This is a genomic window from Microbacterium sp. LWH12-1.2 (genome assembly GCF_040675825.1).
GTDB lineage: Bacteria > Actinomycetota > Actinomycetes > Actinomycetales > Microbacteriaceae > Microbacterium.
This window is the reverse complement of the sequence record NZ_JBEGIJ010000001.1, coordinates 738809-794010: the sequence shown is the minus strand read 5'-3', so window position 1 is coordinate 794010 and position 55202 is coordinate 738809. Positions and strand designations below refer to the sequence as shown.

Genomic DNA, 55202 nt, shown 5'->3' with positions numbered 1-55202 from the left:
ATCACACTGGACACGTACAGCCCGGAGCCGCCCACCAGGATCGCGTCGCCGCCTCGAGCGTGGATGTCGGCGATCGCCGCCCGCGCGAGCGGCTGATACCAGGCGACGGCAGCCTCCTCGGTGACCTCGCGCACGTCGAAGAGATGATGCGGGATGCCTCGGCGCTCCTGCGGTGCCAGCTTCGCCGTGCCGATGTCCATGCCGCGATACAGCTGCATGGCATCGGCGTTCACGACCTCGGCCGGATTGCCGTTCGCTCTGAGTGACTCGGCGAGATCGAGAGCAAGGTCGCTCTTGCCTGTTCCCGTCGCGCCGACGATCGCCCAGAGACGCGGCCCGTCGGCGGGCGAACCGGTCCCTTCGACGGAGCTGGTCACCGAGGTGGAATCAGACACCGATGCGGAGCGTGGGCAGTCCGAGCACGACCGCGCGGGGTGCTCCGTCGCCGGACGGGGCGGGAACCGCGCAGGATTCGGACTGCGAGCGATCCCACGCGTCGCCGCCGCGCGTGCGGCGGATCTGCAGGGGCTGTCCGGTCGGGTCGTCAGCAAGCAGGTGGAACGGAGCGGCGTGGGTGATCGTCACGGTGACGACATCACCGGGACGAGGGAGGTCGGAGCCCGGAGTCACCTCGAAGTGCACGAGGCGGTTGTCCTCGGCCCGACCGGTGAGACGGTGCGTCTCCGCGTCCTTCTTGCCCTCGCCCGTCGACACCAGCACTCGGACCTCGCGACCGACCTGCTTCTGGTTCTCCTCGAGTGAGATGCGCTCCTGCAGGGCGATGAGCCGGTTGTACCGTTCCTGGACGATCTCCTTCGGCACCTGATCTTCCATCGTCGCCGCGGGGGTGCCCTCACGAATGGAGTACTGGAAGGTGAATGCCCCGGAGAACCGCGACTGTTCGACGACGCGCATGGTGTCTTCGAAGTCCTCGTCCGTCTCGCCGGGGAAGCCCACGATGATGTCGGTGGTGATCGACGCCAGCGGGATGCGCTCGCGCACGCGGTCGAGGATGCCGAGGAACCGCTCGCTGCGGTACGAGCGGCGCATCGCCTTCAGGATGCGGTCGCTGCCCGATTGCAACGGCATGTGCAGTTGCGGCATCACGGCCTCGGTCTCGGCCATTGCGTCGATCACGTCGTCGGTGAAGGCCGCGGGATGCGGGCTCGTGAACCGGATGCGCTCCAGGCCGTCGATCTCGCCGGCGGCACGCAGGAGCTTTCCGAATGCGTGGCGGTCACCGAACTCGACGCCGTACGAGTTGACGTTCTGTCCGAGGAGGGTGACCTCGATCGCTCCGTCGTCGACGAGGAGGCGGATCTCGTTCAGGATGTCGCCAGGGCGGCGGTCCTTCTCCTTGCCACGCAGGCTCGGCACGATGCAGAACGTGCAGGTGTTGTTGCAGCCGACCGAGATCGACACCCAACCACTGTGCGCTGAGTCCCGCTTGGTCGGCAGCGTCGACGGGAAGACGTCGAGCGACTCCAGGATCTCGAGCTCGGCTTCACCGTTGTGGCGCGCGCGTTCGAGCAGGCCGGGAAGAGAACCCATGTTGTGGGTGCCGAAGACGACGTCGACCCATGGCGCCTTGTCGAGCACGGCCTGCTTGTCCATCTGAGCCAGACAGCCGCCCACAGCGATCTGCATGCCATCTTTGCGACGCTTGACCGACGCGAGGTGCCCGAGAGTGCCGTAGAGCTTGCCCGCAGCGTTGTCGCGCACCGCGCAGGTGTTGATGATGACGACATCGGCCTCGGCGCCGTCGACAGCGCGCACGTACCCAGCGCTCTCCAGGGATCCGGAGAGCCGCTCCGAGTCGTGCACGTTCATCTGGCACCCGAAGGTGCGCACTTCGTAGGATCGCTGTCGGCCGTCGACGTCAATGGCCGCCGACGAAGCGCTGATGATCGTCGGTTCGCTGCGCGGGATAGTCATGGTCATCCCATTGTACGAGCGCTCCGACGTAGAAGCCCTGCGAACGATGCCGCTCCGTGCGCGCCGACTGAATGAAAGGTGTTCAGTCCGAATCCACGAACCGCACACCGGAGGAGGGCTGCCCGAACGACGCCTCGGTCAGCGCGGTGCGTGCGGCCTTCATCGCGACCGAGCCGTTGTACCCCCGCCGGGACAGCTGCCCGACGAGCCGGCGAAGGGCGGTGTCATGATCGAGGCGCGACAATGACCGTGCCTTCGTACGGGCGAAGTCCAACGCGCGTTCGTCGTCATCGTCTGGAACCTCGTCGAGCGCCGCTGCGATGACGTCGCGCGGGATTCCCCGTTGCGCGAGTGCTCGAGACAGCGCCACCCGCCCCAATCCTTTCCGTTCGACACCGGAGATGACGAGGTGTCCGGCGAGGATCGCATCATCCAGGTACCCGCGCCGGCAGAAGTCGTCGATCACGTCGTCGATCTGCGAAGACTCGAGCGAATATCCCTTCAGCACAATTCGGGACTCGGAGACCGAGAGCGATCTGGTGCGCAGTTTTCGAACCAGCGCCTCCTCGGCGACCTTGCGGGTCTCCTCAGGATCAGGGGTCTGACTCTCCGCACCCTCGGCGTCGGATGTTCCCTCTTCCGAATCCGCGTGTGGGTGCAATGCCCGCAGACGCGGAGCCGTGTGCCGCTCTGCGGTGCCGCGAGCGGGATGCCGATCGCTCGGTGTGCCCTCGTCTCGCCCTCCGGAAGACGCCTCCGACGCTTTCTTCGCGCCGAAGAGCGGAATGACGGGGGCGAGACGATCCACGTTTCCGCCCGCTTCGCCCCCGTTCTCACCGATCATGATCAGGCCGGTCGACGCTCTGCGAGCTCGTCTGCCGCAGCAGCAGCCGCCGGCGCCGCCGCGCCGATACCGAGCTTCTGCTTGATCTGAGTCTCGATCGCCAGAGCGATGTCAGGGTTCTTGAGGAGGAACGTACGCGCATTCTCCTTGCCCTGACCGAGCTGGTCGCCGTCGTATGTGTACCAGGAGCCCGACTTCTTCACGATGCCGTGCTCGACGCCGAAGTCGATCAGGCTTCCCTCACGGGAGATGCCGATGCCGTACAGGATGTCGAACTCGGCCTGCTTGAACGGCGGAGCCATCTTGTTCTTCACGACCTTGACCCTGGTGCGGTTTCCGACAGCGTCGGTGCCGTCCTTCAGAGTCTCGATACGACGGATGTCGAGCCGCACCGATGCGTAGAACTTCAGCGCCTTGCCACCGGCGGTCGTCTCCGGCGATCCGAAGAAGACGCCGATCTTCTCACGCAGCTGGTTGATGAAGATCATGGTGGTGTTGGTCTGGTTCAGGCCACCGGTGAGCTTGCGCAGCGCCTGCGACATGAGGCGAGCCTGCAGACCCACGTGCGAGTCGCCCATCTCGCCCTCGATCTCGGCACGGGGCACAAGCGCCGCCACGGAGTCGATGACGATGAGGTCGATGGCTCCGGAACGCACGAGCATGTCGGCGATCTCGAGCGCCTGCTCTCCGGTGTCGGGCTGCGAGACGAGAAGGGCATCGATGTCGACGCCGAGCTTCGCCGCGTAGTCGGGGTCGAGCGCGTGCTCGGCGTCGATGAAGGCGGCGATGCCGCCTGCGCGCTGCGCGTTGGCGATCGCGTGCAGCGTGAGCGTCGTCTTACCCGACGACTCAGGGCCGTAGATCTCGACGATGCGGCCACGCGGCAGGCCGCCCACTCCGAGGGCGACGTCGAGGGCGATGGAGCCGGTGGGGATGACGGCGACGGGTGCGCGGTCATCGCTGCCCAGCCGCATGACCGAGCCCTTTCCGAACTGCCGGTCGATCTGAGCGAGGGCTGTTTCCAGGGACTTCTCGCGGTCGGCGGGTGATGGCATGATGTGCTTCCTTCTGCTCGCGTGGTGCCGCCTGTAGGCTGTCGCGGCCGACCCGGCTGGGACGAACTCTCCGACAAGGCGTATGGCTCTGAGCCATGTCTTCACCGTAGGAGGGGCCTCCGACATCGTGTCGGCGAACCCGCGAACTGTGGAGAGACAAGTCTCGAAACCATCTGTGCAGAAGACTACGCCCGCTTCGAACAGATATTCGACGACACGCCGCAATCGGAACGTCGTCGCCCGCACGCATGGATCAGTACGAGATCGAGTCAGCGCTTGCGCGGCTCCAGACGGCCGGCGCCGTAGCGGCGCTCCGGCGGCACATCCATCTCCTCGCAAAGAGCGAGCCAGATGTCACGCGGTGGCAGCCCCAGATCGAGCGCTTCCAGGGCCGTCCGGCCACCGAGAGCGGTGAGCACCAGATCGTTCAGCAACGACGAAGCGCGCCCCGAGAACTCGCCTTCGACGGCGCGAAGAAACTCACTGCGACGCATCGAGGTTCCGGCGTCGACTCAGTGGAGGGAGAGCTGCGGCTCGATCGATGCAACGAGGTCGTCCGGGACGACGTCCGGGAAGACCTGGATTCCCTCAAGGACCGAGATGCGATCGCCTACTTCGCGCATGATCGTCGAGATCGGCACATCGAGTGCATCGGCGACGGACGCGAGGATCTCGCTGGACGCCTCTTTCTGCCCGCGCTCGACCTCACTGAGGTAACCGAGTGCTACCGAGGCTTTGCCCGCTACCTGACGAAGGGTACGGCCCTTCTGCAGGCGGAAGTCCCTGAGCACATCGCCGATTTCCTGTCGAACAAGAATCATCAGAACCCCCTCTCCATCGCCATCCCCGGAATCCTCCGAGGGATCGCCAGTCTAACCCGACCTGACTCCATTAAATCTACTGTTTCTCGCTGTGGTTTCGTTGTGAAGGACCTTGACAAGGGACGTGGTGTGAGCCGCACACCATCGACAACAGCGATGCGATGACTGCTATTCCCGGAGCGCGGCCAACGCGGACGAGAGCGCGGCGTCGACCGACTGCTGGCGAACGGCCGCCCGGTCCCCCTCGAAGACGAACATTCGAGAGATCTTGATCCCGGGAGCGACGACGCCGATGTGCACCGTACCCACCGGTTGACCGTCCGGCGAATCCGGTCCGGCGATACCGGTGGTCGCGATGCCGACGTCCGCCGGAAACCCTGCGACCGAGAGCGCACGACGCACGCCGTCAGCCATCTGCAGCGCCACTTCGGGATGCACCGGTCCATGCTCCTCGAGCAGCTCGGCGTCGACCCCGAGCAGCGTGTGCTTGACCGGAGTGGCGTAGGCCACGATGCCACCGCGGAAGACATCGGAAGCGCCGGGCACGGACACGATCTCCGCCGCGATCGCGCCACCCGTCAGGGACTCGGCGACGCCGAGACTCAGCGCGCGCGCCCGCAGCAGTTCGAGAAGCGCAGCGGCGTTCGCCGTCGTCATGAGGCCGGCTGGTCCTGGCGACCGCCGCGAACCTGCGCGACGATGTAGTCGATACCGCTGGCCACCGTCAGGACCAGCACGGCGGCCATCAGCACGGCGGTGATGAGAACCCAGGCGTCGAGGCCGATCAGCACGTGCAGCGGGAGCAGCGCCCACGACAGCGCGACGCCCTGCACCGCGGTCTTGAGCTTGCCCATCCACGCTGCGGCGACGATGTGCTGTTTCGCCACCATGAAGCGATGGATCGTGATGCCCCACTCCCGGACGAGGATGATCGCGACGAACCACCAGCCGAACGCACCGAGCTCGCCGAGCACCGCGAGGCCGATGAATCCGGCACCGGTGAGCAGCTTGTCGGCGATCGGGTCCCACAGCTTGCCGAAGTCGCTGACGATGTCGTACTTGCGCGCCAGGTACCCGTCGACCCAGTCGGTCGAGATCGCAACGATGAAGAGGACCGCCGCTGTCCACCGAAGGGCGAGGCCGGGGAGGCCGTACGTGCCGCCGAGGAGGAGGAGGACGAAGAAGACGACCGCAAGGGGGATGCGGGCGATCGTGATCGCGTTCGGCAGCTGCCGGGGAATCGCCATCAGTCGCGACCCGTCAGGCCCCAGGCGTCTTCGTCGCCGTCGCCCTCGGATTCGACGACCGGCAGGCCTGCGAATTGCGCTTCGACAGGATCGACTTCGCGGAAGCCTGAGGCGGGAGCCGGAACCGCAGGTGCAGGAGCAGGAGCAGACGGCGCGTCGTCGCCGCGGAGCTTGGCCATGACATCCGCCAGCTGCTCGGCTGTCACCAACACATCACGGGCCTTCGACCCTTCGGACGGGCCGACGATCTCTCGGGATTCAAGCAGATCCATCAGGCGTCCGGCCTTGGCGAAGCCGACCCGGAGCTTGCGCTGCAGCATCGAGGTCGAGCCGAACTGCGTCGAGACGATGAGTTCTGCGGCGGCGAGCAGCAGTTCGAGATCGTCGCCGATGTCCTCGTCGACGTCCTTCTTCTTGTGCTCGACGGTCTCCTGCACGTCGGAGCGGTACTCCGGCCGCGCCTGGCGGGTGACGTGTTTGACGACCGCTTCGATCTCTTTCTCATCGACCCAGGCGCCCTGAAGGCGGAACGGCTTGGACGACCCCATCGGCGAGAAGAGCGCGTCGCCCTGCCCGATGAGCTTGTCTGCGCCGGGGCTGTCGAGGATGACACGGCTGTCGGTGACGCTGGTCACGGCGAACGCGAGTCGAGAGGGCACGTTGGCCTTGATCAGACCGGTGACGACGTCGACGCTCGGTCGCTGCGTGGCGAGGACGAGGTGGATGCCGCTGGCACGGGCGAGCTGGGTGATACGGACGATCGAGTCCTCGACATCACGAGGAGCGACCATCATCAGGTCGGCGAGCTCGTCGACGACGACCAGCAGATACGGGTACGGCTTGAGTACACGCTCACTGCCGACCGGCACCTCCACCTCGCCGGCGCGCACCGCGCGGTTGAAGTCGTCGATATGGCGGAAGCCGAACGACGCGAGGTCGTCGTACCGCATGTCCATCTCCTTCACGACCCATTGCAGCGCTTCGGCGGCCTTCTTGGGGTTCGTGATGATGGGCGTGATCAGGTGCGGCACACCGGCGTAGCTGGTGAGCTCGACGCGCTTGGGGTCGATCAGCACCATGCGCACATCCGTCGGCCGGGCGCGCATCAACAGGCTCGTGATCATCGAGTTCACGAAGCTGGACTTTCCCGAGCCGGTGGAACCGGCGACCAGGAGGTGCGGCATCTTGGCGAGGTTCGCGATGACGATGTTTCCGCCGACATCCTTGCCGACGCCGATCGTCATCGGATGCGTGCTCTTCTGCGCCGCCGGGGATCGCAGGACGTCGCCGAGCGCGACCATCTCCTTGTCGGCGTTCGGGATCTCGATGCCGATCGCGCTCTTGCCGGGGATCGGCGAGAGGATGCGCACATCGTTCGAGGCCACCGCATACGCGAAGTTGTTGCTCAGCTGGAGGATCTTCTCGACCTTGACGCCGTGGCCGACCTCGACCTCGTACTGCGTCACCGTCGGACCGCGCGAGAAGCCGGTGACCTTGGCGTCGACCTTGAACTGGGTGAGCACGTTCGTGATCTGCTCGATGACCTTGTCGGTCGCCTCGGAACGCACCACAGAGGGCGGCCCTTCGCTGAGCACACCTGGCGAGGGCAGGATGTAGGGGGCGACCGGTGCCTGTGGACCCCGCTCCCCCGGTCCCGCGGTGCCGAAGCCGTCGAGACCAGGAAGCTCAGGCTGTTCGCCGGTGTCAGAGGCGTCGTCGAGCAGAGCCGTCGTCTGCTGCTCGGCGAGGGCATCGGTGACGGAGCGCACGTCCGAGAGCACTTCGGTGGCGGCGTCGTAAGGATCGGCGACGATCACGGCCTGGTCGTACGCCGGAGTGACGTCCGTGGTGGAGAGCAGTGCCGTGATGTCGTCGGAGCCGAGGGTTCCCTCGTCGGGATCCTCTTCACGACCGGTCTTGTTCCGGCGCCACCACGGCAGCACATCCGGATCGTCGACCTTGTCTTCTTCATCGATCGCCGCCGCGTTCTTCGCGGGTTTCTCGGGGCGCTCGGCGTCGAACATCCAGGCGTACAGGTCGCCGAGACGGGTTCCGATGCGATTCGGCGGCGTCTTGGTGAGGATCAGCACGCTCAGTACGGCGAGCAGCGACAGCACGATGTAGGCGACGACCGGGCTCAGGAAGGCGAGCGGCTCACCCAGCATCCAGCCGAAGAGCCCGCCGGACTCGCTTATGGCGAGCATCCCCTCCTTGGGCTGGGGACGGGCGCCTGCGACGTGGCAGAAGCCCGCAAGCGAAAGGATGAAGAGCCCGAATCCGATCCCGATGCGCCCGTTGTCGTGCACGGAGGACGGATGCCGGAACAGCCAGCCGGCGAGCAGGAGCAGCAGCACCGGCATCACAAACGCGGCACGGCCGATGAGTGCACCGACCGAGAAGGCGCTGATGTTCGCCGCGACCTCGTTGCCGATGAAGAACCACTCGTTCACCGCGCCGGCGGCCGCCAGCAGCACGAGCAGGAAGGGGAAGCCGTCACGACGGTCGTCCTTCTCGAGGTTCTCCGGTCCGAACGCGCGGAACAGCCCGCCCACACCGTGGGCGAGCCCGATCCACGCACGTACAGCCACCGGAGGCTTGTCGATCGCGTCGATGTACTTCTTGGGCGCGGCTTGAGCCTTCGGAGCCGCCTGCCGCTTCGGGCGAGGCGATGCGCTCGCAGACGCGCGCTCGGATTTCGTGGTGCTCCTGGCCATGCACTCACGCTACGTCCCGGCACCGACGTTTCCGCGTAATGACGCGGCTTTCCGCGGATTCTCCGCTCAGCCGAGGCGCTTCACCATGATGTCGCGGACCGGACCGCTCTCGGTCACGGCAAAACCCTCGGAACGATACAGGGCTGCGGCATGGTTGCCTTGCTGCACGCTCAGGCTGATCAGGCGATAGCCGGCCGCACGAGCGTGAACGCCGACCTCACGGATCAGAGCACGCCCGACTCCCCTGGCTCGCCAGATCGGCCGCACCCCGATGATGAGCTCGGGAATCCCGGTGCCGACGTATCCGAAGCCGGGATCGCTGCGCGGCAGGGTCCGATACCACGCCGCGCCGATCGGCTCTTCGAACTCGTCCAGCGCGAGGAAGCCGGCATCTCCAGGGCGCATCCATCCCGAGAGATACCGGCGGTACTCTGCGCTGGCGATCACCTCATGCCTCGGACGGACGTCGTCGAGCTGCCAGTTGGCAGCCTCGACGACCATCTCGGCGAGGAACCCGCCATCGGACACCGCTGCTGGACGAACGCGGAACGCGGACATGCGGCGAGTGTAGCGACCTCGTGTTACGCCTCGATGACGAGCGGCACGATCATCGGGCGACGACGCAGCTTCTGGTTCACCCAGCGACCGATCGTGCGCCGGATGATCTGCGACAGCGCATGCGTGTCGTGCACGCCGTTGCCGGATGCCTCCTTGAGCGCCGCGATGATCTTCGGTGTGATGTCATCGAACACCGAGTCGTCCTCGGCGACGCCGCGTGCATGGATCTCCGGTCCGGAGATGATGCGGCCGGTGCTGGCGTCGACCACGACGATCACGGAGATGAAACCCTCTTCACCCAGGATCCGGCGGTCCTTGAGGTCGGCATCCGTGATCTCGCCGACGGTGGAGCCGTCGACGTACACGAAGCCGATGTCCAGCTGGCCGGCCACCCGGGCTTCGCCGTCCTTGAGGTCGATCACCGTGCCGTTGGCGGCGATGAACGTGCGCTCTTCCGGGATCCCGGTCTCCTGCGCGAGCTTCGCGTTGGCGTAGAGGTGCCGGGACTCGCCGTGCACAGGGAGAACGTTCTTCGGCTTGAGGATGTTGTAGCAATAGATCAGCTCGCCCGCGGCGGCGTGGCCGGAGACGTGGACCTTGGCATTGGCCTTGTGCACCACGTTGGCGCCGAGTCGCGTGAGACCGTCGATGACGCGGTAGACCGCGTTCTCGTTGCCGGGGATCAGGCTGGACGCCAGGATGACCGTGTCACCCTCGCCCACCTCGATCGCGTGATCGCGATTCGCCATGCGGCTGAGCACCGCCATCGGCTCGCCCTGCGATCCCGTCGACATGAAGACGATCTTGTCGTCCGGGAGGTCGCGCGCCTTCTTGTAGTCGATCAGGACGCCGTCCGGCACTGTGAGGTACCCGAGGTCTGCGGCGATCGTCATGTTCCGGACCATGCTCCGCCCGAGCAGCGCGACCCGGCGACCGTGCGCGGCTGCAGCATCGAGCACCTGCTGCACGCGGTGGATGTGGCTGGAGAAGCTCGCCACGATCACACGGCGAGGAGCCTTGCCGATCACCTGATCGAGCACCGGTCCGATCGAGCGCTCCGTGGGGGTGAAGCCTGGCACGTCGGCATTCGTGGAGTCGACCAGGAACAGATCGACTCCCTCCTCGCCGAGGCGGGCGAATGCACGAAGGTCGGTGATCCGTCCGTCCAGCGGGAGCTGGTCCATCTTGAAGTCGCCGGTGGCGAGCACGAGACCGGCCGGCGTTCGGATGGCGATCGCCAGAGCATCCGGAATCGAGTGGTTGACCGCGACGAACTCGAGGTCGAACGGACCGACCTGCTCGCGCTCCCCCTCCTTGACAGTGAGGGTGTAGGCCTTGATCCGATGTTCCTTGAGCTTCGCCTCGACGAGGGCGAGCGTGAGCCCGGATCCGATCAGCGGAATGTCGCTCTTCAGACGCAGCAGGTACGGGACGGCGCCGATGTGATCTTCGTGGCCGTGCGTGAGGACCACCCCGACGATGTCGTCGAGGCGATCGCGGATCGGCTCGAAGTCGGGCAGGATCAGATCGACACCGGGCTGGTGCTCCTCGGGGAACAGCACGCCGCAGTCCACGATCAGGATCTTGCCGTCGTATTCGAAGACGGTCATGTTGCGGCCGATCTCGCCGAGCCCACCGATCGGGATGACGCGCAACGTCCCTTCTGCGAGCGGTGCGGGTTCTGCGACGGGGATGGACATGCTGTCTCCTCTTTCGGACGCTGTGCGCGTCCGTTCGTTCATGAGGGCGCGTCTCAGCGCCCGATGTCTCAGCGCGTGGTGCCGTGCACCTTCGGAAGTGCGCCGCCCGCAGCCGCGTTGCGGTCGGGGCGGAAGTTGGAGAAGTCGGCACCGGGCACATCGTTCACGAGGTCGAGTTCGTCCTCGATGAGCGCGGCTTCCCACTCCTCCGGCCCCACCAGGGGCAGGCGGACGCGCGGGCTGGAAATACGGCCGAGGCCGTGCAGGATGTACTTCGCAGCCACGGTGCCCGGAACGTGGGTCATGACCGCACGGACGAGCGGCTCGAGGCGCTTGTGCTCGGCCGTGGCGGCGGCCAGGTCTCCACGGTTCACCGCGTCGACGATGGCACGGTACGGGGCCGCGGCGACGTTCGCTGTGACGCCGATGAGACCGGCTGCGCCGATCGAGAGGTGCGGAAGCACGTTGGCGTCGTCACCCGAGAAGTACATCAGGTCGGTCTGATTGAGCACGCGGCTGACCTCGGAGAAGTCGCCCTTGGCGTCTTTCACGGCGAGGATGTTGGGGTGCTTGGCCAGGCGCATGATCGTCTCGTACTTGATCGGCACACCGGTGCGACCCGGGATGTCGTAGAGGATCACCGGCAGGTCGGTCGCGTCCGCGACCATGCGGAAGTGCGTCAGGATGCCGGCCTGGGTGGGCTTGTTGTAGTACGGCGTGACGATCATGATGCCGTCCGCGCCGGCCTTCTCGCTGGCCTTGTAGAGCTCGATCGCGTGGGCTGTCTCGTTCGACCCGCCCCCGGTGATGATCTTCGCGCGTCCGGCGGCGACTGACTTGCCGACCTCGACGAGCTTGAGCTTCTCGGGGTCGGTCAGGGTCGAGGTTTCACCGGTCGTTCCCGTCACAACGATGCCGTCCGCACCCGCGGTGATGACGTCATCGATGTGCTTCTCGACGGCGGGCCAGTCGACTTCGCCGTCGGCCGTCATCGGAGTGACGAGCGCGACGAGAACCTGTCCGAATGGATTACCCGAGTGCGTCATGGTCCCAGCGTATCGTTTCGGATGCCGCTCACCCAGACGGAACGACCCTGATCACGTCACCGCGCGCGACGCTGACCTTCCCGCTCAGCACAAGCCCGGCATTCACGCCCTCGGATGCTTCGCTCGACCGCTTGCCGAAGAGCTCTACGGCCGTGATGCGGGAAACCGCGTGCTCGGCGCCTCGGCGAAGGATGACGACGGTGTCGTCGACGCGGACGGTGCCAGCGGAGACTGTTCCGGTCGCGACGATTCCTCGGCCCGTGATCGTGAACACATCCTCGACCGCCAGTTCCCCTCCCGACGTGTACTGCGACGGGGAGAACACGGGACTCGCTGGTCTCGCCTCGACGGCGACGCCCTCCACCATGGCCGTCAGGCGAGCGGCCTCCGCCTCGTTGTAGCGGCGGAGAATATCGCCGGCATCCTGTGGATCACGCTTCTTCCCGAACAACCAGCCCATGCGGTCGATCCTAGGGAATGCCCCGCCCGGACCGCTCGCCCTGCTCGAGCTCAGAAGCGACCGCGGCGGCCGGCGCCGGCGAGCAACGACGCCGGGAGCACTCGGGTGAGGGCGACGATCGCCTTGTAGCGCCACGACGGCACCGACACCGATCGTCCGAGCGCAGCGTCGCGGAGCCCCTGTCGCACCACTGCTCGAGCATCCAGCCACATCCACGAGGGAACCCCCTCCTGGCCCGGCGGCAGCCCCATCTGCTCGTGGAACGAGGTGTGCGTGAAGCCAGGGCACAGCGCGGTGACGGTGACTCCGTCACGCGCGTATTCGACATTCGCCCAGCGGCTGAAGCCGACGAGCCATGCCTTGCATGCGGAATAGGTCGAACGCGGGATGAATGCGGCCACGGACGCCACGTTCACGATCCGACCTCCGCGACCACGCATTCCTTGCAGCGCGGCGTGCGTGAGGCGCATCGGCGCCTCGACGTGGAGACGCAGGTGACGCACCTCATCGGCGAGATCATTGTCGGCGAACCGCAACGACAGCCCGAAGCCGGCGTTGTTGATGAGCAGATCCACTGGCGCGTCGGCATCCGTCAGCAGCGATGCCACCCGCTCGAGCTCCGCCTCGTCAGTGAGATCGGCCGGCACCACTTCCACCGCGACACCGTGCGCACTGCGCAACTCGGCAGCCAGCGATTCCAGGTTCTCGGCCGAGCGTGCCACGAGGATCAGATCCGCCTGACGACGCGCGAGCTGACGGGCGAACTCCGCCCCGAGCCCTGCGCTCGCCCCGGTGATCAGTGCGGTGGGCATCAGCGCTCGTACCCCAGGAAGCGGTAGCGGACGCCGGTGCGGGAGGTCTGCCACTCCCCCTCGTCAACGAGTCGCCATCCGGCCTTCGATGGCGCGTACGCATCGCCGGCGACCTGGAGATCGAGTTCGGTGACCTCGAGCCGATCGGCATCGCCGATCACCTGTCGGAAGATCTCGGCTCCACCGATGATCCACACGCGATCCTGTCCGCGTACGGCCTCCGTGACGGTCGCCGCGCGGCGCGCTCCGTCCGCTGCCCAATCCTGCTGGCGCGTGATCACGATGTTTTCCCGGCCAGCCAGCGGCCGGAAGCGCTCGGGCAGCGAATCCCAGGTCTTCCGCCCCATCACGACCGGGGCACCGAGGGTGACCTCTTTGAAATGGGCGAGATCCTCCGGCACATGCCACGGCATGCCGCCCTCGGCGCCGATGACCCCGCCGTCCGCCTCGGCCCAGACGAGGCCGACCCACGTCATACGGCGACCGCCGCTCGGATCGGCGCGTGGTGCTGATAGTCCTCCACCACGAAGTCATCGAAGCGGTAGTCGGAGATCGACTCCGGGGTGCGGGCGAACCGCAGCTTCGGGTAGGGGTATGCGTCGCGGGTGAGCTGCTCGCGCACCTGATCGACGTGGTTGTCGTAGATGTGGCAGTCGCCGCCGGTCCAGACGAAGTCGCCGGGTTCGAGACCGACCTGCTGGGCGATCATCATCGTGAGCAGCGCATAGGAGGCGATGTTGAACGGAACGCCGAGGAAGAGATCGGCGCTGCGCTGATACAGCTGGCAGGAGAGCTTGCCGTCGGCGACGTAGAACTGGAACAGCGCATGGCACGGGGCGAGCGCCATGTCCGGGATATCGGCCGGATTCCAGGCGGAGACGATCAGGCGTCGCGAGTCGGGAGTGCGACGGATCTGCTCGATGACGTCGGAGAGCTGATCGATGCTCTCCCCGTCGGGCGTCGGCCACGAGCGCCATTGGACGCCGTAGACCGGGCCCAGGTCGCCGGAGGCATCCGCCCACTCATCCCAGATCGTGACGCCGTTCTCCTGCAGCCAGCGCACATTCGAATCGCCGCGGAGGAACCAGAGCAGTTCGTACGCGATCGACTTGAAATGCACGCGCTTCGTCGTGATCAGCGGGAACCCCTGCGCGAGGTCGAAGCGGATCTGCCGGCCGAAGACGCTCGTGGTCCCGGTGCCGGTGCGATCCGACTTGTGCGTGCCGGACTCCAGCACGTCGCGGAGCAGGTCTTCATACGGCGTCGGGACGGCTGCGCTCATGACTGCCACGATACCCGCACCCGTGTGGAGGAGGGGCACGGGGCGCGCGATCGTCATGGTCGGAAACAACGGCCCGCACCTGCCGATCCGCGTCGTACTCTCGATCCATGTCGCCTGAAATCGCACTCGCGGTCGCGGGAGCACTCCTCGTGCTCACCGTTCTCCTCGGTGTGGTGCTGCGCCGCCGCGAAGGACGACGGGTGGATGCAGGGGAACTGCGGTTGCACCCGGCCGATGTCTCCGAATCCGCGCGCGGCTCGAGGGCGACGCTCGTGCAGTTCAGCACCGAGATGTGCACGCGGTGCCCCCACGTGCGGCGGATGCTGCACAGCTATGCCGAGCACCACGACGGCCTCCGGCACATCGAGGTGGACCTCACGCACCGCCCCGACCTGTCGGCGCGGTACAAGGTGCTGCAGACGCCGACCACCTTCCTCGTGGACGATGCCGGGCGCGTCCGCGCCCGTTTCCACGGCGTGCCGCACCGGCACGCACTCACCGAGGCCCTCGCCGCCGTCTGAGGCGCGCAGACAGGAGCAGAGATGACCACTCCCGCAGGCATCGACCCCCGCGGTCCGCGCTTCGCCGCGAGCGTTACGGCAGCATTACTGCTTCTCGCGACATTCCTCGGGCTGATCGGGATCTCGACGGCGAGAGGACCGGCCGCGTTCGGCTGGTTCGCCTATCAGCCGCTGGCCGACGCCACGTTCGTACCCGGTGGCGACTGGGCGATCCAGGCGGCCGGCATCGGCCAGCGCGCCCTCGATCCAGGCTTCCTGCTCACCCTCGTGATCGCACTCCTCTTCCTGTGGAGCGTCGTCTCGCCGACGACGGCGCCGTGGGGCGTGCTGTTCCGTCGCGCCATCCGCCCCCGTCTCTCGCCGCCGAGCGAGCTGGAGGACCCGCGTCCCCCGCGATTCGCGCAGGGCGTCGGTCTCTTCGTGGTCGGTATCGGGCTGGTGCTGCATCTGGCCGGGGTGCCCTGGGCACTGCCGATCGCCACAGCCGCAGCCTTCATCGCCGCATTCCTCAACGCCGCGTTCGCCTTCTGCCTCGGCTGCCAGATCTATCTGCTGCTGCAGCGCGCCGGAGTCGTCGGCCGCGCACCATCTGCCGCCTGAATCCGGTTCCCTCCCCTGTGCTCGCTCGATAGGCTGGCGAGACAGCGCTACCGCCCATGGGAGCGCGAGAACCGGAGGAATCATGCCCGTCACCAGTGAAGCCGCCGCCACCTGGACCGGATCTCTCTTCGAGGGGTCGGGCACCGTCGCGTTCTCGTCGTCGAAGCTCGGCACTTTCCCGATCGACTGGAAGGCCCGCAGCGAGGGCAGCGACACCACGACCACGCCGGAAGAGCTGATCGCCGCCGCACACGCGTCCTGCTTCAGCATGGCGTTCTCCAACATGCTGGCTGAGAACGGCACCCCGCCGGAGCGTCTCAACACCACGGCCTCCGTGACGTTCAAGCCGGGTACCGGGATCACCGGCAGTCACCTCAACGTGAACGCCGTGGTCGCCGGGATCACCCCGGAGAAGTTCCAGGAGCTTGCGAACGGCGCGAAGGCCGGTTGCCCGGTCTCTCAGGCACTCGCGGCGATCGAGATCACCCTCGAGGCGACTCTGGCCTGATCTACCGGGCGATCCGCTCCAGGCGGATCGCCGAGCGGATGCTGGCCCGGGCGTCCTTGCGATGCCCGGCAGCGTCCTGCACCACGCCCAGGCGGTAGCGGGCGCGCCATTCCTCCGGCGCAGCGTCCGCCTCGGCCGTGTAACGGGCCAGCAGCGGCTCCGCATCCGCCCGAGCCACGCGACCACTGGGAGTGAGTTCCGTCTCCGCCTCCGGCATCCCGCCCTCGGCGTCGAGCGTACGTCCGAGCCGGTCCGCGGCGAATCCGAACTGCATCTCACGGATCAGAGCCCAGGCGCCCAGTGGCGCCAGGACGACGAGCGCGACGCCCATCCCGATAGACACCGGCGTTCCGACCGCGATGAACATCACCGCGAGCCAGACCGCGACCGCGAGGTAGAGCAGCAGGGCGGCGCCCATCAGGCCGACGCCGATGCGTGACATCACGAGCGGATGCCGATGTCGATCATGTTCTCCAGACCCACCACGACGCCGGTGGCGTTCAGGGCGAACGGCACGGCGAGGCGGATGCCGGGCGCATAGGCCAGCGCCGGCTCGATCGTGTCATGCGTGAACGTCAGCGACTCTCCCGGGCCGGAGAGGATCACGTCCTGCTTGGCGACGACGCCCGGGCGCCTCAGCGAGTGGATGGGCACGGTGCCGACCTGCTGACCACGGGCACGCTGGTCGGCGTGCGGGGCGCTCACCGGCCCCTGCTCCGCGCGGGCTGCAGCGATGAGCTCAGCGGTTCGGACCGCGGTACCGCTGGGAGAGTCGATCTTCGTCTCCCGATGCGCCTCGACGATCTCGGCCGAGTCGAAGAACGGCGCGGCTGCGGCAGCGAGTGCCGACCCCAGCACCGAGCCGAGGGAGAAGTTCGGGATGAAGACAGCACCGGTGCCGGCGGCCTCCACGAGGGGACGGATCAGGGCGATCCGCTCCGACGACCAGCCGGAGGTCGCGACCAGCACGTTGATGCCGCGTTCGACCGACGCGCGGACGATGTCGATGCTCACCTGCGGGGTGGACGCATCGACGACAAGATCCGCACCGTCGAGCTCGGAAAGGTCACTCGCGGAAGTCAGGACACGGCTGACCTCGAAACCCTCGAGTTCGTCGATCACGCCGTTGATGATCGTGCCGAGCTTCCCTGTTCCGCCGACGAGTGCTACCTGCGTGGTCATGCGTCCAGTCTATTTCGCTGCATGCTTCGCCGTCCGCGCGGCGCGGCGGCATCGCACGAGTCTCTGAATCAGACCGGCATCGCGTCAGGGACACCGGTGCGAAGTTCGACCGGGAGATGACCGGTGTCGTTGTGGGTCAGCAGCGTCCACGGGCGCCCCTGCTTCTGCGCGATCACGGTGAGGCCACAATGCGCCTGGTTCAGCGTCATCCAGCGCCACTCCGGCGTTCCCAACACCTCGCGCACGAACCACGAAATCACGAAGTTGTGGGTGATGAGCACCTCGTGGACTTCACCGGTCTTGCGCACCAGGAACTCGTTCACCGCGTCGGCCATCTGCGCGCGACCCGCATCGATCTCGGCCTCGGTGATCGACCCGAAGAACGGCTCGAAAGCCGCAGGGGTCTCCTCCGTCATGCCAGTGGGAACGCAGTCGAACAGCAGCGCCGTCGGCTCCGGGTCGACAGAGGGCAGCCGCGCGGCGATGGCTCTCGCCGTCTCGTTCGCCCGCAGCAACGGGGAATGCCATACGGCGTCGAGCGGGAGCCCGGAGAGCCGGTCGGCGATCAATTCCGCCTGACGCTGCCCCCGTGGCGAAAGAGGTCCATCGGTGAGGCCGTGCTCGGCATCCTGATGTTCACCATGTCTGACCAGATATATATAGTGCGTCACAACTCGCTCGCTTCGTCGCCCGCATTCGCTGGGCGTCGTTCCACCATATGCCACGCATATGACAAGCGTGTGACGCGACGTCAGTTCCCGACGCGGTTGAGATCGGCGACCTGCGCGCGTGACAGGGTGACGCCCGCGCCTTGCATCAGCTCGTCGACATGGTCGGTCGCGAAGGTGTTCACGATGGGTGCGACGATCGTCCGCTGCGCGAGCAGCCAGGCGATCGAGACGGCCGCCACGGGCACGCCGAGGTCGCCCGCGACCTGGTCGAGCGCGCGAAGGATGCGGATACCGCGGCGGTTCAGCTGTTCACGCAGCTGCTCTCCTCTGACCCCCTGCGATGTCATGCCCTTGCGGCGGTGACGCCCGGAGAGGAAGCCGTGCTCGAGCGCGTGCGACGGGGTGACCGCGAGATTCTGCGCACCGGCGACGAGACGGAGGTCTCCTTCGAAGGGCTGGCGGCGCACCAGGTTGTATGGCGCGTCGATCACCTCGATGCGCGGGTAGCCCGCGGCGGCCAGGATGCGCGCCTCGACCAATCGCTCCGGCGCGAAACCGAAGGCGCCGATGGCGCCGATCTTTCCGGCATCCACGAGCCACTCCACCGTCGCGAGGGTGTCCTCGAGGTTCGTGGTCGCGTCGAGCGTCGCGTCGAGGTAGAGCACGTCGATGCGCTCGACACCAAGCCGCGTGAGCGATCCCTCGACGGCCCGGACCAGGTTCACCGAGCCGAGGCCGGGATTGTCGGCGTGCGCGCCGATGCGCACGCTGAGGAGCGTGCGATCGCGGTGGCCGCGCGATCGCAGCCACTGGCCGATGATGTGCTCGCTGCGTCCTCCGGAGAAGCCGTCGGCCGTGTGGATGGCGTTGCCGCCGAACTCGATGTAGCGATCGAGGATGCCGTGGCTGGTCTCCAGATCGACGTTCCAGCCGAACTCCGCGGCGCCCAGCATCATCGGGAAAGTCTCGAAACCGGTCTCGCCCAGAGGCACGCGAATGGTCTCGCCGATGCCCGGACCGACCACCGGAATCGGGGCCGAGGGATGTTCGGAGAGCTGCTCCGGTGCGCGCTCGGTGGAGGCTCCTGGGCCTGCACTGAACAACCGCATACTCTTCACCCCCGCGTCAGCCGGGTCTCACCCCGGCTTGCGTACTACCGAATGCACCCCCCGGTGCGTACTTCGAGGGTAAGCGAGATCGGCGAACGTCCCGTCCAATCCGGGGAACGGCGCGAAAACTTCCGATAACGGTTTGATCACATCAGATACGACGAAGACCCGGGTTTCGGCCGTTGCCGACCGAAACCCGGGTCTGTGGAACGTCAGTGCTTACTCGGCAGACGCCTCAGCCGGAGCATCCTCAGCAGGTGCAGCATCCGCCGCAGGAGCCTCGTCGATGACGGGCTCGAGGGACAGCTTGCCGCGGTCGTCGATCTTCGTGATCTTCACGAGGATCTTCTGACCGACCGAGAGGACGTCGTCGACGTTCTCCACACGCTTGCCACCGGCGAGCTTGCGCACCTCGGTGACGTGGAGCAGGCCGTCCTTGCCCGGAAGCAGGGAGACGAACGCACCGAAGGTGGCGATCTTGACGACCGTACCCAGGAACTGCTCACCGATCTCGGGGTTGGTCGGGTTCGCGATCGCGTTGACCTGCGCACGCGCGGCCTCGGCCGACGGACCATCGGTCGCGCCGATGTAGACGGTGCCGTCCTCCTCGATGGAGATCTGCGCGCCGGTCTCGTCCTGGATCGCGTTGATCGTCTTGCCCTTCGGGCCGATCAGCTCGCCGATCTTGTCGACCGGGATCTGCACGCTGATGACGCGCGGCGCGGTGGGCGCCATCTCGTCAGGAGCGTCGATCGCGGAGTTCAGGACGTTGAGGATCGTCAGACGCGCATCGCGCGCCTGCGTCAGCGCACCGGCGAGTACAGACGTCGGGATGCCGTCGAGCTTCGTGTCGAGCTGGATGGCGGTGATGAACTCACCGGTACCCGCGACCTTGAAGTCCATGTCACCGAGAGCGTCTTCCGCACCCAGGATGTCGGTCAGCGCCGCGTAGCGGGTCTCACCGTCGACCTCGTCGGAGACGAGGCCCATGGCGATGCCGGCGACGGGAGCACGCAGCGGCACACCCGCGTTCAGCAGCGACAGGGTCGACGCGCAGACCGAGCCCATCGACGTCGAACCGTTGGAGCTGAGAGCCTCAGACACCTGACGGATCGCGTACGGGAACTCTTCGCGGCTGGGCAGCACCGGCACGAGGGCGCGCTCGGCGAGGAAGCCGTGCCCGATCTCGCGACGCTTCGGCGAACCGACTCGACCGGTCTCACCGGTCGAGTAGGGCGGGAAGTTGTAGTGGTGCATGTAGCGCTTGCTCGTTGTCGGGGACAGCGAGTCGATCTGTTGCTCCATCTTGAGCATGTTCAGCGTGGTGACACCCATGATCTGGGTCTCGCCGCGCTGGAAGATCGCGGATCCGTGCACGCGCGGGATGACCTGCACCTCGGCGTCGAGCGGACGGATGTCCGCCAGACCGCGACCGTCGATGCGGACGCTCTCGGTGAGGATGCGCCCACGGACGATCTTCTTCGTGACCGACTTGTACGCGGCGGAGAACTCCAGCGGAGCCGCAGCAGGCAGGTTGCCGGCCTCGGTCGCCTCGATCAGTTCGGCGCGAACGCGGTCCTTGATCGCGTCATCCGCGTTCTGGCGCTCCTTCTTGTCGGCGATCTGGTAGACGCCGACCAGGTCGTCGTAGGAACGCTCGGCGACGAAGTTGTAGACCTCTTCGCTGTACGGCAGGAAGACCGGGTAGACACCCGGCTCCTTCGACGCCGTTGCCGCCAGTTCGGCCTGAGCCTTGACGAGCTGCGCGATGAACGGCTTCGAGGCCTCGAGGCCCTGAGCGACGATCTCTTCGTTCGGCTTGGTGGCGCCGGCCTTGATCAGGTTCCAGCTGCCCTCGGTGGCCTCAGCCTCGACCATCATGATCGCGACGTCTTCGGTGCCATCGGCCTTCGTGACGACGCGACCGGCGACGATCAGGTCGAACACGGCCTCGGAGACCTGCGCAGCGGTCGGGAACGCGACCCACTGATCGGCGTGCTCGCCCTGACCGGCGATGAACGCCAGACGAACGCCGGCGACGGGGCCGGAGAACGGCAGACCGGAGATCTGCGTCGATGCCGAAGCCGCGTTGATCGCGAGCGCGTCGTAGAACTCGCCCGGAGCGATCGAGAGAACCGTGATGACGATCTGGACCTCGTTGCGGAGGCCGTCGACGAACGACGGACGCAGCGGACGGTCGATCAGACGGCAGACCAGGATCGCCTCGGTGGAGGGACGGCCCTCACGGCGGAAGAACGAGCCGGGGATCTTGCCGGCTGCGTAGGAGCGCTCCTCGACGTCGACCGTCAGCGGGAAGAAGTCGAAGCCCTCGCGCGGGTGCTTGCCCGCGCTCGTGGCCGAGAGGAGCATGGTTTCGTCGTCGAGGTACGCGGCGACGGCGCCCTGAGCCTGCTGCGCGAGGCGGCCGGTCTCGAAGCGGATGGTGCGGGTGCCGAAGCGGCCGTTGTCGAGAACGGCCTCGGTGGCGGTGATTTCAGGACCTTCCAAGAGGTCTCTCCTTCTTTGTTTAGACTCGCGAGTCCGTGTGACGCGCGAGCGTGTTCGAGAAGGAGCGGAAACGGACAGATATGGGCGCGCGGGCAGTCCCGCGAATCTCGCCTGCGCTGGCCACCAGTAGAAAGCCACCCGACACCGTTTGCCGAGGAACCCACCACAGGGGACCAGCTTCTCCGCCGTCCGCTCCGTAAGTCGATATGAAGTTGGACGGATGCCCGAAGGCAACCGCATCCACCCTACCAGCGGGATCCCGAGATCCTGCTGTCGGGCGGTGGCGGAGTGGTCAGCGCACGCCGACGCCCTCCCGCGCGGGCGAGCGGCCGAGATACACATAGTCGTCGTGCTTGGAGACCCGCCCGTCTCCGGCGGCGCGCCCATGCAGCCGACGCCACACCCAGGGCAGCGCGTGGCGTCGCCACCACAGACCGGTACTGAGCGTCTCGTGCTCGTGCAGCACCGCGTCGAGCGCCCCGAGCGCGTCAGCGTGCGGGACTCCGAGCACCTCACCGGCTCGATAGGCGAGGAAACGGTGCCCACGGCTGCTGAGGTGCACGAGATCCTCGCCCCAGTTCGGCCGATCCCCCAACGACGGATGCAGGTCGGTATCGATGAGGATCGCACCGGTGCGCGCGGCGATCCCCGTGAGCAGGGTCGCGAAGGCGGCGAAGCGCGCGGTGTAGATCGAGGCGGCACGACGCCCCGGCAGGAACGGCGTCACCAGCACGACGTCGGCTCCGATCGCGCGGAGTCTGCACACCGCGTCCTCGAGGCGTGCAGCGAGCGCAGTGATGTCGACGCGATACTTCACCAGATCGTTGGCACCGATCAGGATCGAGACGAGGTCAGGGCGCAACTCGAGCGCGCGCTCGAGTTGGGAACCGCAGACGTCCGAGACCCGCTTCGATCGGATGGCGAGATTGGCGTAGTGCAGACCGCCGCGCGCCGCCAGCAACAGGGCGAGGCGATCCGCCCATCCGCGCAACGCCCCGTCGGGCGCCGGATCGCACAAGCCCTCGGTCAACGAATCACCGAGTGCGACGTAACGCCGCCACCGTGTCGGTACGGCCGCCGTCGCGAGCTCCGGACGTACTCCGCGGCGAGCGCGAAGGCCGGTGTCCACTCGTCGCAATGCACGAGCCTCCTCGAAATGCCCGATCAACTGATCGCACACGCTCGCCCACGACCGCCCCTGCACGGCGATACGGCCCGCTTCACCGAATGCCCGCCGCTTCCGCGCATCGCCGACGAGGTCAGTCACCCGCATCCGCAGATCATCGAGGTCTCCGGGGCGATACAGCCATCCGTCGATCCCCATGCGCACAAGGTCGAGCGGGCCGCCGCGGCCCGTCGCCACCACCGGGACACCGCTCGCGTGCGCTTCCTGGAGTGTCTGTCCGAAAGTCTCGCTCTCCCCCGGGTGCACGAAGACGTCGAACGACGCCATCGCTGCGGCGAGCGCATCGCCGTCGAGGTGGCCGAGGAAGCGGGCGTGCGGCAGAAGGCCTTCGAGCTGCGCTCGTGCCGGTCCGTCACCGACGATGACGAGGCGCACCCCGGGGATCCCCTGCAGCACAGCGAGATCCTGCACCTGTTTCTCCGGAGCGAGCCGGCCGACGTAGCCGACGACCACTTCGGCATGCCATTGCGATCGCAGCGCGCCGGAACGTCGGCTCGGCTGGAACCGTTCGGCATCGACGCCGCGCCCCCAGCGGCGCATGCGATCGATACCGAGCCGTTCCAGTTGCTGCGCGGACTCCCCCGATGGCACCAGCGTGAGCGTCGCCCGGCGATGCAGCCGCGCTATATGGGTCTGCGCGATTCCGGTGGTCGCCGCTATCCGATATCGCTCGGTGTACGCGGCGACGTCGGTCTGATACGCCGCGACGGACGCCACCTCGAGTCGCTCAGCGGCCAGGACACCGCGCCACCCGAGCGCGAACGGCGATGCCAGGTGGACGACGTCCGGCTGGAAGCGGCGCAGTGAAGCAGCCACGCGGTGCGCGGGCGACGTGCCGACACGGACATTGCGGTACCCGGGCAGTGCGAGGCTCGGAATCGGCTCGATCACCGCCCCGCTCACCTCAGTGGGGATGCCGGCGGCGACCGGCGCGATCACGTGGGCGTCGTGACCGGTGCGTTCGAGGTGCCGCAGGATCTGCAGCACCGACCCGGTGACGCCATTCATGTGGGGAAGGAAGGACTCTGTCACGATCGCGACTCTCACATCCTCAGGATGCGGGTGCCGCGGCGCCGGGAACATCGGAACCGGCCCCCACCACCAGATGTTCACCGGATGCTGGAGCGCCGGTCACCGGCTATCCCCTCTTTGGTTCCCGTTCACCCGAAACCCGCACAGTTGACGATGTGCCGACCGATGCGCTCGCCGAACTGATGACCGGACCCTGGGCGCTCGCCCTGATGAGCGTCCTCGTTCTCGGCGATGCCTTCTTCGTCGTCATCCCCGGCGAGATCGCGGTCACCGCGCTCGGCGCCCTGTCCGTGACGAACGGAGCGCCGCCGTTGCCTGCGGTGATCGCCTGCGCCGCGGTCGCCGCCGCGCTCGGCGATGTCGCGTGCTATCTGATCGGACGCGCAGTCGGTACCGAGCGCTGGCGGTGGATGCGAGTGCCGCGCGTGCAGCAGGCCCTGGACTGGGCCAGGCGCCGCCTGGACTCCGGTACGGCGACGGTGCTCTTCACCGCACGGTTCGTGCCGTTCGCCCGGCTGGCGATCAATCTCGTCGCGGGGGCGTCACGGATCCACCCACCGCGCTATCTGGCTCTCGTCGCGCTCGCCGCGACCGGCTGGGCCGTCTATCAGGCATCGGTCGGCGCAGCCGTCGCCGCGATCATCCCCGGCGGGCCCCTCGTGGCTGTGCCCGCATCGATCGTCGTCGCCGTCGGAATCGGCCTCCTGATCGATGTGTTCGTCCGGCGGATGCGGAAGTGATCTCCCCTCCGGCCGCCGCGGTGACATAGGCTGACGAGCATGAGCACCGAAGAAAGCGCCTCCTCCTCTGAGGACATGAAGCGCAAGTTCAAGGAAGCGCTCGAGAAGAAGAACGCGCACCACCGGCAGGGCGAGGCACACCTCGACGGCGATTCCGCCGTGCACGGTGGGCCCGCCGCCCCGCAGACGCGGCGCGAGTTCCGACGCAAGAGCGGTTGACCGCATGAAGGATGCGGGGGCAGGCGTCCGCCTGCTCCCGCATCCTTCACCACATCGGTGAGCGCTGCTCAGTTCCCAGAGACGCGCTGCCGCGCCCGCTGTTCCTTCGCCGCCATCTCCGCCAGTGCGGATTCGCTGAGTTCCTGTGTGCCCACGGCCTGACGCTCGTCCGACATACCGTGTTCGTCGACGCCGTCGAGCGACGACTCGTCGAACGGGATCTCTCCGCTCAGCACCTGCCGTACCCGATCACGGTCGATCTGCTTCGTCCACGTGCCGATGAGCAGCGTGGCGACCGCGTTGCCGGTGAAGTTCGTCAGCGCGCGCCCCTCGGACATGAAGCGGTCGATGCCGACGATCACTCCGACGCCGTCCACGAGGTCGGGCCGGTAGGCCTGGAGGCCTCCGGCAAGAGTGGCAAGCCCCGCACCGGTGACGCCGGCTGCGCCCTTGCTCGCGATGATCATGAACACCAGCAGGCCGATCTGCTCGCCGATCGACATCGGCTGGCCCATCCCGGTGGCGATGAAGAGCGAAGCCATCGTGAGGTAGATCGCCGTGCCGTCCAGGTTGAACGAGTACCCCGTGGGGACGGTGATTCCCACGACCGGCTTCGAGACCCCGATGTGCTCCATCTTCGCGATGAGTCGAGGCAGCGCCGACTCCGACGACGAGGTGCCGACGATCAGCAGGTACTCCCGCGCGAGGTACTTCATGAGGCTGAGGATGTTGACGCGCGTCACGACCCAGAGCAGGGTTCCGAGGACGACGGCGATGAAGAGGATGCAGGTGACGTAGAACGCCACCATGAGGATGCCGAGGCTCCAGATCGCCGCGATACCGGTCTTCCCGACGACGGCGGCGATGGCGCCGAAGGCGCCGAGGGGCGCCAGCCAGAGGATCATCCCGAGGATGCGGAACACCAGCTTCTGCAGGTTCTTCACCGCGTCCATGATCGGGGCGCCGCGATCGCCGAGTCCTTGCAGCGCGAAGCCGGCGAGCAGAGCGATGAACAGCACCTGGAGCACGCTCTCCCCGGTGAACGCGGAGAAGAAGGTGGTCGGGATGATGCCGAGGATGAACTCCTGAGTGGTCTTCGCCTCTCCCGTCACCGCCTCGTAGCTGGAGGAGGTCATATCGAGTCCTGCGCCGGGGTGGATGATGTTGCCCACCAGGAGGCCGATGGCGAGGGCGAACGTCGACATCACCATGAAGTACAGCAGCGCGAGGCCGCCGATCTTCCCGACGGTCGCGGCCTTGGCGATCGAGCCGACCCCGACGACGATCGTGCAGAAGATGATCGGCGCGATCATCATCTTGATCAGCGCGACGAAGCCCTTGCCGATGGGCTCGAGGCTCTGGCCGACCTCGGGCCAGATGAGTCCCACCGCCGCGCCGAGCACGACGGCGATGATCACGGAGACGTAGAGCCAGGTATGCCGATCCCAGGCCTGCTTGCCGCGCCGTGAGTTGTACCCGGGGAGAGAGAATCCCGTCGTAATGGCCATCGTGTCCTCCTTGAACATGAACTTCTTCGTCACATGACCGCCTGCGGCATCGCTGACGGTAGACAACAGCGTCACGGGCTTCACACGGAGACACCATTTGTGGTCGTATTGGTCACTACCGAACCGCCACGACCCGAAGGAGATGCGATGGCACGCGCCTTCGAGGCTCGCAGCGCCGCGTCTCGCGTGTTCATCGTCCTGCTTCTCGTCGGGGTGCTGGTGGGCGCCCTGGTGGCCGTCTTCCTGGTGATCGAGGCGCAGCGTGCGACGCACGCCGAGGCCGAACGCGTCACGAGTGCGACGGCCATCGCGATCGCGGAATCACCCGCCGCGATCGACGCGCTCGCCGCCGGGGACCTCGATGCGGCGACGCGTGCACTCGAACCGTACGTCCTGGACGTGGCAGACGCCGCCGGCCTCGACTTCATCACGGTGATGACGCCGGACGGGGTGCGCGTCACGCACCCGGACCCCGACCAGATCGGCGGTCATTACCTGGGAACGATTCCCGCAGCCCCCGCGTCGCGCACGGAGGTGTTCACCGGCACCCTCGGACCCTCTGTGCGGACGATCGTGCCGATCCTGTCCACGGAGGGCGGAGATCTGCTCGGCTGGGTCGCTGCCGGCGTGACCGTGGAATCGATCGCCGAGACCCTGGTGCGGCGCCTGCCGCTGTCGCTCGGCATCGCTGTGTCCGTGCTCGCGGTCGGAGTGATCGGTGCGTGGCTCGCCCGCCGCTTCACACGGCGCATCGCCGGCGACCTCCCGCCCGGGCAGCTGCGGGACGCCGTTTCGTCCTACGAGTCCATCCGGACGCTCGGCGAGGCGTTGCGCGCACAGACCCATGAGCATGGCAATCGGATGCACACGGCCGTCGCGCTGCTGGAGCTCGGCCGCACCGAGGAGGCGATCGAGATCCTCACCGAGACGTCTCGTCAGAGCCAGTCCCTCGTCGACCAGGTCACCGCTCGCCGCCACGGCGACCCGGCCGTCGGCGCACTTCTGCTCGGCAAGGCGTCTCAGGCCAAGGAGCGGGGCATCGACTGGCGTGCGCAGATCGCGCCTGACGCCCCGCGTTCATCGCTCTCCACGGTCGACAGCGTCTCGGTGCTGGGTAACCTCATCGACAACGCCATGGATGCCGCCGCCGAGGCCTCCGATCGGTGGGTGGAGGTGTCCCTGAGCCGCACCGACGAGGGCTCGTTGCTGATCGGAGTCTCCGACAGCGGCGCCGGAGTGCCCGAGGGTCTCCGCGACCAGATCTTCACCCACGGTTTCTCCACGAAACCGTCCGGCGTGCAGGGACGCGGCGTCGGACTCGCGCTCGTCCGATCGGTCGTCACGGAGGCGGGCGGGTCTGTGCGGATCACCGATGATCCGACCACGTTCCTGATCTCGCTTCCCGCGGCCTCGTCCGCCCGGAGGAAGGCATGATCCGCACTCTTCTCGTCGACGACGATCTCCTGACCCTGGAACTTCACCGCGACTACATCGGACGCCTCGCGGGGTTCGCCGTGGTCGGCGAGTGCACAGGCGCCAGAGCGGCACTGACGGCCGTGCTCGACCAGTCGGCCGGCCGTCCGGTCGATCTCGTCCTCCTGGATATGACGATGCCGGACGGGTCAGGCCTGGACGTCCTTCGTACACTGCGCGCCCGCTCGGCCGCGGTGGACGTCATCGCCATCACCGGGGTGAGAGATGCCGAAGTCGTGCGTCAGATGGCTGCTCTCGGCGTCTTCCAGTACCTGGTGAAGCCCTTCACCTTCGCGACGTTCCGAGAGCGCCTCGAGCAGTATCGCGTCTACCGGGCGCAGTCGCAGTCGACCGATGGAGAGGCGACTCAGGCCGAGATCGACGCTCTCCTCGGCGCAGCCAGGCCGACCGGATCGATCCCGATCCCGAAAGGCCTGTCCCCTGGTTCTCTGGAGAGCATCACTGCCGCGATGCGGTCCTCCGACGCGCTCTCGGCGAGTGAGGTCGGCGAGATGCTCGGCATGTCGCGCGTCGCGGCGCGACGCTACCTCGAGCACCTTGTCGCCGAGGGGACCCTGGCCCGCTCGGCCCGCTACGGCGCCCGCGGGCGCCCGGAGACCGAGTACCGATGGAATCGGAGCAGTGGTCCGGCACGCTAGAACGGCACTGGTAATCTCGTGCCGTATGTCCTCAGGGCGGGGTGAGATTCCCCACCGGCGGTGACGCGGCTCGTCCGCGAAGCCCGCGAGCGGACTCCACGGTGGAGCCTGCAGACCTGGTGCGATTCCGGGGCCGACGGTCAGAGTCCGGATGGAAGAGGACGAAAGGAACGATCATCATGTCCAGAATCGCCATCGTCGCCGCCGAATGGCACGCAGAGATCGTGGAGCAGGCCGTTGCATCCTTCGACGCTCGGCTCGCGTCGCTCGGCTTCGAAGACGTCCGGGTGATCCGCGTCCCCGGTGCTTTCGAGATACCCCTGCACGTGCAGCGGCTGGCGCGAAGCGGAGACTACGACGCCATCGCGACCTGCGCTCTCGTGGTGGACGGCGGCATCTACCGTCACGACTTCGTCGCATCCACGGTCGTCGACTCCCTGATGCGCGTGCAGCTGGAGACGGATGTCCCCGTGTTCTCCGGTGTGCTCACACCGCACCACTTTCATGAGCACCAGGAGCATCGGGACTACTTCGGCCGGCATTTCGACCTGAAGGGCCGCGAACTGGCGGATGCCGTCGCGAAGACCCTCGCGAGCCTGTCCTCGATCGGCTGAAGCCGGCCGATCGATGCAGGCGGCTCACACACCGTCGCAGTGATCAGCGCTGCGGCTGCGAGGTGAGCCAGTCCGAGAACGTCACCGTTCCCCGGTCGGCATCATCATCGGGAAGCAGACTGCCGTCTCGCATCGCACGTCCGAACGCGCCGGGAAGGGCGATCGCCGGCATCCACCCGGTGAGGCCGGTGTGGCGCGCCCACGACCTCATCATCTCGACGAGATCCTCCTCACGCGGGCCGGCGAGGTCGCGCGCGCGACCCGCCGGTGCCGCTTCGGCGAGGTCCACGAGCCGCTGCGCGACCTCGATGACCGAAACGGGCTGCGTGCGCATCCGCACCGCGAGATGCAGCGGCCCGACAGCGGCGCGTCGGTGCATCTGTGCCGCGAAGTCGTGGAACTGCGTCGCCCGCAGAATCGTCCAGGGCGTCTGGCCGGATTGCACGGCCTGTTCCTGCGCGAGCTTGCCTGCGTAGTACGCGTGGGGTGCACGATCGACGCCGACGATCGAGAGGGCCACGTGATGCCCGACCCCTGCGCGCTGTCCGGCGGCCAACAGCTTCGCCGTCGTGGCGGTGAAGAAATCCGTCGACGTCCTGGCACTCTGCGTGACGACGCTGAGCGCGTCGACCACGACATCCGTGCCCTCGAGCGCCGCGTCCAGGCCCGACCCGCTGCGCACGTCGACGCGGTTACCCCTGGTCAGCACACGGACGCGGTGGCCGCGTTGCTGCGCCACCCTCACGACCTCCGTGCCGATGATGCCCGTGCCGCCTGCGACTGCGATCTCCATGCGTCTCCGATCGATGTGGGTACTCGGTCCATTCTGAACCCGTACCGAGCATGATCTGTACCGAGCGCGTCAGGAAATCGCAGTCGACAGACTCACTCCCCTGCGAGACCGCCCAGCATGTGTCCGAACGAGCGACCTTCGCCGAGATAGGTCGACGGATCGTAAGGATCCACGACCACGCTCGGCTGTCGACGCGCGATCGCGTCGGCGAGTTCTCGTGCACCCTTCTCGACGCGCTTCGCGAGCGGTGCGACGTCGTCGCCCGCCCCGCCCCAATCGCTGGACGCCGCGAACACACCGGTCGAGACGGGCTCGGCGTGCAGATATGCGAACAGCGGACGGATCGCGTAGTCGATCGCGAGGGAATGACGTGCGGTCCCGGCATTCGCGCCGATCAGCACCGGCTTGCCGACGAGGGAGTCCGGATCGAGCACGTCGATGAACGACTTGAACAGGCCCGAGTAGCTCGTCGAGAAGATCGGCGTGACTGCGATCAGCGCATCCGCGGAGATCACGGTGTTGATCGCGGTCTCCAATGCGGGCGGCGCGAATCCGGTGAGCATGTTGTTCGTGATGTCGTGCGCGTAATCGCGCAACTCGATCACGTCCACGCTCGCCTCGATGTTGTGAGCGGCGAGGGCCTTCAACGTCTCCGCGGCCAGCCGATCCGCCAGCATCCTGGTGGACGACGGGTTGGAGAGTCCCGCCGAGACGACGGCGATACGACGAGTGGTCATCAGGCGTCCTTCCGGCCGAGGCCGAACGCCGCACCGGCCGGCGCCGGGGTGTCCTGATAGGGCGAGTCGCCGGTGAGGTTGTCCCCGCGGTTCGCACCGGGGCGCGCCTGACGGGTCGGTCCGTCGCCGAACTCCGCCTTGACGCGGGCAGCGTGGGTCGGAGCATCCGGAACGTTCGCCGGGCGGTCCTTCGCGAGCTCCTTGCGCAGCACCGGAACGACCTCGGATCCGAGGATGTCGAGCTGCTCGAGCACCGTCTTCAGCGGGAGGCCCGCGTGATCGATGAGGAACAGCTGCCGCTGGTAGTCGCCATAGTGCTCGCGCATCGCGGCGTAACGGTCGATGACCTGCTGCGGCGATCCCACCGTCAACGGGGTCATCTCGGTGAAGTCCTCCATGCTCGGGCCGTGACCGTACACCGGCGCGTTGTCGAAGAACGGCCGGAACTGGTTCACCGCATCCTGAGATTTCGCACTCATGAACACCTGGCCGCCGAGGCCGACGATCGCCTGTTCTGGCGTTCCATGGCCGTAGTGCGCGTAGCGCTGACGGTAGAGCTCGATGAGGCGCTGGTAGTGCTCCTTCGGCCAGAAGATGTTGTTGGCGAAGAAGCCGTCACCGTAGTACGCGGCCTGCTCTGCGATCTCCGGGGTGCGGATGGATCCGTGCCAGACGAACGGCGCGATACCGTCGAGCGGACGAGGCGTCGACGTGAAGCCCTGGAGCGAGGTACGGAACTTGCCCTCCCAATCCACGACGTCCTCACGCCACAGCTTGTGCAGCAGCGCGTAGTTCTCGATGGCGAGCGGAAGGCCCTGGCGGATGTCCTGACCGAACCAGGGGTACACCGGGCCGGTGTTCCCGCGGCCGAGCATGAGATCCATCCGGCCGCCGGAGACGTGCTGCAGCATCGAGTACTCTTCCGCGATGCGCACCGGGTCATTCGTCGTGATGAGCGTCGTCGACGTGGAGACGATGAGCCGCTCGGTCTGCGCCGCGAGTGCAGCGAGGAACGTCGAAGGGCTGGACGACCAGAACGGCGGGTTGTGATGCTCACCGATGGCGAAGACGTCGAGACCCACTTCTTCGCTGTGCTTGGCGATGGCCATCGTGGCCTTGATCCGCTCCTGCTCGCTCGGCGTCACGCCGGTCACGGGGTCGCGGGTGATGTCGCTGACCGACATGATGCCGAACTGCATCGCGTGTGCGCCCGACTGCTCGCTCATGATTACTCCATCTTTCCCGAAGCGGATGACTCGGCATCCGTTTCTATTCACTTGAATGTATCTGTGACAACGCGATCCTGGCAACTTTATTCCCGGGCGGTAGCCTCGAAGGATGAGCAGCGCTGACGCAGACTCCGGTCGTCCGATCACCGGATCGATCCAGAAGCCGCGACGCCGGGTGCCTTTCTGGGACAACGCCCGCTACGCCTGCATCGTTCTCGTGGTTCTCGGCCATGCCGTCCAGCGGCTGATCTACGACTCGGACATCGCTTTCGCGTTCTACCTCACGTTGTACGCGTTCCACATGCCGGCATTCGCGATCATCTCCGGATACTTCTCCAAGTCCACGTCGCCGACCAAGACCCAGATGGCCAGGGTGATCACGGACATCCTCGTGCCCTACATGATCTTCGAATTGCTCTGGACACTCACGAAGTGGCTCGTCGAGGGGCAGGCCGACCCGAACATCACGCGGCCGTCCTGGACGCTGTGGTTCCTGCTCGCGCTGGGGATCTTCCGCCTGGTCCTCCCCTATCTCGCACTCCTGCGCTGGCCGTTGGTGTGGACGGTCGCCATCTCGATCGGCGTCGGGTACCTGCCCAATGTCGACAGCACTTTCTCGCTCTCGCGCACCCTCGGCCTCCTGCCCTTCTTCGCATTCGGCTGGTGGCTGCGCGAGCACGACATCGTGGCCAGGATGCGGTTGCTGGATTTCCGGCCCTGGTGGGTGCGTGTCGCCGCAGTCGCCGTGCTCGCTGCGACCGGCTGGGCGGCGTGGACGTGGCTTCCGCTCTGGCAGACGATCGATCTGCGGCACTGGCTCTTCTACGAGGACTCGTATGCGGATCTCGGCGGCGAGCAGTGGTGGGCCGGCGGCCTGCGCATCGCGCTGATGCTCCTCGCCGTCGTCCTCAGCGCGGCGTTCTTCGCCCTGATTCCGCGCGGAACACACTGGTGGACGCCGTTCGGGCAGTACACGATGTACGTCTTCCTGCTGCACTCCTTCGTGCTGTACCCGTTCCGCGAAACCGGGATCCTGCGCGACCTCGACCCGACCTGGATCTGGTTGCCGGTGGTCGCACTCCTCTCGGTGCTGATCGCCCTGGCCCTCGCCACGAGACCGGTACGGTGGCTGTTCCGGCCTCTCGTGGAACCCCGCCCCACATGGCTCTTCTCAGATCCCCGGCTCGCCTCGCGCGAGGGACGCAGAAACGACCCGACCGGTTCCCGTCGCCCTGCTCCGCCTCAGTCGAAGAGCTCGGCTCCGACGTAGGATCCCGGTTTCGCGCCGGCTGGGACGGCCCAGATCCCCGAGCCGACATGTCGGATGTACTCGTTCAGCACGTCTGTCGACAGCCGACGCTGGAGTGACACGAACTGGGACGGATCCCGCTGGTAGGAGAGGAAGAACAGGCCCGCGTCGAGCCGGCCGAGGTTGTTGTTCCCGTCGACGTAGTTGTAGCCGCGGCGAAGGATGCGGATGCCGTCGTTCTGCTCAGGATGAGCAAGCCGGACATGGCTGTTCGCGTCGATCGCCGTTCCGCTGAAGTCTGGCGCGGTGAACTCGCCTCCGCCGGACAGCGGTGCTCCTGCGCCCTTGTCGCGGCCGATGATGGAGTGCTGCTCGGCGAGTCGAACCCGGTCCCACGTCTCGATCAGCATCGCGATCTTCCGGGCGACGAGATACGAGCCACCGGCCATCCAGGCGGGTTCGTCAGATTCGGCGACCCAGACGTGATCCTCGAGCGCCGCAGCGTCATCCGCGAGGATGTTCGCCGTGCCGTCCTTGAAGCCGAAGAGATTGCGGGGCGTCGCCTGCGCTGAGGTCGTGCGCGAGGTCTTGCCGAAGCCGAGCTGCGACCAGCGCAACCGCGCCCGCCCGAAGGCGATGCGGCTGAGGTTGCGGATCGCGTGCACGGCCACCTGCGGGTCGTCGGCGCATGCCTGGATGCAGAGATCGCCGTTCGACAGCTCGGGGTCGAGGTCGTCACCGAGAAACGGCGGCAGCTTCTCGAGAGTCGCCGGGCGCTGGGCGGCGATGCCGTAGCGATCGCCGTCCGCGTTCTCGAACAGACCCGGGCCGAAGCCGAAGGTGATGGTCAGCCCGGCCGCGGGCAGCCCCAGCGCCTCGCCGGTATCCTCAGGCGGCTGCTCGGCGGGACCGCCGACCGCACCGGTGGCGCTGACCTCCAGACCCTGCGTCATCCTCGATGCCGCATAGGTCCAGTCCTGCAGCAGCGACTTGAGGTCGTCGCGGTCGCTTCGCGGCATCATGTCGAACGCCGCGAAATGCAGGTGGTCCTGCACCGGCGTGGTGATGCCCGCCTGATGCGCACCGAAGAAGTCGAACGCGCTCTGCGCATCGGCGCTCTCCCGCGCGCGTCCGAGGGCGACTCCGCCGGCGAGACCCGCCCCCGTTCCGATCGCAAGACCGGCGACGCCCCCGCCGATCGCGAGGCCGAGCAGGCCGCGCCTGCTCAGGCCCGAGGGTGCGGATGCCGCGGTGTCGCCGACGGAGGCCGGCACCGCCGCCGCATCCGCTTCTGACTCAGTCATGGGGGTATCCCGGATCAGGACAGCACCGTGCCGGTCAGCTGCGACAGCGGCTCGGCGAGGGCGTTGATCAGATCGGTGAACTGGCGCTTGTCGGGGTCGGTGAGTTCGGCGTACCCGACGAAGCCCTCAGCCAGCGAGCCGTGGGCTGCGAGCGCCGCTTCGAGCTGCGCGTAGCCGGCCTCGATCTTCTCGACCAGCGCCGCACCGTCGTCGCCCTGCGCGGCGGCGAAGTCCTGCACCAAGGAGAACGCCATCTTGGACCCCTCGACATTCGCCGCGAAGTCGTAGAGGTCGGTGCCGGACCACCAGTCCTCCTCGCCCGAGATCTTTCCCGTCGCGACCTCATCGAGCAGCGCGATCGCGCCGTTCGAGATTCCGGCGATGCCCTGATCATCCAGCGCGGTGGTGAAGTCGTCGGAGTGGACGTAGGAGAAGAGCTCCTGCACGTCGGCGAGAAGCAGGTCACCGAACTCGGAGCGCTGCTCCGGAGTAGACGGTGCCCAATCCTGCCACGCCGGCGTCTCTCCATCGGCGTTCAACGCGTCCTGCGCCGGCACCCACAGGTCCTTCTCGATGCGGTGGAAGCCGGTCCAATCGAGCTCCTCCGCGACCGCGTCCACCTCGCGGTAGTCGATTCGCGGGTCGAGGTCGCCGAGCGCCTCCGCGACGGGCTCGATGCGCTCGTAGAACGCGCGGGTCTGCGGGAAGAGTGCGCGTGCGGTCTCATCGTCGCCGGCCACGTACGCGGCGACGAAATCCTCGACCGTGGGCACAAGCTGCCCGACCTGGTCCTTGACGAACGCCGCGTAGAGGTCGACCGCCTGCTGCTTCAGCTCGGCATCCGGTCCGTCGACGGCGACGCGGTCCCCGGTGACGGTGAACGACGCCTTGCCGACGCCCTCCCCGATCATGCCGGGCTTGCAGAGGGTGAAGTACTCCCCCGGCTGCGCGACGACGGTGAGCGTACGGGATGCCGACGGTGCGATGTTCTCGACCTCGCCGACGATACGCAGGCCGTCCTCGGCGAGCAGGTAGAACTCCGAGATTTTGCTGCTGTCGTTGGAGACCTCGAAGGTCAGGGTGCCGCTCTTCGCCGTCGCCGCGGAGACCGCGCACTCACCATCGGTGGAGGACACCGTGAAGGCTGCTGCGGCATCGACGTCGCTCTTCGCGACGCATCCGCTCAGAACGAGCGCTCCGGCGCCGGCGACCGCGAGTGCACCGATGATTCGGCGTGAAGAGATCATGCTGCTCCTTGTTGTGAAAGATGAAGGGTCTCGTCCTGGCGTGGTTCCGCCACCGGACGCGAGCGGGATGGACGCCGCCCGCGGAGACCGCGAACGTAGAAGAATCCGACGATGCCGACGTAGAGCGCCCAGGCGATGACCTGCAGCCAGGTCATCGCGGGCATGAACCCGACCGTCGCCTGCAGGATCGCAGCCCATGCGCTGTCCGGTGCGATGGTCGAAGCGACATCGAAAGACCAGCCGAACGGGATCGCCGACCACCCGACGGCGACCGCTCCCGTCGTCGGATCCAGCGGCGCGATGGCCGTGAAGGGACCGGGAAGTGCGCCGGCCTCCTGCAGATCCATCACAGCGTAGGCGAGGACTCCCGCGGCGACGATGACCAGGAATCCGCCGGTCCAGGAGAAGAACCGGCGCAGGTCCAGTCGCACGGCGCCGCGCGTGATCAACCAACCGGCGATGACCGCGGTGGCGAGGCCGAGCAGCGCACCGAGCAATGCTGTCGGTGCGTCTCCGAAAGACTGCACCATGGACCACAGCAACAGCGTCGTCTCGATGCCCTCCCTCGCGACCGAGACGAAGCCGATCGCAATGAGAGCCCACAGGCCGCCCCGGGTGAGGGCGCGGTCGATGCCGCCCTCGAGCGTCGCCTTCATGGTGCGGCCGGCGCGCTGCATCCAGAAGATCATCCAGGTGACCATGCCGACGGCGAGCAGCGAGAGACCTCCGCCGACGAGCTCCTGGGCCTCGAACGTCAGTGCGTAGTCGCCGAAGGTGAGCACGGCACCGATCCCGAGCGCCAGCGCGACGGCGAGGCCGATGCCGATCCACAACCGCGGGAGCGCATCGGCGCGGCCGAGTCGACGGAGGTAGGCGATGAGGATGCCGACGACGAGCGCGGCTTCCAAGCCTTCGCGAAGGCCGATCAGGAATGTGGCGAGCACGGAAAGGATGACTCTCAGTCTATGAACAGAGGTAAGGCATCCCTTACCTCTGAGACTTTATCACCCCGCCGGTAACGCGACGCAACACTGTTCGCGGCATCCCCCAACCGGATCTAACCTCGGGTCATGTCTGAACTCTCGCTCCCCATCCTCGACCTGTCCCAGCTCGACGAAGGCCCGGAAGCTGCTGCCCGCTTCCGTCAGGATCTGCGGACAGCGACCCATGACGTCGGCTTCTTCTATCTCACGGGTACCGGCATCTCCCCCGAGCTGGAGGCACGACTGCACCGCGCAGCGCTCGACTTCTTCGCCCTCCCGGAATCCGAGAAGCTCGCGATCGAGAACGTGAAGAGCCCCCACTTCCGCGGCTACACCCGTATCGGCGGCGAGCGCACGCAGGGGAAGGTCGATTGGCGCGAACAGATCGACATCGGCTCGGAGCGCGAGCCCGTCAGCGACGGACCCGCGTTCAACCGGCTGATCGGGCCGAACCTCTGGCCGGCGGCGCAGCCCGAGCTGCGTGAGATCGTCGACGAATGGCACGAGACCCTCTCCGAAGTCGCCCGCAAACTTCTCCGAGCCTGGGCACTCGCTCTGGGAGCTGCGGAGTCGTACTTCGACGAGCACTTCGGCGAGCCCTCCACGCTCATCAAGATCGTGCGCTACCCCGGAACCGAGGCGCCCGAACCGCGGCAGGGCGTCGGCGCGCACAAGGACTCGGGCGTGCTGACCCTGCTCTGGGTCGAGCCGGGCAAGGGTGGGCTCCAGGTCGAGCGCGATGGCACCTGGGTGGATGCCCCGCCCGTTCCCGGCGCGTTCGTGGTGAACATCGGGGAGCTTCTCGAATACGCCACCGGCGGCTATCTCAAGGCGACGAACCATCGGGTCGTCTCGCCCCAGGCACCGGATGAGCGCATCTCGATCCCGTTCTTCTTCAACCCGGCGCTGGATCAGCGTCTCCCGCTCATCGAGCTGCCTGCCGACCTCGCCGCGGACGCGAACGGGGTCACCCAGGATCCGAGCAACCCCATCCACGCGCTCTACGGCGAGAACGCCCTGAAGTCGCGCCTGCGTGCGCATCCGGACGTTGCGGCCATCCACCACGCGGATCTCGTCGGCGTGGTGTCCTGACCCACTGGCGGAACTCTTCGGCCAACGGCACGAGGTAGCTCGCCCTCCCGCTCGGCCGCCGGTTGCGGCAATAGAGTGACCTTGTGGATGCATCCCGTCCGCGGCGACCGACGCTGGCCGATGTCGCCGCTCTCGCAGGAACTTCGACCGCCGTCGTCAGCTATGTCGTCAACGACGGTCCCCGCGCGGTCTCCGCCGTGACGAAGGAGCGCGTCGAGCAGGCCATCGCCGAGCTCGGCTATCGACGCAATGCCCTGGCCGGAGCGCTCAGCGCCGGACGCGCCGATCTCATCGGGTTGCTCGTTCCCGACTCGGCCAACGCGTTCTTCAGCGAGCTCGCCCGGCATCTGGAGGGCGCGGCTCGACAGCGAGGGCTGCTCACACTCCTCGGAAACACCGGCTACAGCGTCAGCGCGGAGCGCGATTATCTTCACACCTTCTCCGACCTGCGCCCGCGCGGTATCGTGATCGCCACCATCTCCGACTCCCCCGAGCTCGCCATCGACTGCCCCCGCGTGTATGTGCACTCGGCCCCGGCGGAAACGGCGAGCCCGAGTGTCGTCATCGACGATGAAGATTCCGCGGCCGTCGCGGTGAGGCATCTCATCGACCACGGGCACACAGCGGTGCACTGCATCACGGGTCCGACCGATTTCGGGCCGGCCGGACGCCGAGAAGCAGGCTGGCGTCGAGCGATGCGTGCGGCGGGGTATGACACGACCGGTCTCGTTCACCCGATGCCGTTCGACCGTCTCGGTGCCGAAGAGGCGACGACCGCCCTCTTCAACAGCCCTTCGCCGCCGAGCGCGATCTTCGCCGCCACGGACGAGCAGGCGATCGGTGTACTGCGGGCCGCGGCGCTGTGTGGGCTGCGAGTCCCGGAAGACGTCGCGATCATCGGCTTCGACGGCATCAGGGAAGCACTGGCCGGAAGCACTCGCCTCACCACGGTCGCCGTGCCGCTCGCAGAGCTCGCCGCCGTCGTCCTCGACGCGCTCGATGGCGGCGCGCCGGCCGCCCATGTGCTGCACGCGACGCTGTCGATCGGCGAGACCTGCGGGTCTCATGCGGACGACGGATCTCCGATCGCGCGCCCGACGTCAGGCTGAGGCGCGGAAGACCTCTCGCCCGCCGGCGACGGTGAGGACGCAGCTTCCCGCGCCGTCGGCGACGAGTACCTCGTGCACCCCGGTCCCCTCGACGGCGATGTCGAAAAGCGCCAGGTCAGCGGGACCGCCGACTGACAGCCCTCCATAGCCGTCGTCCGCGAGACCCATGGCCTTGGCGCCGCCCAGCGTCGCCGCGCGCACCAGACGCTCCTCGAGGTCGGAATCCGTGTACCCCTGCTTCCTGGCGATCGCTGCGAGTTCCCTCACGTCTTCCATGAGATCGAGCGACGGGGAGGAGGCGAGCGAATCCGTCCCGACGGAGATCTCATGCCCCTCCGTCAGGTATGCGGCGACGGGCGCCTCGGCGAGACCGATGACCCGGTTCGATCTCGGGCAGAGCGCAACCTGCGTTCTTCTGGCCAGAAGCAGGTCGCGTTCCGCCCGGTCCAGGTAGATCGCATGGGCGACGTGGGTGGTCTCGCTCAGCAGTCCGATGGCATCCGCATATTCGCCCGTCGTGTGACCGACGCCGCCCTTGCGGACCAGTTCGAACTCGTCACGAAGGTCGCCGTACGCGCCGAGGACAGTCCTGTCGCCGTGGCGATAGAAGTCGGCCTCGGCGAAGGACTCGCCGAGATGGGAGTGCACGCGGAGACCGCGATCGGCAGCGATGCGCACCAGATCGGTGACCACGGATCCGTCCAGACTGTACGCCGCGTGCGGAGAGATCCCGCGACGGGCATCTGTCGGCTCCTCGAGCCACGCCAGGAAATCGGCCCGGCCACCCTCCCGCCAGATGCGATCGAACTGGCCGATCGCCTCGAGGTACTCGATGCCACCGACGCCGCATTCCGGCAGTGCCCCGCGCGCCGGGGTGTCGGTGACGATCTCGGCGAACACGGTCGTGCCGGACGCGATCGCCAGACGTGCGCCTTCCCGTGCGGCTTCGTGCCACGACGAGGGCTCCACCGCGTCGTAGAGTTCGCCGAACACGAACGACCACTCCTCGAAGCTCGTGTAGCTCCCGGCGCCGATCTCTCGGAATCCGGTGTACTGCAGATGCGTGTGCGCGTTGACGAGACCGGGCACGATCACGCCGCGCTGACGCGGGGCATCCGTCCACCGGGGCGGAAGGTCGGCCTGCGGACCGATCCAGGCGATGCGCCCGTCCTCGACGACGACGGCGCCGTCACGTATCGGAGCAGCCACGACCGGCACCACCCAGTCCGCCGCGTAGACCTCACTTGTCACTGACTCCTCCGAAGCCCTTGGCCAGCGCCTTCTGCGCGACAGCGAAGACGACCAGTGTCGGTAGGAGCGCGACGAGCGCCGCGGCGGCCTGCCCCTGCAGATTGACGTCTTCCCGAGTGGACAGCGAGGTGGCTGCGAGCGGGATCGGGTACACCGAAGGATCTCCCTGAAGAAGCGTGGCGGATACGAGCAGGTCGCCGAACGTCCAGACGAACACGAGCGCCACGACCGACGCGATGGCCGGAAGCGCCAACGGCACCGCGATGGAGCGGAAGATGCGTCCGAGTCCGGCTCCGTCGAGCGTCGCAGCCTCGAACAGCTCCGGTGTGAGCACCTGACGGAAGAACGTGTGCACGAGGTAGAGCGCGAACGGCAGACTGGCGACGCCGTTGATGAGCCCGGCGACGACCAGGTTGTCGGTGGCTCCGCCACCCGCGAGGATCACGAACACCGGGATCAGCCAGGCGATCATCGGAATCGCGTAGGCGGAGACCAGCAGCCAGCGCAGGCAGTCGGCGACGCGACCCTGATGCACGCGGAACCAGAACGCGCCGGCGAGGGCGGTCGTCGTACAGACGGTGCACGCGACCAGACACACCAGCAGCGAGTTCAGGAGCGCCCTGCCGAGATCGGCTTCGAACCATGCCTCGATGATGTTGTCGAGGGTGAACGCCTTCGGGATGCCGCCAGGGGCGGCGATGTAGTCCTCGCGCGTGCGCAGGGCAGTGCCGATCAGGAAGACGAACGGCACGATGAACGGAATCGTGATGAGCGCGGCGATGGTCGTCCTGACGCGGCGCTGGGTACGGATGCTCATGCCGTCGCCTTCTGCCCGATGACGCGCCGGATCAGCTTCGGCACGAGGATGCCGAGCACCGGTACGAGCACGATCATCAGCACCAGCACGACGGATTCCGCCGCTGCGGAGCCGAAGAAGCCGAAGCGCATGAACTTCTGGTAGATCGCGAAGTCGAGCGTCGTGCTGGCGAGACCCGGTCCGCCTCCCGTGAGCACGTAGATCCAGGAGAACATGAACAGGAAGATCGAGATCACTTGGAACATGGTCCACAGCACCACGGTCGGTCGGATGGCCGGAGCTGCGATGTGCCAGAACTCCTGCCAGAACCCGGCGCCGTCCAGGCGCGAGGCCTCGAAGATCTCCTGCGGCACGGCGCCGAGCGCGGCGGAGAAGATGAGCACTCCCGTTCCGAACCCTGCCCACAGCACGAGAACGATGATGACGGGCTTGACGAGGTCCTGGTCCGTGAGCCACGGGAGCGCCAGAGCGTGCCAGCCGATATCGGTGAGGAAGCTGTCGAGCGGCCCTTTGGTGGACAGCAGCGATCGGAAGACCAGACCGACGATCGCCGGAGACATCACCGCGGGCAGGAAGTAGATCGATCGCCACAGACCGGGTCGGGCGACGTGTTCACGCAGCAGGTAGGCCACGACGAGCGGGGCGATCACCCACAGCGGAAGTCCGAGGAGATAGAACAGCTGATTGCCGACCACCTGCCAGAACTCGGGATCGGCGAAGAGCTCCGTGTAGTTGCCGACGCCGATGAACGTCGACACTCCTCCCGGCTGCCAGTCGTAGAAGGACCGAAAGGCGAGGTAGATCAGGGGGGCGAAGAACACCCCGACCTCGAGCGCGAGCACCGGCAGCAGGAACAGCAGGTTTCCGCTGAGAATCGGGGTGCCTCGCCGCGCACGGGCGCGCGTCGATCGGGAAGGGCGCGTGATGGCGCCCTCCCCGATCTGCGAAGCGGGGTTCGTCATTTGCTCTTGTCGTAGGCGGACTGCGCCTGCTCGGTGAATTCGTCGATCGTCAGGTCTCCGCCGATCAGCGGGGCAGCGTTGCGCTCGTAGACGGCGAGCACGCTCAGCGGGAACGATGCGAAGCCGGTGTGATTCTCGTCGGCCTGCATCAGGGGCAGGTAGGCCTTCTGGATGTCGGTGGTGCCCTCGACCTCGAGGTTCTTCACGTTCGGCGGCACGCCGACGGCGTTCCACAGGATCTCCTGCGCTTCGGCGCTGGCGAGGAAGTTCACGAAGGCTGCGGACGCTTCAGGGCTCTTCGTCCATTTCGTGACGGCCCAGCCTGCCTCGGCGCCCGCATCGATGAGCTCCTCGTACTGCGAGTCGGGTACCTGCGGAAGACGCATCACCGTCGTGCTCGGGACCGTCTCGCTCGCCGTGCTCGCGGTGGAGAGCGACCCCATCGCGAACATCGCGGCGGTGCCGGCGTAGTACTGGTTGAACGCGTCGTCGTACATGTTCACGCCGAGGTTCTCGTCGCCGCCGAAGCATCCGGCGTCGTTCATGTCGAGGATGTACTGCGTGCCCTTGGTGAAGAGCTCGTCGTCGACCGGAACATCGCCGGCGACCCAGCTGTCCAGCGTCTCCTTGTCCATGAGCTGGCTGGAGATCATGTACATGAACGTCTCGAACATGTAGCCGTCCTTCCAGCCGGAAGCGAACGGCTGGATGCCTTTGGCGTTCAACTGCTCACACGTCGAGAGCAAGCCGTCCCAGTCGGCGATCGACGTGGCCGGGTCCAGGCCCGCCTGTGCGAAGAGCTCCTGATTCACCAGCAGCGCATAGCCGTAGGTGCCGGTGGGGAGGATGTAGAGGTTGCCGTCCTCCGAGTGGTTCTCCGGGAGGAACTTCAGGTTCTCCTCGACCTCCGGAAGCATCGCATCCTGCAGCGGGTAGAGGCCGTTGCGATAGCTGTAGGCCTGCGCTCCGCCGTACATCGTGACGACATCGGCGCCCTTGCGCGCGACGGTGGCGTTTCGCACCTGATCGAAGTATGTCGGGTACGGCATGGTGGTCAGTTCGACGGTCACCTGCGGGTACTTGTCCTGGAAGGCGGCGATCACCGCCTCGTAGGCCTCGGCCCCGCCGTCGTAATTGTCGGGGAGGAAAGACCACACGGTGATCGTGGTCTCCTCCTCGGGCACGTTCGCCGGGTCGAGCGCTTCGGCGCTGGGCGCTGCGCCCTCGGAGCATGCGGCGAGCGCGAGAGCGCCGGCCGCCAGCAAGCCGGCCGCTGCAATGCGGGTCCTGTTCTTGATCACGGGAAATCCTCTCGGTTCACCAGCTGCGCATCGCGGCAGCGAGGTCATCTGTCATCGGTTCGAGGGATGCTCCCTCGTGAGCCAGGCGGGCGATGGCGACCGCCTGTTCGAGTGCCTCGGGGAGCGGGTGGACACCCACGCCCCAGTCCTTCGCCGTCGTCGCGATGAGTTCGGCCGCCAGAGCCTGCAACGAAAGCGAGAGGTCCATCACCTCGATCGGGTTTCCCTCACCGTCCGTGCAGTTCAGGCAGTCGCCCTCGCTGATGACGAGGACCGTCGTGCCGTCGGCACGGGTGTATTGGGTGACACCGGCGCGAACGGAATCCGCTGTCCCGAGGGCATCGAGTTCCGGCATCGGCAGTTCGAACGCACCCCCACCTGCCGTGCAGAGGATGACTCCGTCCGGCATCTGGTCCACATGCGCGGCGGTGACAGCTCCGGCGATCCCGGTCGCGGCGAAGACCACCTCCGCGGTCGGCGCTGCGTCGGCAAGGCTCATCACCCGGTACCCGTCGTGCAGTGCCTGCAGCGCCTTGATGGGGTCGAGTTCGGTGACGACGACGCGCGCGCCGAGCGCAGCCGCGTGAAGAGCTACGCCCTTGCCCACCCAGCCGTATCCGACGACGACGACAGTGCGTCCGGCGATCTGCAGGTTCGTGACGTCGAGCAGGGTCATCACGCACGACTGGCCGGTGCCGTACACGTTGTCGAAGAGGTACTTGGTCTTGGCATCGTTGACCGCGACCACGGGGATGCGCAGCGCGCCGTCGTCGTGCATCGCCCGCAATGGGCGCACACCGCTCGTGGTCTCCTCCGCAGCCCCCAGGAGGCTGCCGACGAGGGCGGGGAACTCGCGATGCGCGAGACGGATGATCGATGCGCCGTCGTCGAGGATGATGTCGGGCGCGGTACCGAGGTACTCCCTGGCGAGTTCCAGGTCTCGCTCATCGCCGACGCCTTCCTCCGCGAACACGGCGAGCCCTTCTGCAGTGAGGGCATCTGCGGTCTCCTGGTCTGTCGACCGACCCGAGCAGTACACGCTGACCTCCGCCCCGGCATCGCGCAGAGCGAGCGCGAGGTTCGCGGTCTTCGGCTCGAGTACCAGCCCGACTCCGATGCGGTGTCCTTTGAGTGCTCCAGACTCGGCGAGGCGTGCCGAGATCCCGCGGAGCACCGGCATCCCTCTGCCTGCCCAGGCGATCCGTCCGGCTCCGGCACGCGCCCGCTCTTCGAACGTGCTCATGGTGCGGTCCCTTCGCTCAACCAGTCGGCCGCGTCGTCTTCCTGCTCCGCCCGCATCGGGTCGAGCTCCACTCCCAGGCTCGCGAGCTTCGCGGCTGCGATCGCGTCGTCGAGCTCGGCGGGAATGATGTGCACGCCCGGCTCGAGACCAGCGGTCACCAGGTGATGTGCGCCGATACCCTGAACCGCGAACGTGAGGTCCATGATCTCGACCGGATGCCCGCTCCCGCCGGCGATGTTCACGAGCGCTCCCCCGGACAGGACGTGAAGATCGCGATCGCCGATTCGATATGTGTCGATCTGCTCTCGAGGCGAGGAGATGGCGGACGCCGCGGCGGCGAGTGCATCGACGTCGACTTCGAGATCGTGGTGACCGGCGTTGGCCAGGACGACGTCGTGCCGGAGGAACGGCAGATCGCGCTCGCCGATCGCTCGCATCCCTCCGGTGCCGGTGACCACGAAGGTCGCGTCCGGCAGCACATCCCGGGCGGCGCCGACGGCGTGGCCGTCCATGAACGCTTCCAGGGCACGCACCGGATCGACTTCGATCACGCTGGTGCGAGCTCCCATCGCCTTGGCGTACTGCGCGATACCGCGACCGACGTACCCGTAACCCACCACGCAGAAGCCGGCTCCGGCGATCTGACGGTTCGTCAGGCGAAGCATGGCCTGCACCGTGGTCTGCCCGGTGCCGAACTTGTTGTCGAAGAGGTGCTTGCAGCGCGCGTCGTTCGCCGTGAGCGCCGGGAACGGCAACCGCCCGGCTTCGTGCATGCGGTGCAGACGCGCCGTCCCCGTTGTCGTCTCCTCCGAGACTCCGCGGAGTCCTGCGAACAGCTCGGGGCGGTACTGACTCATGCGCATCGTCAGCTCGGCGCCGTCGTCGATGATGTACTCCGGGGCATGGTCGGCTGCGATCAACAGCTCTCGCTCCCAGGAGTCGTAGTCGCCATCAGGTTCAGCGACGACGGTGAGTCCGCGTTCGCGGAGGGCCTCGACGACATCACCTCGGGTGGTGCGCGGGTTGCTGCCGGCGACGATCACCTCGGCTCCGGCATCCGCGAGCACGGTGGCGAGGAAGGCTGTCTTGGCTTCGAGATGCACCACGACGGCGATCCGCTTGCCTTCCAACGATCCGTCGGAGATGCGCCGACGGACGAACCCGTCCAGCACCGGCGAGTGGCGGCGCACCCATTCGATCTGCGCCCGTCCGACGTTCGGGTCTCCCGAGCGCGAATCCTGTGTGACATCCATCGAGACTCCGTACAGAGTTGTGTCCTGCGTGATTGCATCCTGCGCGCGGATCGACGGGTGTCCGATCCGCGTGCTTCCGCCTATCTAAGCGGTTAGAACCGCTGATGACAAGAACCTCGTGGGTGTCGACCACCATAGCAGGGGAAACGACGACGTCAACGTGTCTGTTGAGGCTGCGGACCGACCCCGATCACGAGGGCAACTGTCGGCCACCCAGTTCGACGATCTCGCGGAGCGCCTGCAGGTGACCGGCGAACGCGTTCGATCCGTCGAGAGTGGCGCGCACCCACGTGCGCGACCGACTCCCCACGCTCCCCTTCCGGGCGATCACGTAACCCGCGTCGTGCAGGTGCGCGATCGCTTTGCTGAGTGCGGAATCGCCGACCTGGAGGATATCGGCGAGCGTTCCGAAATCGAGTTCGAGGTCCTCTCCCAAGGACGCCATCAGGGAGAACCGGATCGGACTGGCGAAGTTGTCGTCCAGTCGCGTGCGCGGGTGCGGCGCGCGGACCGGCCGCGGATCAGTCGACATCGCGACCGTCGAAGAACGCGGCGGCCACGAATGCCAACACGACAACGACCGCAGCGATCGAGGTGATCAACGGGTCGAGCGGGTGACGGAACTGCACGAGCACTGCGCAGGCGAACACTGCCCAGCCCAGCACGAACGCCGCCCATTGCGGCCAATACCAGACCGCACCCAGTGCCGGAAGCCGGTCGCTGATCTGCACCGCGATCCACCAGCCGAGCATCAGGAGGATCAGCGCCATGCTGAACAACGATGCCGGCACCGAATTCGCCACGGAGGTGATCGCGATCGCAATGCCGAACACGGCGCCGATCGTCAGGGTGAAGTTGCGAGCGACCGTGGCAAGGGGCGCCCGGGAGCGCCGAAGGACCGCTGGACGTGCGCGGCGGAGATCGCGTACGGCGAGTCCGCCGAAGACGAGGAGGACCAACCCGCCTGGCGCCAGGCGCAGAACGAACGGGATGTCCGCGCCGACGACCTGAGTTGCGATACCGACGACGACGCCAGCGACGGCGACGAACCCGAAAAGCGCATACGCCCAGCGGTCTGTGCGCCGCAGCCGCGACTGGAAGCCGAAGCTCTCCTTGAGCTCGCCGGACAGCTGGATCCACACGAGTAAGAGAGCGATGAGCGTGATGAATGACGAGCTGCTGGAAGATCCGAACCCGAACATCATCACGGTCAGATAGACGGCCAGCGCGGCCGCCTCCGCCAGCGCGACCCACGCGATTCCACGCCGATCGATTCGCTCCTCCCGACGCGTCGCGACCGCGCCGACCTCATCGAGGTACGCCTGCGCGACATCCGCGGTGGGCGGTTCCAACGGCCCGGCCGCCGAAAGCGGTTTCTGCTCCATCATCGCCCCCTCGACTTTCCGATCAGAAAGTTCACTGCAACTTTCCTACCGGAAAGTCACGAGGAGGTCAATGACGTGCCACAACAACGACGAAGGCCGCCCCACACCTGGGACGGCCTTCGGAAGAAGTGCGATTGAACGCTGGGTCGCTCAGCGGCGAAGCCCAAGACGCTCGATCAGCGAGCGGTAACGCGCGATGTCGATGTCCTGGAGGTAGCCGAGCAGACGACGGCGCTGACCCACCATGAGGAACAGGCCGCGACGCGAGTGGTGGTCGTGCTTGTGCTCCTTGAGGTGTTCGGTGAGGTCCTTGATGCGCTGCGTCAGCATTGCGACCTGCACCTCGGGGGATCCGGTGTCACCGGGGTGCGTCGCGTACTCTTCCATGATCGCCTTCTTGGCGTCAGATTCGAGTGGCATAGATGGGATCCCCTTTCAGTTCGTTGCGCGGCGCCCAACACCTGATGTGCGAGCTCTCTTTATCCGCGGCCGATCAAACGGCAACCTGAAGAGTCTACCAGCAGCAGCGCCTGCCTCTGCACACGGGCCGATAGCCTCTTCAGGTGCAGTTCTCCCGCGGGCATCTCATCGACCTCACTCCCCTGCGGGCCTCCCCGGCCTTCGCCCGGATGTGGGTCGGCTCGTTGCTGACCGGCATCGGCGGTCAGCTCACGATCGTCACCGTGATGCTGCACGTGTTCGATCTCACCGGCAGCACCTTGGCGGTCTCGATGATCGCCGTCGCCGGACTGGTGCCGATGATCGTGGCTGGCCTCTACGGCGGGATGCTGGCTGACGCGTTCGACCGACGCAAAGTCGCGCTGATCGCCGCATCGATCGCCTTCTGCGCCACGGCACTTCTCACGGCGCTCACCTGGGCCGGCGCCGAGACCATCTGGTGGCTGTACGCACTCAGCATGATCATCGCCGCGACGAACTCGGTCGGCTTCGCCACCCGAACCGCCATCGTGCCCCGACTCATCCCCCTCGACCAGCTGGCCGCCGCATCCGCTCTGAACGGAATCTCCTTCGGGGTCACCGTAATGGCGGGCCCTGCGCTCGCGGGGCTGCTCGTCGCGCTCACCGGCTTCGGATGGACGTACACGATCGACGTCATCCTGATGACGTCGATGTTCCTCGGCCTATGGACCCTGCCGGCGCTGCGCCCGGAGGGCGAGACCGTGCGCCCAGGGCTGGCATCCCTTGTCGACGGGTGGCGGTTTCTGCGCCGAGCCGGCAACATCCGGATGCAGTACCTGCTCGACATCATCGCGATGACCTTCGGGCACCCGCTCGCCCTCTTCCCTGCCCTCGGTACGCTGCTGCTGGGCGGAGGGGCCGTCACGACGGGAATCCTGACGGCAGCGGTCGCCGTCGGGACGTTCACGTCCAGCCTGTTCTCGGGCCGCGTGGTGCAGTACCGGTGGCATGGCCGCGGCATCACCCGTGCGATTCAGGCCTACGGTGGAACAATCGCCCTATTCGGAGCAGTGCTGCTGATCGGCGCGTTCACGCCCGGCACATCCGAGACCTCGCCGAACATCATCCTCATCGTGTGCGCGTGCATCGCGCTCGCACTCTCGGGCGCCGCAGACAACGTCAGCTCGATCTACCGCAACACGATGATGCAGGCCGCGGTCCCCGACGCGATGCGCGGCCGCCTGCAGGGTGTCTTCATCATCGTGGTCGCCGGTGGACCTCGCGTCGGAGCCCTCTACGCCGGGGTTCTCGCCACGGCGACGTCGCTGTGGTTCCCTCCCCTGCTGGGCGGATTCCTGGTCATCGCACTCGTAGCGATGCTTGCCAGGACGAACCCGCGTTTCCGCGGCTACGACGCACTGAACCCCGAGCCCTGAGGACCCGGGGTTCAGACGGCCGAGGGCGTCAGCTCTGCTCGAGAGCGCCCTGCAGGTCGAGGCTGATGGTGATCTCCTTGCCGACGAGGACTCCGCCGGTCTCCAACGCGGCGTTCCAGGTCAGACCGAAATCCTCGCGGTTGATCGTGGTCACCGCCGAGGCGCCGGCCTTGTAATTGCCGTAAGGGTCGGTGCCGAATCCGCCGAAATCGAATTCGAAGCTCACCGGCTTCGTGACGCCGCGGATCGAGAGGTCGCCGTCGACGAAGAAGTCGCCGCCCTCGACGCGGGCGCCGGTGGAGACGAACTCCATGGTCGGGAAGTTCTCGGTGTCGAAGAAGTCCGCCGAGCGCAGGTGCGTGTCGCGACCGGAGTCCTTGGTGTCGATGGAGGTGACGTCGACGCTCGCCTCGACCTTCGCCTCGAGCGGGTTCTCCGGCGCCACCAGGGTCGCGTTCTTGATGCCGAAGGTGCCGCGCACCTTCGAGATCATCATGTGGCGGACACTGAACGTGACTTCGCTGTGCGCGGGGTCGAGGACCCAGGTGCCTGGACGGTAGCCGGGGATGTCGATGCTGGTCATGGTTGCTCCTCTGGGGACGTGGACCGCTGCTGCGGCAGGGGCCGCTTCTGCGGCATCAGAGGAGACAACTCACATTCACATGAATGTATTCCAATGAATGTGAAATTGGTCCCGGATGCAGAAGACGCCCCGATCGTCAGATCGGGGCGTCTTCTGAAAAAGGGGTGATCAGCCGACAGCGACGAGGTCGATGATGAAGATCAGCGTCTTTCCGGAGAGGAAGTGACCTCCGCCGGCCGGACCGTATGCCAGCTGCGGCGGGATGACCAGTTCACGGCGTCCGCCGACCTTCATTCCGGGGATGCCGTCCTGCCAGCCCTGGATCAAACCGCGCAGCGGGAACTGGATGGTCTCGCCACGCCCCCAGGAGGAGTCGAACTCTTCGCCGGAGTCGAACTCGACACCCGCGTAGTGGACGGTCACGGTGTCGCCGGGCTTCGCCTCAGCGCCGTCGCCTTCGATGAGGTCCCGGACCACCAGTTCCGTGGGAGCGGGGCCGGTGGGAGCGTCGAACTCGGGCTTTGTGCGATCAGTCATGACTCCATCCAACCCGAGCGTCCCCGCCGGGTCAACGCAGATGATCCGCTGAGCGCGAACGCACTGGCCGGCTCAGCTCGGGCGCATCATCCGCGATCCGTGATGTCGCGCCCGAGCCGCTGGGACACCCACACCGGGATGAACGAGGCGAGGATCACGATCGTCGCGACCACGTTGACCGTGTTGGCCTCATTCGGACGCGCCATCTGGTTCATGATCCACAGCGGCAATGTGTCGACTCCCGGCGGAGCCGTGAAGATCGTCACGTACACCTCGTCGAAGCTGAGCGCGAAGGCGAGGATCGCCCCCGCGATCAGGGCGCTGCGGAACTGCGGGAAGGTGACCATCCGGAACGTCTGCCACGGTGTGGCGCCGAGGTCCTGGGATGCCTCCTCGATACTCGGATTCAGCCGACGCAGTCGAGCGAGGACGTTGTTGAACACCATCACGATGCAGAAGGTGCCGTGCGCGATGATCATCCCGTAGAAGCCGACCTGGATGCCGATGGGCTCGAGCATCCGGTTGTAGGTGTTGTTCAGCGCGACGCCCGTGACGATCCCTGGGAGGGCGATCGGCAGGACCACCAGCAGGTTCACCGCCCGCTGGCCGAAGAAGGAATATCGCTGCAGCGCGAAGGCGACGAGCGTGCCGAGGATCACCGCGATCACCGTCGCCCCGCTCGCGACCAGTACGGAATTGAGCAGAGCGATCCGCACCGGCTCGCTCGAGAACGCCTTCCCCCACCACTCCAAGGAGAAGCCGGTGACCGGCCAGCTGACGATCCGCGCCGCGTTGAACGAGTTGAGGACCACCAGCCCCAGCGGGATGTACATGAAGGCGAGGATGACCGCGACGAGGACGCCGAGGATCGCTTTGGAAGTGCGGGACAGTCTCAGCATGAGCCGCTCACATCCTTTCGAGAGCACCGGTGCGCTGAACGCTCACCAGGTAGATGACGACGAACGCGATCGGGACGAGCGAGTAGGCCGCGGCGAGTGGCGGATTCAGGTTGATGTTCGAGGCGATGACACTGCCGATCATCTGGGTGTCGCCGCCGACGAATCGTGCGACGAGATAGTCGCCGAGGCTGAGCGAGAACGTGAACACGGAGCCAGCGATGATCGCGGGCTTGATCAGCGGAAGCACGACGGTCGTGATCGTGCGCCAGGAGCCTGCGCCGAGGTCGGCGGAGGCATCGAACAGGTTCGGCGGCAGCTGTCGGATCGCGGTGTACACCGGGACCGCCATGTACGGAAGCCACAGGTACGTCAGCGTGAGGACGACCGTCACGAGCGTGAAGCCGGGCCCTTCGATACCGAACGGTGCGAGCATCCAGTTGAAGAACCCCTCCTTCGTGAACGTGATGCGCATCGCCAGCACCTTCACCAGATATCCCGCCCAAAGGGGCAGGGTGATCGCCACCGCCAGCAGGGCCCGCAGCCACGGCGCGGCCACTTTGGCCATGAAGATGCCGAGCGGCACCGCGATGAGGATCGACAGCACGGTCACGCCCAGGGCGATGCCGAGTGTTCGGACCGATGTCGAGAGGTAGGCCGGGTTGATGAAGAGCTGCTCGAAGTTGCGCAGCGTGAACCCGGGTTTCACCTTCGAGGTGAATGGATCCGTCACCCAGAAGGCGGTCACCAGCAGCATCACCAGCGAGAAGATGTAGATCCCGATGAGCCAGGTCATCGGGAGGGCCAGGAGGCCGGCGATGCGTGTGCGCCGCGTCATGTCGATCCCGTCGTCGTCGTTGCGGAAGCTTCCGTGCTCCCTGGGCGGAACCGGAGTTCCGCCCAGGGCGCGTTGGATTCGTTGTCACTCAGCCCTTGACCGAGAGCCAGGCATCCGTCCACTACTGGAAGTTGGTGCAGGTGGCCTCGTCAGCGGGGCGACCGTCGATGCACTGCTCGATCGGGGTGGTCCAGAACCACACCTTCTCGAAGTACTCCTCGTTCGTGGCGTTGTAGTACTCGCAGTGCGCCTTGGCCTCGTCGCTCGTCTCGCAGAATGCGGCGTTGGCCGGTGCCATGCCGAAGTTCATCGCGATGGCACCGTTCACCTCCGGGGTGGAGGCGTAGTCCATCCACGCATAGGCGCAGTTCGGGTTCTTGGCCTCGGTCGCCAGCATCCAGGCATCCGACCAACCCGTCGAGCCCTCCTCGGGCAGCACGCTCTTGAACTTGTCGTCTTCGGTGAGCTTGCGCAGCACCTCCCACGACGTGCCGAGCACGGTGGTGCCACCGGCGAACGACGTGATCTGCGCGGCGGGGTCCGACCAGTATTCGGAGACGATCTCGTTCTGCTGCTTGAGCAGCTCGACGGCCGCGGCGAGCTGCTTCTCGTCGAGCGCATACGGGTTCTCGATGCCGAGATCGGGCTCGTGCGCCATCAGATAGACCGCGGCATCCGCGATGTAGATCGGTGCGTCGTACGCGATGACCTGACCGGCGTACGGGCTGTCCTTCTCCCAGGCGACATCCCAGCTCGTTGGCTCCTCAGTGACGACATCTCTGTTGTACTGGAGGATGTTGGCGCCGCGACCGATCGGGATGCCGTACGACTTGCCGTTGATCGTGTCGTAGATCTGCCCCTTCATCCCTTCGACGATGTCGTCGCCGAAGCTCGGGATCAGCTCGAGATTGAGAGGCTGCACGTCGCCGCCCGCGATCAGGCGCAGGCTCGCGTCGCCCGATGCGGACACGAGGTCGTAATCGCCGGTGCGCATGAGCTGCACCATCTCGTCGCTGGTGCCGGCGACGCGGCGATTGACCGTGCATCCGGTTTCCTTCGTGAACTCGTCGCTCCAGGCCGGTTCGACGAAGCCGCTCCAGGCGACGATGTTGACGTCGCTTTCGTTCTCGCCGAGTTCGCCGAGCATGGGGATGTCGGGTACCTCGATCTGGAGTTCACCGTTGCCGTCGGTGGACGGCTTTTCACCCCCGCCAGAACAGGCGGAGAGCGTGAGGACGGCGACGGCCGCCATTGCGGTGGTGGCCAGGATCTTGTGACGCATGGATCGCTCCTTTGTGATCAGTGCTGCAGGGTTTTCAGTGGTGCCGGTTGCTTCAGGGAAGCCGGGCCGCATGCTCAGGGGTCCATGCGGCTCGAACGAGATCCCCGCGGCCGAAAGCCGCTCCGGACGTGGGGTGGTGGGCATTGGGCTGCTCGGCGATGATGTCGACTCCGGCGTCGGCCGTGACCAGATAGCGGGTGGCCGGGCCGGTATAGACGACCTCGCGGATCGTGCCGGTCAGTGAGACGTCACCATCGCCGAGGGGTTCGTCGCGCGCTGTCAGACGCACGCGCTCCGGACGGATGCTCATCGTCCGGCGGTCACCGGTGAGCTCCTCGGCGAGTTCACCGCTGATGAGGTTGGAGAGACCGAGGAAGCGGGCGACGAACTCGGTCTGCGGGTATTCGTACACCTCGCGAGCCGTGCCGACCTGTTCGATCCGTCCGTTGTTGAACACGGCGACGCGGTCGCTCAGCGTGAGCGCCTCCTCCTGGTCATGGGTGACGAAGATGAAGGTGATGCCCACCTCCCGCTGGATCTGCTTCAGTTCGATCTGCATCTGCTCGCGGAGCTGCTTGTCGAGGGCTCCGAGCGGCTCGTCGAGCAGCAGCACCTGGGGACGCAGGATGAGCGCCCGCGCGAGGGCGATCCGCTGTCGCTGACCACCGGAGAGCTGGTGAGGCAGGCGATCGGCGACGTGGTCGAGCCGCACCTGCTCGAGGGATTCGTGCACGCGACCTGCGCGCTCTCGGCGTCCCTCGCCGCGAACGCGCAACCCGTAACCGACGTTTTCGGCGATCGTCAGATGCGGGAACAGCGCGTAGTCCTGGAACACGGTGTTCACCTGGCGGGCGTGCGGTGGCGTCCTGGTGACATCGACACCGGACAGGCGGATGCTGCCGCTCGTCGCTTCCTCGAAGCCGGCGATCATCCGCAGCACCGTGGTCTTCCCGGAGCCTGATGGGCCGAGCATCGAGAGGAACTCGCCGGAGGCGACATCGAGATCGAGGTCGCGGACGGCTGTGAACTCGCCGAAGGACTTGGTGACGCCGCTCAGCGTCACACTTCCCGGCGCGGCACGGTCGTCGTCGACTGCCGCAGTGGCGGGGGCCGTAGCGATCATCTCGCTCTCCTCTGGTCATCATCGAACGTGAAGGTGGATTAAACATATAAACCCAGAGGTAATATTTCAAGAGGCAGTTTTCTCCGTTCACCGCGGAAGGTGGAGAATCGCAGAATGGAATCGATGGCGATGTCGCATACGGCACAGGATTCCGAGGCGCGCCCCGCCACCACTCAGCATCCGCACCGGTTGCAGGGCGCCCTGTTCCAACCGATCGGCGACGAGGGCCGCGCCGAGCTCGTCGAACGACGCCTGGTCGACGCGATCACGCGCGGCCACCTGCGCGCGGGAGAACGGCTCCCCTCGGAAGCAGACCTCTCCAAGAGCCTGGGCGTCGCCCCGGTGACCGTGCGCGAGGCGCTGCTCGCGCTGCGCGGCCGCGGACTCGTCATCACCAAACGCGGACGCAACGGGGGCAGCTTCGTCGCCGAGCACGCCGACCCGCTCTCCTTCGCACGCGAAGCCCTGCGTACCTCATCCCGACTCGCCCTGCGCGACCTCGGCGCTCATTACGCCGCGATCACCGGCGCGTGCGTGCGCCTGGCAGCGCGGCGCGCTGACACCTCGGAGACCCAGCAGGTGCGGCGACGGATGGAGCGGCTCGCCGACCTCGACCCGGAACAGCAGCGCCGGCTGCTCGACGACGTGCAGATCGAACTCGTCGCGCTGAGTCAATCGGCGCGATTGACCCGTGAGCAGATGAAGCTGCAGGCCGAGCTCTCCCCCTACCTCCGACTCGTCGCGCACGAAGTCGAGGATCATCGCCGCCAGGCGGCCCACCTCCTCGCGGTGATCGATGCTGTGGAGAAGGCGGACGCGGAAGCTGCCGGCAGGCAGACGGAGCTCATGGTGACCGAAACGATCGACGCGCTCATCGAACTGCAGACGCGGATCAGCTGAACCACATGCCCACCATCGACGTGCACAGGAGGACGTGATGAGTACGAAAACCCCCACTGCGATCGACGCAGCGGCAAAGATCGTGCGGGAGTACTTCTCCTCGCCGATCCGCGCACTGCTCGATTGGGTCACACCACTGGCCGAACAGCTCGCTGCCGTCGAGCGCAGCGGCCCTCTCACCAGGGCGAAAGTCGACGCACTGGTGCGGCCGTATGCTCTGGAGACGCT

Annotated in this window: 58 protein-coding genes and 1 riboswitch (2 of these 59 running past the window's edge); of the genes, 14 read left to right on the top strand and 44 right to left on the bottom strand. The window is 66.7% G+C overall.

All coding sequences use genetic code 11. From position 1 onward, the window contains the following. The 16 genes from miaA to MRBLWH12_RS03590 form a co-directional block, all read right to left on the bottom strand. Window positions 1-395 carry the 5' portion of a tRNA (adenosine(37)-N6)-dimethylallyltransferase MiaA gene (gene miaA / locus MRBLWH12_RS03665; RefSeq protein WP_414684919.1) on the bottom strand. It extends 568 nt beyond the left edge of the window, so only the first 395 of its 963 coding nucleotides appear in the window; its start codon is at window positions 393-395; the stop codon falls past the left edge of the window. Further along, complete coding sequence (miaB, locus tag MRBLWH12_RS03660; protein ID WP_363546229.1) at window positions 388-1935, bottom strand: tRNA (N6-isopentenyl adenosine(37)-C2)-methylthiotransferase MiaB; 1548 nt, start codon at window positions 1933-1935, stop codon at window positions 388-390. Before miaB ends, miaA begins: the two co-directional genes overlap by 8 nt. A gap of 82 nt (window positions 1936-2017) precedes the next feature. Then, on the bottom strand, window positions 2018-2779 hold the full coding sequence (locus tag MRBLWH12_RS03655; protein ID WP_363546226.1) for a regulatory protein RecX: 762 nt from the start codon (window positions 2777-2779) through the stop codon (window positions 2018-2020). 2 nt (window positions 2780-2781) lie between these two features. After that, on the bottom strand, window positions 2782-3834 hold the full coding sequence (gene recA, locus MRBLWH12_RS03650; RefSeq protein ID WP_341975082.1) for a recombinase RecA: 1053 nt from the start codon (window positions 3832-3834) through the stop codon (window positions 2782-2784). A gap of 269 nt (window positions 3835-4103) precedes the next feature. Continuing rightward, window positions 4104-4328: a DUF3046 domain-containing protein gene (locus MRBLWH12_RS03645; RefSeq protein WP_341975083.1), complete on the bottom strand. Its 225-nt coding sequence runs from the start codon at window positions 4326-4328 to the stop codon at window positions 4104-4106. Between the two features lie 18 nt (window positions 4329-4346). After that, window positions 4347-4655 carry a helix-turn-helix domain-containing protein gene (locus MRBLWH12_RS03640; protein WP_102191905.1) on the bottom strand — a complete coding sequence of 103 codons (309 nt, stop codon included), beginning with the start codon at window positions 4653-4655 and terminating at the stop codon, window positions 4347-4349. A 168-nt stretch (window positions 4656-4823) separates the two neighbouring features. Next, window positions 4824-5312, bottom strand: coding sequence for a CinA family protein (locus MRBLWH12_RS03635; protein WP_363546222.1), 489 nt, complete (start codon window positions 5310-5312; stop codon window positions 4824-4826). Next, a complete protein-coding gene (gene pgsA, locus MRBLWH12_RS03630) occupies window positions 5309-5902 on the bottom strand; it encodes a CDP-diacylglycerol--glycerol-3-phosphate 3-phosphatidyltransferase (protein WP_363546219.1) in 594 nt (197 codons plus the stop codon). The genes MRBLWH12_RS03635 and pgsA overlap by 4 nt, the downstream gene beginning before the upstream one ends. Further along, window positions 5902-8616 carry a DNA translocase FtsK gene (locus tag MRBLWH12_RS03625; RefSeq protein WP_363546216.1) on the bottom strand — a complete coding sequence of 905 codons (2715 nt, stop codon included), beginning with the start codon at window positions 8614-8616 and terminating at the stop codon, window positions 5902-5904. The genes pgsA and MRBLWH12_RS03625 overlap by 1 nt, the downstream gene beginning before the upstream one ends. Before the next feature lie 66 nt (window positions 8617-8682). Then, window positions 8683-9174, bottom strand: a complete 492-nt coding sequence (locus MRBLWH12_RS03620) for a GNAT family N-acetyltransferase (RefSeq protein ID WP_363546213.1) — start codon at window positions 9172-9174, stop codon at window positions 8683-8685. 23 nt (window positions 9175-9197) lie between these two features. After that, entirely contained in the window at window positions 9198-10874 is a 1677-nt protein-coding gene (locus MRBLWH12_RS03615) for a ribonuclease J (protein WP_363546210.1), read from the bottom strand. Window positions 10875-10942: 68 nt separating this feature from the next. Next, window positions 10943-11920: a 4-hydroxy-tetrahydrodipicolinate synthase gene (gene dapA / locus MRBLWH12_RS03610; RefSeq protein ID WP_341975089.1), complete on the bottom strand. Its 978-nt coding sequence runs from the start codon at window positions 11918-11920 to the stop codon at window positions 10943-10945. A gap of 28 nt (window positions 11921-11948) precedes the next feature. Further along, window positions 11949-12380: an EF-Tu/IF-2/RF-3 family GTPase gene (locus tag MRBLWH12_RS03605; protein ID WP_363546207.1), complete on the bottom strand. Its 432-nt coding sequence runs from the start codon at window positions 12378-12380 to the stop codon at window positions 11949-11951. Between the two features lie 50 nt (window positions 12381-12430). Further along, window positions 12431-13192 carry an SDR family NAD(P)-dependent oxidoreductase gene (locus tag MRBLWH12_RS03600; protein ID WP_363546204.1) on the bottom strand — a complete coding sequence of 254 codons (762 nt, stop codon included), beginning with the start codon at window positions 13190-13192 and terminating at the stop codon, window positions 12431-12433. Continuing rightward, complete coding sequence (locus tag MRBLWH12_RS03595; RefSeq protein WP_363546201.1) at window positions 13192-13668, bottom strand: dihydrofolate reductase; 477 nt, start codon at window positions 13666-13668, stop codon at window positions 13192-13194. The genes MRBLWH12_RS03600 and MRBLWH12_RS03595 overlap by 1 nt, the downstream gene beginning before the upstream one ends. Then, complete coding sequence (locus MRBLWH12_RS03590; protein WP_341975093.1) at window positions 13665-14474, bottom strand: thymidylate synthase; 810 nt, start codon at window positions 14472-14474, stop codon at window positions 13665-13667. Before MRBLWH12_RS03590 ends, MRBLWH12_RS03595 begins: the two co-directional genes overlap by 4 nt. A gap of 107 nt (window positions 14475-14581) precedes the next feature. Between MRBLWH12_RS03590 and MRBLWH12_RS03585 the strand changes: the two genes are divergently transcribed. The 3 genes from MRBLWH12_RS03585 (at window position 14582) to MRBLWH12_RS03575 (ending at window position 16103) form a co-directional block, all read left to right on the top strand. After that, window positions 14582-14995: a thioredoxin family protein gene (locus MRBLWH12_RS03585; RefSeq protein ID WP_363546198.1), complete on the top strand. Its 414-nt coding sequence runs from the start codon at window positions 14582-14584 to the stop codon at window positions 14993-14995. A 21-nt stretch (window positions 14996-15016) separates the two neighbouring features. Continuing rightward, window positions 15017-15595, top strand: a complete 579-nt coding sequence (locus tag MRBLWH12_RS03580) for a DUF4395 domain-containing protein (RefSeq protein WP_363546195.1) — start codon at window positions 15017-15019, stop codon at window positions 15593-15595. Between the two features lie 82 nt (window positions 15596-15677). Then, window positions 15678-16103: an OsmC family peroxiredoxin gene (locus MRBLWH12_RS03575; RefSeq protein WP_341975096.1), complete on the top strand. Its 426-nt coding sequence runs from the start codon at window positions 15678-15680 to the stop codon at window positions 16101-16103. 1 nt (window position 16104) lies between these two features. On the opposite strand, the gene MRBLWH12_RS03570 is transcribed toward MRBLWH12_RS03575, so the two are convergent. The 6 genes from MRBLWH12_RS03570 to MRBLWH12_RS03545 all read right to left on the bottom strand — a co-directional run bounded on the left by MRBLWH12_RS03570 (window position 16105) and on the right by MRBLWH12_RS03545 (window position 23791). Further along, on the bottom strand, window positions 16105-16545 hold the full coding sequence (locus MRBLWH12_RS03570; protein ID WP_363551293.1) for a hypothetical protein: 441 nt from the start codon (window positions 16543-16545) through the stop codon (window positions 16105-16107). Continuing rightward, window positions 16545-17285, bottom strand: a complete 741-nt coding sequence (gene dapB, locus MRBLWH12_RS03565; RefSeq protein ID WP_341975097.1) for a 4-hydroxy-tetrahydrodipicolinate reductase — start codon at window positions 17283-17285, stop codon at window positions 16545-16547. Before dapB ends, MRBLWH12_RS03570 begins: the two co-directional genes overlap by 1 nt. A 68-nt stretch (window positions 17286-17353) precedes the next feature. Beyond that, complete coding sequence (locus MRBLWH12_RS03560; RefSeq protein WP_363546191.1) at window positions 17354-17956, bottom strand: histidine phosphatase family protein; 603 nt, start codon at window positions 17954-17956, stop codon at window positions 17354-17356. 80 nt (window positions 17957-18036) lie between these two features. Continuing rightward, entirely contained in the window at window positions 18037-19065 is a 1029-nt protein-coding gene (locus MRBLWH12_RS03555) for an aldo/keto reductase (protein WP_341975099.1), read from the bottom strand. A 219-nt stretch (window positions 19066-19284) separates the two neighbouring features. Then, window positions 19285-21573 (bottom strand): polyribonucleotide nucleotidyltransferase, encoded by a 2289-nt coding sequence (locus tag MRBLWH12_RS03550; RefSeq protein WP_341975100.1) that lies wholly within the window; start codon window positions 21571-21573, stop codon window positions 19285-19287. Window positions 21574-21865: 292 nt separating this feature from the next. Further along, complete coding sequence (locus tag MRBLWH12_RS03545) at window positions 21866-23791, bottom strand: GDSL-type esterase/lipase family protein (RefSeq protein WP_363546187.1); 1926 nt, start codon at window positions 23789-23791, stop codon at window positions 21866-21868. Window positions 23792-23946: 155 nt separating this feature from the next. On the opposite strand from MRBLWH12_RS03545, the gene MRBLWH12_RS03540 reads away from it, so the two are divergent. Together MRBLWH12_RS03540 and MRBLWH12_RS03535 are read left to right on the top strand one after the other, a co-directional pair. Continuing rightward, on the top strand, window positions 23947-24531 hold the full coding sequence (locus MRBLWH12_RS03540; RefSeq protein WP_363546184.1) for a DedA family protein: 585 nt from the start codon (window positions 23947-23949) through the stop codon (window positions 24529-24531). 39 nt (window positions 24532-24570) lie between these two features. Then, window positions 24571-24750: a DUF5302 domain-containing protein gene (locus tag MRBLWH12_RS03535; RefSeq protein ID WP_102191886.1), complete on the top strand. Its 180-nt coding sequence runs from the start codon at window positions 24571-24573 to the stop codon at window positions 24748-24750. Between the two features lie 68 nt (window positions 24751-24818). Here MRBLWH12_RS03535 and MRBLWH12_RS03530 read toward each other — a convergent pair whose 3' ends face one another. Continuing rightward, window positions 24819-26258 carry a cation:dicarboxylate symporter family transporter gene (locus MRBLWH12_RS03530; protein ID WP_341978450.1) on the bottom strand — a complete coding sequence of 480 codons (1440 nt, stop codon included), beginning with the start codon at window positions 26256-26258 and terminating at the stop codon, window positions 24819-24821. A 147-nt stretch (window positions 26259-26405) separates the two neighbouring features. Here MRBLWH12_RS03530 and MRBLWH12_RS03525 point away from each other — a divergent pair, with 147 nt between their 5' ends. The 3 genes from MRBLWH12_RS03525 (at window position 26406) to MRBLWH12_RS03515 (ending at window position 29004) form a co-directional block, all read left to right on the top strand. Continuing rightward, window positions 26406-27692 (top strand): sensor histidine kinase, encoded by a 1287-nt coding sequence (locus tag MRBLWH12_RS03525; RefSeq protein ID WP_363546180.1) that lies wholly within the window; start codon window positions 26406-26408, stop codon window positions 27690-27692. Further along, on the top strand, window positions 27689-28390 hold the full coding sequence (locus MRBLWH12_RS03520) for a response regulator (protein WP_363546177.1): 702 nt from the start codon (window positions 27689-27691) through the stop codon (window positions 28388-28390). The genes MRBLWH12_RS03525 and MRBLWH12_RS03520 overlap by 4 nt, the downstream gene beginning before the upstream one ends. 23 nt (window positions 28391-28413) lie before the next feature. After that, window positions 28414-28557, top strand: a riboswitch (FMN riboswitch). A 12-nt stretch (window positions 28558-28569) separates the two neighbouring features. Further along, window positions 28570-29004, top strand: coding sequence for a 6,7-dimethyl-8-ribityllumazine synthase (locus MRBLWH12_RS03515; RefSeq protein WP_363546174.1), 435 nt, complete (start codon window positions 28570-28572; stop codon window positions 29002-29004). A gap of 43 nt (window positions 29005-29047) precedes the next feature. Here the strand turns inward: MRBLWH12_RS03515 and MRBLWH12_RS03510 are convergent, their stop codons facing one another. The 3 genes from MRBLWH12_RS03510 to MRBLWH12_RS03500 form a co-directional block, all read right to left on the bottom strand. Further along, the gene (locus tag MRBLWH12_RS03510) at window positions 29048-29797 is read right to left on the bottom strand and encodes an SDR family oxidoreductase (RefSeq protein WP_363546171.1); all 750 of its coding nucleotides are present in this window, start codon (window positions 29795-29797) and stop codon (window positions 29048-29050) included. A 92-nt stretch (window positions 29798-29889) separates the two neighbouring features. After that, window positions 29890-30534 (bottom strand): FMN reductase, encoded by a 645-nt coding sequence (locus MRBLWH12_RS03505; RefSeq protein WP_363546168.1) that lies wholly within the window; start codon window positions 30532-30534, stop codon window positions 29890-29892. Next, window positions 30534-31760 (bottom strand): LLM class flavin-dependent oxidoreductase, encoded by a 1227-nt coding sequence (locus tag MRBLWH12_RS03500; RefSeq protein ID WP_363546165.1) that lies wholly within the window; start codon window positions 31758-31760, stop codon window positions 30534-30536. Before MRBLWH12_RS03500 ends, MRBLWH12_RS03505 begins: the two co-directional genes overlap by 1 nt. A gap of 112 nt (window positions 31761-31872) precedes the next feature. Between MRBLWH12_RS03500 and MRBLWH12_RS03495 the strand changes: the two genes are divergently transcribed. Further along, entirely contained in the window at window positions 31873-33033 is a 1161-nt protein-coding gene (locus MRBLWH12_RS03495; RefSeq protein ID WP_363546162.1) for an acyltransferase family protein, read from the top strand. On the opposite strand, the gene efeB is transcribed toward MRBLWH12_RS03495, so the two are convergent. From efeB to efeU, 3 genes are read right to left on the bottom strand one after another with little or no spacing between them, the layout of a single operon-like run. Further along, the gene (gene efeB / locus MRBLWH12_RS03490) at window positions 33006-34316 is read right to left on the bottom strand and encodes an iron uptake transporter deferrochelatase/peroxidase subunit (protein ID WP_363546159.1); all 1311 of its coding nucleotides are present in this window, start codon (window positions 34314-34316) and stop codon (window positions 33006-33008) included. The genes MRBLWH12_RS03495 and efeB overlap by 28 nt on opposite strands. A 14-nt stretch (window positions 34317-34330) precedes the next feature. Beyond that, complete coding sequence (gene efeO, locus MRBLWH12_RS03485; RefSeq protein ID WP_363546156.1) at window positions 34331-35563, bottom strand: iron uptake system protein EfeO; 1233 nt, start codon at window positions 35561-35563, stop codon at window positions 34331-34333. Then, on the bottom strand, window positions 35560-36507 hold the full coding sequence (gene efeU / locus MRBLWH12_RS03480) for an iron uptake transporter permease EfeU (protein ID WP_341975112.1): 948 nt from the start codon (window positions 36505-36507) through the stop codon (window positions 35560-35562). The genes efeO and efeU overlap by 4 nt, the downstream gene beginning before the upstream one ends. 126 nt (window positions 36508-36633) lie before the next feature. On the opposite strand from efeU, the gene MRBLWH12_RS03475 reads away from it, so the two are divergent. Together MRBLWH12_RS03475 and MRBLWH12_RS03470 are read left to right on the top strand one after the other, a co-directional pair. After that, on the top strand, window positions 36634-37638 hold the full coding sequence (locus MRBLWH12_RS03475) for an isopenicillin N synthase family dioxygenase (protein WP_363546153.1): 1005 nt from the start codon (window positions 36634-36636) through the stop codon (window positions 37636-37638). A gap of 83 nt (window positions 37639-37721) precedes the next feature. Continuing rightward, complete coding sequence (locus tag MRBLWH12_RS03470; RefSeq protein ID WP_363546150.1) at window positions 37722-38747, top strand: LacI family DNA-binding transcriptional regulator; 1026 nt, start codon at window positions 37722-37724, stop codon at window positions 38745-38747. Here MRBLWH12_RS03470 and MRBLWH12_RS03465 read toward each other — a convergent pair. The 9 genes from MRBLWH12_RS03465 to rpsO all read right to left on the bottom strand — a co-directional run bounded on the left by MRBLWH12_RS03465 (window position 38739) and on the right by rpsO (window position 47379). Continuing rightward, window positions 38739-39998 carry an amidohydrolase family protein gene (locus MRBLWH12_RS03465; RefSeq protein WP_363546147.1) on the bottom strand — a complete coding sequence of 420 codons (1260 nt, stop codon included), beginning with the start codon at window positions 39996-39998 and terminating at the stop codon, window positions 38739-38741. The two genes, MRBLWH12_RS03470 and MRBLWH12_RS03465, sit on opposite strands and share 9 nt — an antisense overlap. Next, window positions 39988-40815, bottom strand: a complete 828-nt coding sequence (locus MRBLWH12_RS03460; RefSeq protein WP_363546144.1) for a carbohydrate ABC transporter permease — start codon at window positions 40813-40815, stop codon at window positions 39988-39990. The genes MRBLWH12_RS03465 and MRBLWH12_RS03460 overlap by 11 nt, the downstream gene beginning before the upstream one ends. Next, window positions 40812-41777: a carbohydrate ABC transporter permease gene (locus MRBLWH12_RS03455; RefSeq protein WP_341975117.1), complete on the bottom strand. Its 966-nt coding sequence runs from the start codon at window positions 41775-41777 to the stop codon at window positions 40812-40814. Before MRBLWH12_RS03455 ends, MRBLWH12_RS03460 begins: the two co-directional genes overlap by 4 nt. Next, on the bottom strand, window positions 41774-43078 hold the full coding sequence (locus tag MRBLWH12_RS03450) for an ABC transporter substrate-binding protein (protein WP_363546141.1): 1305 nt from the start codon (window positions 43076-43078) through the stop codon (window positions 41774-41776). Before MRBLWH12_RS03450 ends, MRBLWH12_RS03455 begins: the two co-directional genes overlap by 4 nt. 16 nt (window positions 43079-43094) lie before the next feature. Beyond that, window positions 43095-44321, bottom strand: a complete 1227-nt coding sequence (locus MRBLWH12_RS03445) for an adenosylhomocysteinase (RefSeq protein ID WP_363546138.1) — start codon at window positions 44319-44321, stop codon at window positions 43095-43097. Continuing rightward, on the bottom strand, window positions 44318-45574 hold the full coding sequence (locus tag MRBLWH12_RS03440; RefSeq protein WP_363546136.1) for an adenosylhomocysteinase: 1257 nt from the start codon (window positions 45572-45574) through the stop codon (window positions 44318-44320). The genes MRBLWH12_RS03445 and MRBLWH12_RS03440 overlap by 4 nt, the downstream gene beginning before the upstream one ends. Before the next feature lie 190 nt (window positions 45575-45764). Continuing rightward, on the bottom strand, window positions 45765-46106 hold the full coding sequence (locus MRBLWH12_RS03435) for a transcriptional regulator (protein WP_363546133.1): 342 nt from the start codon (window positions 46104-46106) through the stop codon (window positions 45765-45767). Then, a complete protein-coding gene (locus tag MRBLWH12_RS03430) occupies window positions 46096-46962 on the bottom strand; it encodes a hypothetical protein (protein WP_363546130.1) in 867 nt (288 codons plus the stop codon). Before MRBLWH12_RS03430 ends, MRBLWH12_RS03435 begins: the two co-directional genes overlap by 11 nt. Before the next feature lie 147 nt (window positions 46963-47109). Next, entirely contained in the window at window positions 47110-47379 is a 270-nt protein-coding gene (gene rpsO / locus MRBLWH12_RS03425) for a 30S ribosomal protein S15 (RefSeq protein WP_045280509.1), read from the bottom strand. 143 nt (window positions 47380-47522) lie between these two features. Between rpsO and MRBLWH12_RS03420 the strand changes: the two genes are divergently transcribed. Continuing rightward, complete coding sequence (locus tag MRBLWH12_RS03420) at window positions 47523-48815, top strand: MFS transporter (RefSeq protein ID WP_363546127.1); 1293 nt, start codon at window positions 47523-47525, stop codon at window positions 48813-48815. 28 nt (window positions 48816-48843) lie between these two features. Here MRBLWH12_RS03420 and MRBLWH12_RS03415 read toward each other — a convergent pair whose 3' ends face one another. The 6 genes from MRBLWH12_RS03415 to MRBLWH12_RS03390 form a co-directional block, all read right to left on the bottom strand. After that, complete coding sequence (locus MRBLWH12_RS03415; protein WP_341975124.1) at window positions 48844-49398, bottom strand: YceI family protein; 555 nt, start codon at window positions 49396-49398, stop codon at window positions 48844-48846. Window positions 49399-49566: 168 nt separating this feature from the next. Then, on the bottom strand, window positions 49567-49935 hold the full coding sequence (locus MRBLWH12_RS03410) for an FKBP-type peptidyl-prolyl cis-trans isomerase (RefSeq protein ID WP_102191873.1): 369 nt from the start codon (window positions 49933-49935) through the stop codon (window positions 49567-49569). An 86-nt stretch (window positions 49936-50021) separates the two neighbouring features. After that, a complete protein-coding gene (locus tag MRBLWH12_RS03405; protein ID WP_341975125.1) occupies window positions 50022-50834 on the bottom strand; it encodes an ABC transporter permease in 813 nt (270 codons plus the stop codon). A 7-nt stretch (window positions 50835-50841) separates the two neighbouring features. Continuing rightward, complete coding sequence (locus MRBLWH12_RS03400) at window positions 50842-51669, bottom strand: ABC transporter permease (protein WP_363546122.1); 828 nt, start codon at window positions 51667-51669, stop codon at window positions 50842-50844. Window positions 51670-51790: 121 nt separating this feature from the next. Continuing rightward, the gene (locus tag MRBLWH12_RS03395) at window positions 51791-52951 is read right to left on the bottom strand and encodes an extracellular solute-binding protein (RefSeq protein ID WP_363546119.1); all 1161 of its coding nucleotides are present in this window, start codon (window positions 52949-52951) and stop codon (window positions 51791-51793) included. 52 nt (window positions 52952-53003) lie between these two features. Further along, window positions 53004-54074 (bottom strand): ABC transporter ATP-binding protein, encoded by a 1071-nt coding sequence (locus tag MRBLWH12_RS03390; RefSeq protein ID WP_363546116.1) that lies wholly within the window; start codon window positions 54072-54074, stop codon window positions 53004-53006. A 123-nt stretch (window positions 54075-54197) separates the two neighbouring features. On the opposite strand from MRBLWH12_RS03390, the gene MRBLWH12_RS03385 reads away from it, so the two are divergent. Together MRBLWH12_RS03385 and MRBLWH12_RS03380 are read left to right on the top strand one after the other, a co-directional pair. Further along, window positions 54198-54974, top strand: coding sequence for a FadR/GntR family transcriptional regulator (locus tag MRBLWH12_RS03385; protein ID WP_363546113.1), 777 nt, complete (start codon window positions 54198-54200; stop codon window positions 54972-54974). A gap of 37 nt (window positions 54975-55011) precedes the next feature. Continuing rightward, window positions 55012-55202 carry the beginning of a cache domain-containing protein gene (locus MRBLWH12_RS03380; protein ID WP_363546110.1) on the top strand. Its footprint extends 517 nt past the window's final position, so only the first 191 of its 708 coding nucleotides appear in the window; its start codon is at window positions 55012-55014; the stop codon falls past the right edge of the window.

Excerpts from the sequence above, each read along its gene's own strand:
- MRBLWH12_RS03455 (WP_341975117.1), bottom strand. The coding sequence starts at position 41,777 with ATGACGAACCCCGCTTCGCAGATCGGGGAGGGCGCCATCACGCGCCCT.
- MRBLWH12_RS03585 (WP_363546198.1), top strand. The coding sequence starts at position 14,582 with ATGTCGCCTGAAATCGCACTCGCGGTCGCGGGAGCACTCCTCGTGCTC.
- dapB (WP_341975097.1), bottom strand. The coding sequence starts at position 17,285 with ATGACCACGCAGGTAGCACTCGTCGGCGGAACAGGGAAGCTCGGCACG.
- dapA (WP_341975089.1), bottom strand. The coding sequence starts at position 11,920 with ATGACGCACTCGGGTAATCCATTCGGACAGGTTCTCGTCGCGCTCGTC.
- MRBLWH12_RS03620 (WP_363546213.1), bottom strand. The coding sequence starts at position 9,174 with ATGTCCGCGTTCCGCGTTCGTCCAGCAGCGGTGTCCGATGGCGGGTTC.
- MRBLWH12_RS03640 (WP_102191905.1), bottom strand. The coding sequence starts at position 4,655 with ATGATTCTTGTTCGACAGGAAATCGGCGATGTGCTCAGGGACTTCCGC.
- MRBLWH12_RS03410 (WP_102191873.1), bottom strand. The coding sequence starts at position 49,935 with ATGACTGATCGCACAAAGCCCGAGTTCGACGCTCCCACCGGCCCCGCT.
- MRBLWH12_RS03440 (WP_363546136.1), bottom strand. The coding sequence starts at position 45,574 with ATGGATGTCACACAGGATTCGCGCTCGGGAGACCCGAACGTCGGACGG.
- MRBLWH12_RS03615 (WP_363546210.1), bottom strand. The coding sequence starts at position 10,874 with ATGTCCATCCCCGTCGCAGAACCCGCACCGCTCGCAGAAGGGACGTTG.
- MRBLWH12_RS03415 (WP_341975124.1), bottom strand. The coding sequence starts at position 49,398 with ATGACCAGCATCGACATCCCCGGCTACCGTCCAGGCACCTGGGTCCTC.
- MRBLWH12_RS03385 (WP_363546113.1), top strand. The coding sequence starts at position 54,198 with ATGGCGATGTCGCATACGGCACAGGATTCCGAGGCGCGCCCCGCCACC.
- MRBLWH12_RS03555 (WP_341975099.1), bottom strand. The coding sequence starts at position 19,065 with ATGCGGTTGTTCAGTGCAGGCCCAGGAGCCTCCACCGAGCGCGCACCG.
- MRBLWH12_RS03395 (WP_363546119.1), bottom strand. The coding sequence starts at position 52,951 with ATGCGTCACAAGATCCTGGCCACCACCGCAATGGCGGCCGTCGCCGTC.
- MRBLWH12_RS03495 (WP_363546162.1), top strand. The coding sequence starts at position 31,873 with ATGAGCAGCGCTGACGCAGACTCCGGTCGTCCGATCACCGGATCGATC.
- MRBLWH12_RS03430 (WP_363546130.1), bottom strand. The coding sequence starts at position 46,962 with ATGATGGAGCAGAAACCGCTTTCGGCGGCCGGGCCGTTGGAACCGCCC.
- MRBLWH12_RS03595 (WP_363546201.1), bottom strand. The coding sequence starts at position 13,668 with ATGACGTGGGTCGGCCTCGTCTGGGCCGAGGCGGACGGCGGGGTCATC.
- MRBLWH12_RS03500 (WP_363546165.1), bottom strand. The coding sequence starts at position 31,760 with ATGAGCGAGCAGTCGGGCGCACACGCGATGCAGTTCGGCATCATGTCG.
- miaB (WP_363546229.1), bottom strand. The coding sequence starts at position 1,935 with ATGACTATCCCGCGCAGCGAACCGACGATCATCAGCGCTTCGTCGGCG.
- MRBLWH12_RS03520 (WP_363546177.1), top strand. The coding sequence starts at position 27,689 with ATGATCCGCACTCTTCTCGTCGACGACGATCTCCTGACCCTGGAACTT.
- pgsA (WP_363546219.1), bottom strand. The coding sequence starts at position 5,902 with ATGGCGATTCCCCGGCAGCTGCCGAACGCGATCACGATCGCCCGCATC.
- MRBLWH12_RS03435 (WP_363546133.1), bottom strand. The coding sequence starts at position 46,106 with ATGTCGACTGATCCGCGGCCGGTCCGCGCGCCGCACCCGCGCACGCGA.
- MRBLWH12_RS03635 (WP_363546222.1), bottom strand. The coding sequence starts at position 5,312 with ATGACGACGGCGAACGCCGCTGCGCTTCTCGAACTGCTGCGGGCGCGC.
- rpsO (WP_045280509.1), bottom strand. The coding sequence starts at position 47,379 with ATGCCACTCGAATCTGACGCCAAGAAGGCGATCATGGAAGAGTACGCG.
- MRBLWH12_RS03530 (WP_341978450.1), bottom strand. The coding sequence starts at position 26,258 with ATGGCCATTACGACGGGATTCTCTCTCCCCGGGTACAACTCACGGCGC.
- MRBLWH12_RS03575 (WP_341975096.1), top strand. The coding sequence starts at position 15,678 with ATGCCCGTCACCAGTGAAGCCGCCGCCACCTGGACCGGATCTCTCTTC.
- MRBLWH12_RS03460 (WP_363546144.1), bottom strand. The coding sequence starts at position 40,815 with ATGAGCATCCGTACCCAGCGCCGCGTCAGGACGACCATCGCCGCGCTC.
- efeO (WP_363546156.1), bottom strand. The coding sequence starts at position 35,563 with ATGATCTCTTCACGCCGAATCATCGGTGCACTCGCGGTCGCCGGCGCC.
- MRBLWH12_RS03570 (WP_363551293.1), bottom strand. The coding sequence starts at position 16,545 with ATGTCACGCATCGGCGTCGGCCTGATGGGCGCCGCCCTGCTGCTCTAC.
- efeB (WP_363546159.1), bottom strand. The coding sequence starts at position 34,316 with ATGACTGAGTCAGAAGCGGATGCGGCGGCGGTGCCGGCCTCCGTCGGC.
- MRBLWH12_RS03625 (WP_363546216.1), bottom strand. The coding sequence starts at position 8,616 with ATGGCCAGGAGCACCACGAAATCCGAGCGCGCGTCTGCGAGCGCATCG.
- MRBLWH12_RS03580 (WP_363546195.1), top strand. The coding sequence starts at position 15,017 with ATGACCACTCCCGCAGGCATCGACCCCCGCGGTCCGCGCTTCGCCGCG.
- MRBLWH12_RS03400 (WP_363546122.1), bottom strand. The coding sequence starts at position 51,669 with ATGACGCGGCGCACACGCATCGCCGGCCTCCTGGCCCTCCCGATGACC.
- MRBLWH12_RS03525 (WP_363546180.1), top strand. The coding sequence starts at position 26,406 with ATGGCACGCGCCTTCGAGGCTCGCAGCGCCGCGTCTCGCGTGTTCATC.
- MRBLWH12_RS03605 (WP_363546207.1), bottom strand. The coding sequence starts at position 12,380 with ATGGGCTGGTTGTTCGGGAAGAAGCGTGATCCACAGGATGCCGGCGAT.
- recA (WP_341975082.1), bottom strand. The coding sequence starts at position 3,834 with ATGCCATCACCCGCCGACCGCGAGAAGTCCCTGGAAACAGCCCTCGCT.
- MRBLWH12_RS03475 (WP_363546153.1), top strand. The coding sequence starts at position 36,634 with ATGTCTGAACTCTCGCTCCCCATCCTCGACCTGTCCCAGCTCGACGAA.
- MRBLWH12_RS03390 (WP_363546116.1), bottom strand. The coding sequence starts at position 54,074 with ATGATCGCTACGGCCCCCGCCACTGCGGCAGTCGACGACGACCGTGCC.
- MRBLWH12_RS03590 (WP_341975093.1), bottom strand. The coding sequence starts at position 14,474 with ATGAGCGCAGCCGTCCCGACGCCGTATGAAGACCTGCTCCGCGACGTG.
- MRBLWH12_RS03445 (WP_363546138.1), bottom strand. The coding sequence starts at position 44,321 with ATGAGCACGTTCGAAGAGCGGGCGCGTGCCGGAGCCGGACGGATCGCC.
- MRBLWH12_RS03600 (WP_363546204.1), bottom strand. The coding sequence starts at position 13,192 with ATGCCCACCGCACTGATCACCGGGGCGAGCGCAGGGCTCGGGGCGGAG.
- MRBLWH12_RS03505 (WP_363546168.1), bottom strand. The coding sequence starts at position 30,534 with ATGACCACTCGTCGTATCGCCGTCGTCTCGGCGGGACTCTCCAACCCG.
- MRBLWH12_RS03645 (WP_341975083.1), bottom strand. The coding sequence starts at position 4,328 with ATGCGTCGCAGTGAGTTTCTTCGCGCCGTCGAAGGCGAGTTCTCGGGG.
- MRBLWH12_RS03655 (WP_363546226.1), bottom strand. The coding sequence starts at position 2,779 with ATGATCGGTGAGAACGGGGGCGAAGCGGGCGGAAACGTGGATCGTCTC.
- MRBLWH12_RS03510 (WP_363546171.1), bottom strand. The coding sequence starts at position 29,797 with ATGGAGATCGCAGTCGCAGGCGGCACGGGCATCATCGGCACGGAGGTC.
- MRBLWH12_RS03405 (WP_341975125.1), bottom strand. The coding sequence starts at position 50,834 with ATGCTGAGACTGTCCCGCACTTCCAAAGCGATCCTCGGCGTCCTCGTC.
- MRBLWH12_RS03535 (WP_102191886.1), top strand. The coding sequence starts at position 24,571 with ATGAGCACCGAAGAAAGCGCCTCCTCCTCTGAGGACATGAAGCGCAAG.
- MRBLWH12_RS03515 (WP_363546174.1), top strand. The coding sequence starts at position 28,570 with ATGTCCAGAATCGCCATCGTCGCCGCCGAATGGCACGCAGAGATCGTG.